Source organism: Nocardiopsis sp. CC223A, assembly GCF_030766825.1.
In the GTDB taxonomy this organism is placed as follows: Bacteria; Actinomycetota; Actinomycetes; order Streptosporangiales; family Streptosporangiaceae; genus Nocardiopsis.
The window spans coordinates 1-52,078 of record NZ_JASFDV010000045.1 but is presented as its reverse complement, the minus strand read 5'-3'; the positions used below and the strand labels follow the sequence as shown (position 1 = coordinate 52,078).

The 52,078-nt window shown below is 73.0% G+C and carries 41 protein-coding genes and 1 tRNA gene; 26 read left to right on the top strand and 16 right to left on the bottom strand.

The window, feature by feature from the left end; all coding sequences use genetic code 11:
• Positions 1-199: 199 nt before the first annotated feature.
• Positions 200-3,796: a transcription-repair coupling factor gene (gene mfd, locus QJS33_RS18390; protein WP_306369241.1), complete on the bottom strand. Its 3,597-nt coding sequence runs from the start codon at positions 3,794-3,796 to the stop codon at positions 200-202.
• A gap of 347 nt (positions 3,797-4,143) precedes the next feature.
• Here mfd and cysC point away from each other — a divergent pair, with 347 nt between their 5' ends.
• Both cysC and QJS33_RS18380 read left to right on the top strand, forming a co-directional pair.
• Positions 4,144-5,739, top strand: a complete 1,596-nt coding sequence (cysC, locus tag QJS33_RS18385) for an adenylyl-sulfate kinase (RefSeq protein WP_306369240.1) — start codon at positions 4,144-4,146, stop codon at positions 5,737-5,739.
• A 48-nt stretch (positions 5,740-5,787) separates the two neighbouring features.
• Positions 5,788-6,528 carry a MazG family protein gene (locus tag QJS33_RS18380; protein ID WP_306369239.1) on the top strand — a complete coding sequence of 247 codons (741 nt, stop codon included), beginning with the start codon at positions 5,788-5,790 and terminating at the stop codon, positions 6,526-6,528.
• Positions 6,529-6,742: 214 nt separating this feature from the next.
• Here QJS33_RS18380 and QJS33_RS18375 read toward each other — a convergent pair whose 3' ends face one another.
• Positions 6,743-7,954, bottom strand: a complete 1,212-nt coding sequence (locus QJS33_RS18375) for an FAD-dependent monooxygenase (protein ID WP_306369238.1) — start codon at positions 7,952-7,954, stop codon at positions 6,743-6,745.
• 144 nt (positions 7,955-8,098) lie between these two features.
• On the opposite strand from QJS33_RS18375, the gene QJS33_RS18370 reads away from it, so the two are divergent.
• From QJS33_RS18370 to QJS33_RS18340, 7 genes are all read left to right on the top strand, one after another.
• Positions 8,099-8,665, top strand: a complete 567-nt coding sequence (locus QJS33_RS18370) for a TetR/AcrR family transcriptional regulator (protein ID WP_306369237.1) — start codon at positions 8,099-8,101, stop codon at positions 8,663-8,665.
• A 106-nt stretch (positions 8,666-8,771) separates the two neighbouring features.
• Positions 8,772-10,055 (top strand): phosphopyruvate hydratase, encoded by a 1,284-nt coding sequence (gene eno, locus QJS33_RS18365; RefSeq protein WP_306369236.1) that lies wholly within the window; start codon positions 8,772-8,774, stop codon positions 10,053-10,055.
• A 183-nt stretch (positions 10,056-10,238) separates the two neighbouring features.
• Positions 10,239-10,610: a septum formation initiator family protein gene (locus QJS33_RS18360; RefSeq protein ID WP_306369235.1), complete on the top strand. Its 372-nt coding sequence runs from the start codon at positions 10,239-10,241 to the stop codon at positions 10,608-10,610.
• A gap of 70 nt (positions 10,611-10,680) precedes the next feature.
• Positions 10,681-11,259 carry a DUF501 domain-containing protein gene (locus QJS33_RS18355; RefSeq protein ID WP_306369234.1) on the top strand — a complete coding sequence of 193 codons (579 nt, stop codon included), beginning with the start codon at positions 10,681-10,683 and terminating at the stop codon, positions 11,257-11,259.
• Complete coding sequence (locus QJS33_RS18350; protein ID WP_306369233.1) at positions 11,256-12,242, top strand: Ppx/GppA phosphatase family protein; 987 nt, start codon at positions 11,256-11,258, stop codon at positions 12,240-12,242. The genes QJS33_RS18355 and QJS33_RS18350 overlap by 4 nt, the downstream gene beginning before the upstream one ends.
• An 810-nt stretch (positions 12,243-13,052) precedes the next feature.
• Entirely contained in the window at positions 13,053-14,432 is a 1,380-nt protein-coding gene (locus tag QJS33_RS18345) for an NAD(P)/FAD-dependent oxidoreductase (RefSeq protein ID WP_306369232.1), read from the top strand.
• 111 nt (positions 14,433-14,543) lie between these two features.
• Positions 14,544-14,617 (top strand) — tRNA-Leu (locus tag QJS33_RS18340).
• A gap of 17 nt (positions 14,618-14,634) precedes the next feature.
• On the opposite strand, the gene QJS33_RS18335 is transcribed toward QJS33_RS18340, so the two are convergent.
• Positions 14,635-16,311: a helix-turn-helix domain-containing protein gene (locus QJS33_RS18335; protein WP_306369231.1), complete on the bottom strand. Its 1,677-nt coding sequence runs from the start codon at positions 16,309-16,311 to the stop codon at positions 14,635-14,637.
• A 243-nt stretch (positions 16,312-16,554) separates the two neighbouring features.
• Here QJS33_RS18335 and pruA point away from each other — a divergent pair, with 243 nt between their 5' ends.
• The 3 genes from pruA (at position 16,555) to QJS33_RS18320 (ending at position 20,385) form a co-directional block, all read left to right on the top strand.
• A complete protein-coding gene (gene pruA, locus QJS33_RS18330; protein ID WP_306369230.1) occupies positions 16,555-18,180 on the top strand; it encodes an L-glutamate gamma-semialdehyde dehydrogenase in 1,626 nt (541 codons plus the stop codon).
• A 144-nt stretch (positions 18,181-18,324) separates the two neighbouring features.
• Positions 18,325-19,251 (top strand): proline dehydrogenase family protein, encoded by a 927-nt coding sequence (locus QJS33_RS18325; RefSeq protein ID WP_306369229.1) that lies wholly within the window; start codon positions 18,325-18,327, stop codon positions 19,249-19,251.
• Positions 19,252-19,461: 210 nt separating this feature from the next.
• The gene (locus tag QJS33_RS18320) at positions 19,462-20,385 is read left to right on the top strand and encodes a Bax inhibitor-1/YccA family protein (RefSeq protein WP_306369228.1); all 924 of its coding nucleotides are present in this window, start codon (positions 19,462-19,464) and stop codon (positions 20,383-20,385) included.
• Between the two features lie 107 nt (positions 20,386-20,492).
• Here QJS33_RS18320 and QJS33_RS18315 read toward each other — a convergent pair whose 3' ends face one another.
• The 3 genes from QJS33_RS18315 to QJS33_RS18305 form a co-directional block, all read right to left on the bottom strand.
• On the bottom strand, positions 20,493-20,762 hold the full coding sequence (locus tag QJS33_RS18315) for a DUF4287 domain-containing protein (RefSeq protein WP_306369227.1): 270 nt from the start codon (positions 20,760-20,762) through the stop codon (positions 20,493-20,495).
• A gap of 274 nt (positions 20,763-21,036) precedes the next feature.
• Entirely contained in the window at positions 21,037-22,257 is a 1,221-nt protein-coding gene (locus tag QJS33_RS18310) for an acetyl-CoA C-acetyltransferase (RefSeq protein ID WP_306369226.1), read from the bottom strand.
• Positions 22,258-22,389: 132 nt separating this feature from the next.
• Positions 22,390-23,436, bottom strand: coding sequence for an SGNH/GDSL hydrolase family protein (locus QJS33_RS18305; protein ID WP_306369225.1), 1,047 nt, complete (start codon positions 23,434-23,436; stop codon positions 22,390-22,392).
• Positions 23,437-23,761: 325 nt separating this feature from the next.
• On the opposite strand from QJS33_RS18305, the gene QJS33_RS18300 reads away from it, so the two are divergent.
• Positions 23,762-25,138 carry a cystathionine beta-synthase gene (locus QJS33_RS18300; protein ID WP_306369224.1) on the top strand — a complete coding sequence of 459 codons (1,377 nt, stop codon included), beginning with the start codon at positions 23,762-23,764 and terminating at the stop codon, positions 25,136-25,138.
• Positions 25,139-25,458: 320 nt separating this feature from the next.
• On the top strand, positions 25,459-26,199 hold the full coding sequence (locus QJS33_RS18295; protein WP_306369223.1) for an acyltransferase: 741 nt from the start codon (positions 25,459-25,461) through the stop codon (positions 26,197-26,199).
• Between the two features lie 101 nt (positions 26,200-26,300).
• Here the strand turns inward: QJS33_RS18295 and QJS33_RS31430 are convergent, their stop codons facing one another.
• Positions 26,301-26,489 carry a hypothetical protein gene (locus QJS33_RS31430; protein WP_372339678.1) on the bottom strand — a complete coding sequence of 63 codons (189 nt, stop codon included), beginning with the start codon at positions 26,487-26,489 and terminating at the stop codon, positions 26,301-26,303.
• Between the two features lie 215 nt (positions 26,490-26,704).
• Here QJS33_RS31430 and QJS33_RS18290 point away from each other — a divergent pair, with 215 nt between their 5' ends.
• Positions 26,705-27,850, top strand: a complete 1,146-nt coding sequence (locus QJS33_RS18290) for a cystathionine gamma-synthase (protein ID WP_306369222.1) — start codon at positions 26,705-26,707, stop codon at positions 27,848-27,850.
• A 381-nt stretch (positions 27,851-28,231) separates the two neighbouring features.
• Here QJS33_RS18290 and QJS33_RS18285 read toward each other — a convergent pair whose 3' ends face one another.
• On the bottom strand, positions 28,232-28,501 hold the full coding sequence (locus QJS33_RS18285) for a hypothetical protein (protein WP_306369221.1): 270 nt from the start codon (positions 28,499-28,501) through the stop codon (positions 28,232-28,234).
• A gap of 300 nt (positions 28,502-28,801) precedes the next feature.
• On the opposite strand from QJS33_RS18285, the gene QJS33_RS18280 reads away from it, so the two are divergent.
• Both QJS33_RS18280 and QJS33_RS18275 read left to right on the top strand, forming a co-directional pair.
• Complete coding sequence (locus tag QJS33_RS18280; protein ID WP_306369220.1) at positions 28,802-29,530, top strand: GntR family transcriptional regulator; 729 nt, start codon at positions 28,802-28,804, stop codon at positions 29,528-29,530.
• Between the two features lie 174 nt (positions 29,531-29,704).
• The gene (locus tag QJS33_RS18275; protein WP_306369219.1) at positions 29,705-30,517 is read left to right on the top strand and encodes a GntR family transcriptional regulator; all 813 of its coding nucleotides are present in this window, start codon (positions 29,705-29,707) and stop codon (positions 30,515-30,517) included.
• 30 nt (positions 30,518-30,547) lie between these two features.
• Here the strand turns inward: QJS33_RS18275 and QJS33_RS18270 are convergent, their stop codons facing one another.
• Both QJS33_RS18270 and QJS33_RS18265 read right to left on the bottom strand, forming a co-directional pair.
• Positions 30,548-31,669: a hypothetical protein gene (locus tag QJS33_RS18270; protein WP_306369218.1), complete on the bottom strand. Its 1,122-nt coding sequence runs from the start codon at positions 31,667-31,669 to the stop codon at positions 30,548-30,550.
• A 47-nt stretch (positions 31,670-31,716) separates the two neighbouring features.
• Entirely contained in the window at positions 31,717-33,132 is a 1,416-nt protein-coding gene (locus QJS33_RS18265) for a sigma 54-interacting transcriptional regulator (RefSeq protein WP_306369217.1), read from the bottom strand.
• A gap of 143 nt (positions 33,133-33,275) precedes the next feature.
• Here QJS33_RS18265 and QJS33_RS18260 point away from each other — a divergent pair, with 143 nt between their 5' ends.
• Together QJS33_RS18260 and QJS33_RS18255 are read left to right on the top strand one after the other, a co-directional pair.
• Positions 33,276-34,427: an FIST N-terminal domain-containing protein gene (locus QJS33_RS18260; protein ID WP_306369216.1), complete on the top strand. Its 1,152-nt coding sequence runs from the start codon at positions 33,276-33,278 to the stop codon at positions 34,425-34,427.
• Positions 34,428-34,604: 177 nt separating this feature from the next.
• Positions 34,605-36,059, top strand: coding sequence for a hypothetical protein (locus QJS33_RS18255; protein ID WP_306369215.1), 1,455 nt, complete (start codon positions 34,605-34,607; stop codon positions 36,057-36,059).
• A 325-nt stretch (positions 36,060-36,384) separates the two neighbouring features.
• Here QJS33_RS18255 and QJS33_RS18250 read toward each other — a convergent pair whose 3' ends face one another.
• The 4 genes from QJS33_RS18250 to QJS33_RS18235 form a co-directional block, all read right to left on the bottom strand.
• Entirely contained in the window at positions 36,385-36,891 is a 507-nt protein-coding gene (locus QJS33_RS18250; protein ID WP_306369214.1) for an RDD family protein, read from the bottom strand.
• A gap of 13 nt (positions 36,892-36,904) precedes the next feature.
• Positions 36,905-37,504: an RDD family protein gene (locus QJS33_RS18245; RefSeq protein ID WP_306369213.1), complete on the bottom strand. Its 600-nt coding sequence runs from the start codon at positions 37,502-37,504 to the stop codon at positions 36,905-36,907.
• Positions 37,505-37,672: 168 nt separating this feature from the next.
• Positions 37,673-38,173 (bottom strand): transcription elongation factor GreA, encoded by a 501-nt coding sequence (gene greA, locus QJS33_RS18240; protein ID WP_220563246.1) that lies wholly within the window; start codon positions 38,171-38,173, stop codon positions 37,673-37,675.
• A 140-nt stretch (positions 38,174-38,313) separates the two neighbouring features.
• Positions 38,314-38,766: a DUF4307 domain-containing protein gene (locus QJS33_RS18235; RefSeq protein WP_306369212.1), complete on the bottom strand. Its 453-nt coding sequence runs from the start codon at positions 38,764-38,766 to the stop codon at positions 38,314-38,316.
• 155 nt (positions 38,767-38,921) lie between these two features.
• Here QJS33_RS18235 and mca point away from each other — a divergent pair, with 155 nt between their 5' ends.
• From mca to QJS33_RS18215, 4 genes are all read left to right on the top strand, one after another.
• Positions 38,922-39,803, top strand: a complete 882-nt coding sequence (gene mca, locus QJS33_RS18230; RefSeq protein ID WP_306369211.1) for a mycothiol conjugate amidase Mca — start codon at positions 38,922-38,924, stop codon at positions 39,801-39,803.
• 4 nt (positions 39,804-39,807) lie between these two features.
• Positions 39,808-40,050, top strand: coding sequence for a hypothetical protein (locus QJS33_RS18225; protein ID WP_306369210.1), 243 nt, complete (start codon positions 39,808-39,810; stop codon positions 40,048-40,050).
• Between the two features lie 301 nt (positions 40,051-40,351).
• Positions 40,352-41,050 (top strand): GntR family transcriptional regulator, encoded by a 699-nt coding sequence (locus tag QJS33_RS18220; RefSeq protein ID WP_306369209.1) that lies wholly within the window; start codon positions 40,352-40,354, stop codon positions 41,048-41,050.
• 34 nt (positions 41,051-41,084) lie between these two features.
• Complete coding sequence (locus tag QJS33_RS18215) at positions 41,085-43,121, top strand: thioredoxin domain-containing protein (protein ID WP_306369208.1); 2,037 nt, start codon at positions 41,085-41,087, stop codon at positions 43,119-43,121.
• Positions 43,122-43,416: 295 nt separating this feature from the next.
• Here the strand turns inward: QJS33_RS18215 and QJS33_RS18210 are convergent, their stop codons facing one another.
• A complete protein-coding gene (locus tag QJS33_RS18210; RefSeq protein ID WP_306369207.1) occupies positions 43,417-44,784 on the bottom strand; it encodes a serine/threonine-protein kinase in 1,368 nt (455 codons plus the stop codon).
• Positions 44,785-45,139: 355 nt separating this feature from the next.
• Here QJS33_RS18210 and QJS33_RS18205 point away from each other — a divergent pair, with 355 nt between their 5' ends.
• The 3 genes from QJS33_RS18205 (at position 45,140) to QJS33_RS18195 (ending at position 48,222) form a co-directional block, all read left to right on the top strand.
• A complete protein-coding gene (locus tag QJS33_RS18205) occupies positions 45,140-45,751 on the top strand; it encodes an RNA polymerase sigma factor (protein ID WP_306369206.1) in 612 nt (203 codons plus the stop codon).
• A gap of 95 nt (positions 45,752-45,846) precedes the next feature.
• Positions 45,847-46,608, top strand: a complete 762-nt coding sequence (locus QJS33_RS18200) for an isoprenyl transferase (RefSeq protein ID WP_306369205.1) — start codon at positions 45,847-45,849, stop codon at positions 46,606-46,608.
• Positions 46,609-46,875: 267 nt separating this feature from the next.
• Complete coding sequence (locus QJS33_RS18195; protein ID WP_306369204.1) at positions 46,876-48,222, top strand: PhoH family protein; 1,347 nt, start codon at positions 46,876-46,878, stop codon at positions 48,220-48,222.
• Positions 48,223-48,305: 83 nt separating this feature from the next.
• Here QJS33_RS18195 and QJS33_RS18190 read toward each other — a convergent pair.
• On the bottom strand, positions 48,306-52,078 hold a 3,773-nt coding region (locus QJS33_RS18190; RefSeq protein WP_306369203.1), incomplete at its 5' end, for an SCO7613 C-terminal domain-containing membrane protein.

The following is a 52,078-nucleotide window of genomic DNA, read 5'->3' as shown; positions in this document are numbered from 1 at the left end:
CGCCTGTGGCGCCGCGACGCGGCCGAGGACGACTCCGAGGACCTGTACGGCATCACCTACGAGGCCGGCTCCGACGAGGCCGACGCCCCGAAACCCTGAGACACGGCGCCCTGGGATACGAAGCCCTGGGATACGAAGCCCTGGGACACGGCGCGGGGCCGCACCCCCGGGGGGATGCGGCCCCGCCGTGCGTCCGGGGTCAGTCCTTCGGGGCCGGGGGCTTGGGCTTGTCCGGTTCGAAGACGGCGTTGACCAGTTCCGTGCACCAGGCCAGCAGCTCCAGGTCGCGCAGCGGCTTGCCGCCCATGCCGCCCGCCTTGGGGACCGGCACCAGCAGGGTGCGGGTGGCCTCCTTGAGCAGCGACTTCGGGTACATCCGCCGCAGCCGCAGCTCCTGCGACTCCCGCAGCTCCACCGGGGTGAACCGGATCTGGTTGCCCTGGAGCACCACGTCCTGGAGCCCCGCGGAGCGGGCCAGGACCCGGAACCGGGCCACCGCCATGAGGTTGTCCACCGGCTGGGGCGGGGTGCCGTACCGGTCGGTGAGCTCCTCGTAGGCGGCGAGCACGTCGTCCTCGCAGGTGATGCCCGCGATCCGTTTGTACGCCTGGAGCCGCAGCCGTTCGCCCGGTACGTAGTCGTGCGGGATGTGCGCGTTGACCGGCAGCTCGACCCGGGTCTCGGCCTCCTCGGCGGCGCTCTGGTCGCCCTTGAGCTCGGCGACGGCCTCGCCGACCATGCGCACGTACAGGTCGAAGCCGACCCCGGCGATGGTGCCCGACTGCTCCGCGCCCAGGATGTTGCCCGCGCCGCGGATCTCCAGGTCCTTCATCGCCACGTACATGCCCGCACCGGTCTCGGTGTGCTGGGCGACGGTGGCCAGCCGCTCGTAGGCGGTCTCGGTGAGCGGCTTCTCCGGCGGGTACAGGAAGTACGCGTACGCCCGCTCGCGGCCGCGGCCCACCCGGCCGCGCAGCTGGTGCAGCTGGGACAGGCCGTAGGCGTCGGCCCGGTCCACGATCAGCGTGTTGGCGTTGGGGACGTCCAGGCCGGACTCGACGATGGTCGTGGAGACCAGCACGTCGAAGTTCTTCTCCCAGAAGTCCACCATGACCTTTTCGAGCTGCTGCTCGTTCATCTGGCCGTGGGCGTAGGCCACCCGCGCCTCGGGCACCAGCCGCTTGATCTCGGCGGCGACCCTGTCGATGGACGCGACCCGGTTGTGCACGAAGAACACCTGGCCCTCGCGCATCAGCTCCCGGCGGATCGCCGCGGTGATCTGCTTGTCCTCGTAGGGGCCGACGAAGGTCAGCACCGGGTGGCGCTCCTCCGGCGGGGTGAGGATGGTGGTCATCTCCCGGATGCCGGTCAGGCCCATCTCCAGGGTGCGCGGGATCGGCGTCGCCGACATGGCGAGCACGTCCACCTGGGTGCGCAGCCGCTTGAGGGCCTCCTTGTGCTCGACGCCGAACCGCTGCTCCTCGTCGATGATGACCAGGCCCAGGTCCTTGAACCGGGTCTCGGCGGACAGCAGCCGGTGGGTGCCGATGACCACGTCGACCTCGCCGGTGCGCAGGCCCTCCCGGGTCAGCTCCACCTCGGCGTCGGTCTGGAACCGCGACATCGGCTTGACGGTGACGGGGAAGGACGCGTACCGCTCGGTGAAGGTGGACAGGTGCTGCTGCACCAGCAGCGTGGTGGGCACCAGCAGTGCCACCTGCTTGCCGTCCTGCACCGCCTTGAACGCGGCCCGCACCGCCACCTCGGTCTTGCCGTAGCCGACGTCGCCGCAGATCAGCCGGTCCATGGGGACGGACCGCCCCATGTCCTTCTTGACCTCTTCGATGGCGGCGAGCTGGTCGGGGGTCTCCACGTACGGGAACGCGTCCTCCAGCTCCCGTTGCCAGGGCGTGTCCGGGCCGAACGCGTGCCCGGGCGAGGCCTGGCGGGCCGAGTACAGGCGGATGAGGTCGCCCGCGATCTCCCGCACCACCTTGCGGGCGCGGCTCTTGGCCTTGCTCCACTCGGCGCCGCCCATCTTGGACAGCGCGGGCGCCTCGCCGCCGACGTACCGGGTGACCTCGCCGAGCTGGTCGGTGGGCACGAACAGCCGGTCGCCGGGCTGGCCGCGCTTGGACGGCGCGTACTCGATGAGCAGGTACTCGCGGGTGGCGCCCTGGACCTGGCGGCTGACCATCTCCAGGTAGCGGCCCACGCCGTGCTGCTCGTGCACGACGTGGTCGCCGGGCTTGAGCTGGAGCGGGTCGATGGTGCCCTTGCGGCGGCTGGGCATGCGCCGCATGTCGCGGGTGGAGGACTTCTGTCCGGCCAGGTCGGTCTCGGTGAGCACGACGGTGTGCACCGTGCGCAGCAGGAACCCGTGGTCGACCAGCCCGGTCGTCACGGTGGCCACGGCCGGGGCGGGCGGCTCGGTGAGGTCCTGGACCAGGTGGGCGCCGAGCCCGGCGTCGCGCAGCATCGCCACGAACCGCTCGGCGGGGCCGTGCCCCTGGGTGACCAGCACGACGCTCCAGTTGTCGTGCAGCCAGCCCTTGATGTCGGCCAGGGCGCGCTCGGTGTCGCCGCGGTAGGAGTCGGCGGGCACCGCGCCCACCACCACGGCGTCGTCCTCCTCGCGGACGTCGGCCTCGCCGGCGCTGAACGGGGTCAGCCCCCACCAGGGCGTGCCCAGCCGGGAGGCGGTGGAGCGCAGGTCGGCGATGGACGTGTACGCGGAGGCGCCCAGGTCGATGGGCGACTCGCCGCCGGAGGCGGCGTTGATCCAGGACGCCTCCAGGAACTCGGCGCTGGTGGCCTCCAGTTCGATGGCGCGGGTGCGGATGCGCTCGGGGTCGCAGCCCACCACCATGGCGCCCTCGGGCAGCAGCTCCAGCAGCGGTTCCATGCGCTCGGCGAGCACGGGGGCGAACGCCTCCATGCCCTCGACGGCGACGCCGTCGGCGAGCTTGGTGAGGACCTCCGCCAGCGACGGGTGCTCGGCGGCCAGGGCGCGGGCGCGCTCGCGGACGGTGTCGGTGAGCAGCAGCTCCCGGCAGGGCGGCGCGAACAGCCCGGAGGCGGCGTCGCCGTGGTCGCCGCCCTCGCCGGGGGTGATGGACCGCTGGTCGGCGACCTGGAAGTAGCGGATGTCCTCGACGCTGTCGCCCCAGAACTCCAGGCGCAGGGGGTGTTCCTCGGTGGGCGGGAACACGTCGAGGATGCCGCCGCGCACGGCCATGTCGCCGCGCTTCTCCACCAGGTCGACCCGGGAGTAGCCGGTGTCGGCCAGGGCGCGGACCACGTCCTCCAGGGACGCCTCGTCGCCCGGGCGGACCCGGACGGGTTCGAGGTCGCCCAACCCGGCGACCAGGGGCTGGAGCACGCTGCGCACCGGCGCGACGACGACTCTCAGCGGTGCGGTCAGCGGGTCGGCGGGGTCGGGGTGGGCGAGTCTGCGCAGCACGGCCAGCCGCTGGCCGACGGTGTCCGAACGCGGGGACAGCCGCTCGTGCGGCAGCGTCTCCCAGGCGGGGAACAGCGCGACGGAGTTCTCGGGCAGCAGCGAACGCAGCGCGTCGGCCAGGTCCGAGGCCTCCCGCTCGGTGGCGGTGACGGCCAGGACGGGGCGGCCGGCGCCCAGGGGCGCGTCGGCCGCCAGCGCGCCGACCATGAAGGGGCGCAGCGCCGCGGGGGCGACGAGGTCGAGGTGGGGATCGCGGCCGCCGCGGGCGGTCTCGATCGCGCTGTGCAGTGCCGGGTCCCGGGAGACGTCGGCGAGAAGTCCAATGAGGCTCATAGCACCAAAGAAAGAAGAAGAGGTTCCGGTTCAGGCGGAAGGTCGCGGCCTGCACGGTGAGGGGCGGCGGCACGGCCGTAGGCGCCGCCCGGGTCTGTTCAGACTACCGAGTCCGGGGCCCGCGCGCGGGTCGGGTCCGGACCGGCGCCGTTGCGGTGTCCCGGTCCGGGCCGGGGTGCGCGGCGGGCGGTGCCTTCATGGGAACCTTTCGTGGCCTGCGCGTATTCCGTTCCCCGCGGTGCCTCGGGAGCCGCCGGCGCGGTGCGGCGCGGCGGCGGGCACCCCGTCCGGCATACGCTAGTGGCGATTTCGATGAACCCCGGTCGGACCGTAGGAGAGGAAGTCGCGTGGTGAGTGTCGACAGGCGTGGGAGCACGTCGGACGGGGCCTCCGGGCGGCCGGACGCCCCGGTCTTCGCCCCGGGCCCGGACGCGCTCGCACATCTGGAACTGATCCTGAGCGGGGCGTACCCGCTGCCGGGATTCATGACACGCGAGCAGGCGGAGTCGGTGGAGCGCGCGGGCCGACTGCCCGATGGGCGCGCGTGGCCGGTTCCGGTCATTCTTTCCGTTCCGGCGGATTTCACCGTCGACGGCGGGTCGGTGGTCCTCACCGACCCGGAGGGCGCCCCGCTGGCGGAGCTGGCGGTCGCCGAACGCTGGAAGGACGAGGCCGGGGGGTACCGCCTGGCGGGCGAGGTGTCGCTGCTGCGGCCGCCCACGTACGGGGTGCTGCGCGAGCTGCGGCACACCCCGGATCAGGTGCGCGCCCGCCGCGATCTGGAGGGCGGGGCCGCCGGGCCGCTGCTGGCGGTGGTCACCGACCGGCCGCTGCACCACCGGGCCCTGCACCAGATCCGCGCCCAGGCGGAGGCGCTGGGCCGGGCCCCGGGGGTGGCGGCGGACCGTGCCGAGGTGCTGGTCCTGATCGACACCGGCCTGGAGGACGAGGGCATGACGGCGGCGGTGCTGGCCGCCCGGCCGCTGCTGCCGCCGCGCACCTCCTTCGCGGTGTGCACGCTGCCGCGCGCGGCGGCTCGGGCGAGCGGGCCGTTCGGCGGCCCGTGGGGCGACCGGGACGCGCTGCTGGCGGCGCACGTGGCCGCCGCGTACGGCGCCACCCACCTGTTCGTGGAGGCGGGGGAGGACGGTCCGGACGTGGACCGCGTCATGGCCCGGCGCCCGCCGGTGACGCTGCTGGCGCCCGAGCCGTGGCGCTACGACACGGACGAGGGCCTGTGGGAGCCGCTGACCCGGGTGGACCCGGCCCGGGCCCGCCGGGAGCCGTCCGACGCCGAGGTGGAGGCGGAGCTGGCGCACGGCCGCGAGCTGCCGGCGTGGTTCACCCCGGCGCGGGTGGCCGCGGAGCTGGAGCGGTTGCGCCCGGCGCGCACCCGGCGCGGGCTGACGGTGTTCTTCACGGGGCTGTCGGGGTCGGGCAAGTCGACCATCGCGCGGGGCGTGTGCGACGGGATCCGCCGGGCGGGCCGCTCGGTGACGCTGCTCGACGGCGACGTGGTGCGGCGCATGCTCTCGCACGGGCTGACGTTCTCCCCGCAGGACCGGGAGATGAACATCCGCCGGATCGGGTACGTGGCGGCGGAGATCGGCCGCCACGGCGGGGTGTCGGTGTGCGCGCCGATCGCCCCCTACGCCCGGGGCCGCGCCGAGGTGCGGGCCATGGCGCAGGAGGCGGGCGGCGACTTCTTCCTGGTGCACGTGGCGACGCCGCTGGAGGTGTGCGAGGCCCGGGACCGCAAGGGCCTGTACGCCAAGGCGAGGGCGGGGGAGATCCCCGCGTTCACCGGGATCTCCGACCCCTATGAGGAGCCCGACGACGCGGACCTGGTGGTGGACACCGTGGACGCGGACCCGGCCGACTCGGTGGCGGCGGTGCTGGCCGCGCTGCGCACGGGCGGCTGGCTGCCCGAGCAGGACCACTGACCGTTCCCCTTCGACCGCTGCCCCTCTCACGATGGACGAGGACCCGATATGACCGAGCCCCAGCCCGCCGGGCACCGCCTGCTGCGCCTGGTGGAGGTGATGGACACGCTGCGCCGCGAATGCCCCTGGGACCGCGGCCAGACCCATGAGTCGCTGGCCAAGTACCTCATCCAGGAGGCGTACGAGACGCTGGAGACCATCGAGGAGGGCGACCTCGGGCTGCTGCGCGAGGAGTTGGGCGACGTGCTGCTCCAGGTGGTGTTCCACGCGGCCATCGCCGCCGAGCGGCCCGAGGGCGACCCGGCGCGGTTCACGGTGGACGACGTGGCCGACGCGATCATCGACAAGATGACCCGCCGCCACCCGCACGTCTTCGGCGGGGTGGAGGTGTCGGGCACCGACGAGGTGTGGTCGAACTGGGAGGCCATCAAGGCCGCCGAGCGGGCCGCCAAGGCCGAGGCCGCGGGGGGGACGGACGTCTCGATCCTGGACGGGGTGCCCTTCGCACAGCCCGCGGTGATGCTCGCCTCCGAGGTGCAGGGGCGCGCGGTGCGCAACGGGTTCCCCGCGGACCTGGTGGGCGACGACGGCGGCGAGGGCGGCGGGCTGTTCGCGGCGGTGGCCGACGAACGCGGCCGCGGCCGCGACGCCGAGACCGACCTGCGCGCGGCGGCCCGCCGCTTCGACGCGCGGGTGCGGGCGGCCGAGGCGGCCGCCCGCGCGGACGGCCGCGACCCGCGCGGGCTGTCCGAGCAGGAGTGGCGCACCTACTGGGCCGCCACCTCCTGATCGGGGCGGCCCCGGGCGGCCCCGCGGAAATCGGGGTCGTCCCGCCCCGGCCCGCACTTTCCCGCCCTTTCCCGTTCCGGCCCAGGTCAGGGGCGGGCCGGGACCGGGGCGTCGGTCATGTCCCGGCGAGTGGTGCGAGAACACCGGCTGTTCGCACAAGGACGAGTCGCCGGCCGGAGCGTTGTCGCCTTCGGTACCCGGGGGCCGAACGAAGTCACACCACCCGGCGGGACACCACCGGGGCGTCCAGGTCCAGGGCCTCGGCGGCGCGGGACAGGCGTTCGTCGAACCGGCCCAGCAGTGAGAGCAACGGCCCGCCCGCCCGCAGCAGCGTGTTGCGCAGGACGATCCCGCGACGGGTGCGCGGGGCGAGGATGCCCAGCCCGGCGTCGGCGATGGCCTGGTTGGCGTTCACGTAGGGCCGCATCCGGGCCTCGTAGGCGGCCAGGGCCTCGGCGGTGCCGTCGTGCCGGGCCAGCTCCTGGGCGAGCACGTACGCGCCGACCAGGGCCAGGCTGGTGCCCTGCCCGGACATGGGGGAGGGGCAGTACCCGGCGTCGCCCAGCAGGGCCACCCGGCCGGTCGACCAGGCGTCCATGTGGATCCGGGTGACCGAGTCGAAGTAGAAGTCCTCCGACGCGTCCATGGCGTCCAGGATCCGGTCGTTCTCCCAGCCCAGGCCGGAGAACTCCGCGCGCAGGTACGCCCGCTGCGCGGCGGGCGGGCGGCGGGCGATCCCGGCGTCCCCGTCGGTGCGGACCAGGAAGATCCCCTTGGCGCCCTCGGCGCGTGGGGTCTGGTACATCCCCGACCCCTTGCCCGGGACGTTGAACAGCAGCGCCTCCCGGTCCAGCCCCAGGTGGTTCGGGACCGTGAAGATGCTGATGTGGGCGCCCAGGAACCGGGCGTACCGCTCCTCGGGGCCGAACGCCAGCCGCCGGGTCGTGGAGTGCAGCCCGTCGGCGCCCACGACCAGGTCGAAGGTGCGCGGCGCGGCCTTCTCGAAGGTCGCCCGCACCCGGTCACCGTCCTGCTCCAGGGCGGTGAGGGTGTCGTCGTACAGGTACTCGGTGTACACGGTGGTGGGCGTGTGCAGGATGCGCACCAGGTCACCGCGCAGGACCTCCAGCGAGCGGCCGTCGTCCACCGCGTCGGCGGAGGAGATCCCGGCGCGGCGGCGGCCCCGGGCGTCGACGAAGGCCGCGCCGTTCATCTCGGTGAGGTTGCGGCGGATCTCGTCGAGCACGCCCATGCGTTCGGCCACGTCGATGGCGACGCCGCGCAGGTCGATGGCGTAGCCGCCGGGCCGCGGGGCCGGGGCGCGTTCGACCACGGTCGCGCGGATGCCGTGGTGGTGCAGCCAGTGGGCGAGGGCGGGTCCGGCGACACCGGCGCCGGAGATCAGGACGTCGTGCACGGCGGGCATGGGAGGTCCTCCAAAGGGTCCCTCGGAAGGTGTGCCGTCCCCTTCACCGTAAAGAGCCACTTACCGGTCGTCAAGTAACTTACCGGTCGGAAGGTCAGGGCTAGACTCTTGGGGCAACCAGCGGCAGGAACGGGAGTGACGTCTGTGCCCAGAACGCACGGTGACACCAGGGCGGAGATCCTCGCGGTCGCCCTCGACCTCTTCGGCAGGCAGGGCTACGAGAAGACCAGCCTGCGCGAGATCGCCGAACGGCTGGACCTCACCAAGGCCGCGCTCTACTACCACTTCCGGTCCAAGGAGGACCTGCTCCGGGCGCTCGTCGAACCGTTGCGGCAGGACATGGAGGAGTTCCTCGCCGGGCTGGACGAGACCTCCCGCCACGCCCCCGACGAGATCCTGGGCACCTACTTCGACGTCTGTGTGCGCCACAGCGCCCTGATGACCGCGCTGCTCAACGACCTGGCTTCGCTGAACCGGATCGGACTGGTCGGGGACGTCATGGCCTGGCGGCGCCGGCTGGACGCCGCGGTCGTGGGGGAGGACGCCGACATGCCCGCCCGGATGGGCGCGGTCATCGCCCTGGGCGGCCTCCAGGACCTCGCCGTCCTCCTGGACCCCGACCAGGCCCGACGGCACCGCGGGCGGGCCGTCGCCATCGCCACGGCGGCCCTGCTGGAGGCGACCGGACCGCGAACACCCGGCATGGACTAGACCAATTCCGCAGGGTGCTCGCGCTCACACCCGGAGCGGGTCGCTAGTCTCGTGTCGGGTCCTGGAACAGTGGTTCCCAGAAACACCGAAGAGACGGAGACTGACCGTGGCGTCCATCGAGGCAGTTCAGGCGCGAGAGATCCTTGACTCCCGCGGCAACCCCACCGTCGAGGTCGAGGTCGGGCTCGACAACGGCATCATCGGGCGCGCCGGCGTGCCCAGCGGTGCCTCCACCGGCAAGTTCGAGGCGGTCGAGCTGCGCGACGGCGGCGACCGCTACGGCGGCAAGGGCGTGACCAAGGCCGTCGCGGCCGTCAACGACGAGATCGCCAACGAGCTGCACGGGTTCGAGCCCGACGACCAGCGGCTGATCGACCGCGCGCTCATCGAGCTCGACGGCACCCCCGACAAGTCCCGGCTGGGCGCCAACGCCATCCTGGGCGCCTCCCTGGCCACGGCGCACGCCGCCGCCCTGGAGGCGGAGCTGCCGCTCTTCCGCTACCTCGGCGGCCCCAACGCGCACGTGCTGCCCGTGCCGATGATGAACATCCTCAACGGCGGCGCCCACGCCGACAGCAACGTCGACATCCAGGAGTTCATGGTCGCCCCCATCGGCGCGGCCACCTTCTCCGAGGCGGTCCGCTGGGGCGCCGAGGTCTACCAGGCCCTGAAGTCCGTGCTCAAGGGCCACGGCCTGGGCACCGGCGTCGGCGACGAGGGCGGCTTCGCCCCCAACCTGGACAGCAACCGCGCCGCCCTGGACCTCATCGTCGAGGCCATCGAGAAGGCCGGGTACACCCCCGGCACCGACATCGCGCTGGCCCTGGACGTGGCCGCCTCGGAGCTGTTCTCCGACGGCGTCTACACCTTCGAGGGCAAGCCGCGCACCTCCGCGGAGATGTCCGCCTACTACGCCGAGCTGGTCGAGGCCTACCCCCTGGTCTCCATCGAGGACCCGCTCGACGAGGAGGACTGGGAGGGCTGGAAGGCCCTCACCGACGCCATCGGCGACAGGGTCCAGCTGGTCGGCGACGACCTGTTCGTCACCAACCCCGAGCGGCTGTCCCGCGGCATCGACAGCGGCACCGCCAACTCGCTGCTGGTCAAGGTCAACCAGATCGGCACCCTCACCGAGGCGCTGGACGCGGTCGCCCTGGCCCAGCGCAGCGGCTACACGGCGATGATCAGCCACCGCTCCGGCGAGACGGAGGACACCACCATCGCCGACATCGCGGTGGCCACCAACGCTGGGCAGATCAAGACCGGCGCCCCGGCGCGCAGCGAGCGGGTCGCCAAGTACAACCAGCTGTTGCGCATCGAGGAACTGCTGGAGGACGCCGCCGTCTACGCGGGCGTGTCGGCCTTCCCGCGCTTCGCCCGGCGCGGCTAGTCTGCCCCAGTGTCCCGCGAATCGCAGCAGCCGCCCGCAAAGGCCCGTAAGGCGACCAAAGCCGACAGGCCGCGCGGTCGTGCCGCCCGGCGGGACACGAGGACACCGGACCGGAAGAAGCAGAAGCAGCAGCAGGGGAGGGCGTCACGACCGGCGTCCTCCCCGGCCCGGGCCGTGCGGCCCATGCTCACCAGCCGGGCCGCGATCCTGGCCCTGGTCGTGTGCGTGATCGCGCTCAGCCTGGCCTACCCGCTGCGCGAGTACGTGGCCCAGCGCGCCCAGATCGCCCGGCTCCAGGAGGAGCGGGCGCGCATGGAGGCGAGCGTGCACGAACTGCGCTCGCGCGAGGAGGCCCTGAGCACCGACGAGTACGTCGAGCGCGAGGCCCGGCTGCGCCTGCACTACCAGTACCCGGACGAGACCGCCTACATCGTGGTGCGTCCCGAGGACGAGGACGAGCCCGGCGCCGAGGCGGGCCCCGGCGAGCCGTGGTTCACCGCGCTGTGGCGTTCGGTGCAGGAGGCCGACGACCCCGCCGCGGGCGCCGCGCCCTGACCGGCGGGTTCCGGCCCGCACGGCCCCGGGCGGGCCGCGGACGCCCCGGTGGCCCTATCCTGGACCGGTCATGACTTCCGCAGATCAGCCCGCATCCGGGCGTACCGGGGACCCCGTCGACCCGAGCGACACCGCCGCCATCGAACTCCAGCTGGGCCGTGCCCCGCGCGGCGTGCGCGGGGTCGCGCACCGCTGCCCGTGCGGCCTGCCGGACGTGGTGCGCACCGCACCGCGGCTGGAGGACGGGACCCCCTTCCCGACGTTGTACTACCTGACGTGCCCGCGCGCCGCGTCCGCGATCGGCCGGCTGGAGAACTCCGGCCGGATGCGCAAGATGCAGGACCGCCTGGCCGAGGACCCGGACCTGCGCGCCGCCTACACCAAGGCGCACGAGTCCTACATCGCCGAGCGGGCCGAGCAGGCGCGCCGCGACGGCGTGGAGCCGCTGCCGGAGGGGATGCAGAGCACCGGCGGCATGCCCACCCGGGTCAAATGCCTGCACGCGCTGGTCGCCCACGAGCTGGCCGAGCCGGGGATCAACCCGTTCGGCGCCCAGGCTCTGGAGGAGCTCCCGCACTGGTGGGACAGGGGACCCTGCGTGTGCGTCGACGAGAACGCCCCCGAGGGCACGGAAGGGAACGGGTCATGAGCGGTGTCGCGGCGATCGACTGCGGGACGAACTCGGTCAGGCTGCTGATCGCGGACGTCGTCCACATCGACGGTGACGAGGTCCAGGTCGTGGACGTCGACCGGCGCATGGAGATCGTGCGGCTGGGCGAGGGCGTCGACGAGACCGGGGCGTTCGCCCCGCAGGCGCTGGAGCGCACCTTCGAGGCGCTGCGCGGCTACGCCGAGGCCATCGAGGCGCACGGTATCGAACTGGGCCCGGACGCGGTGCGGATGGTCGCGACCAGCGCCACCCGGGACGCGGACAACCGCCGGGTGTTCATCGACGGCGTGCGCGAGATCCTGGGTGTGGAGCCGGAGGTCGTCACCGGCCTGGACGAGGCGGAGCTGTCCTTCGTGGGCGCCACCGCCGAGTTCGCCGCCGAGGCCGCCGAGGGCGGGCACCCCGACCTCAAGCCGCCGTTCCTGGTGGTGGACATCGGCGGCGGGTCCACCGAGTTCGTCCTGGGCGGCGAGCCCGCCGCCCAGGACGAGCTGGTGCGGGCCGCGCTGTCGGTCAACATCGGCTGTGTGCGGATGACCGAGCGGCACCTGCGCAGCGACCCGCCCACCGCGCAGGAGATCGCGGCTGCGACCGCCGACATCGACGCGGCGCTGGACGAGGTCGAGCGGGTCGTGCCGCTGCGCGAGGCGGGCACGGTGGTGTGCGTCGCGGGCACCGCGACGACGGTCGCCGGGATCGCCCTGGACCTGCCCGAGTACGACTCCGAGCGGATCCACCACACGCGCGTGTCGGCGGCGGAGCTGGACCGGATCACCGGGGAACTGCTGTCGGCCACGTCGGTGGAGCGGTCGGAGATCGGCGTCATGCACCCGGGCCGGGTGGACGTGATCGGCGCGGGCGCGCTGGTGCTGTCCCGGGTCCTGGCCCGCACGGGGGCGGACGCGTTCACGGCCAGTGAGCACGACATCCTGGACGGCGTGGCCTGGAGCCTGGTCGTCTAGGTGCGCTGACCTGAGGGGTCGGGCACACGGGAAGCGGGAGGACCGCTGATCGCGGTGCGCAACCGGTGGTGATCGTAGTGGTGCGGCCGCCCCGTGAACGCTTCCCGGACCCGGGCCGATACGGGCGAGCGTAGGCCCGTTCCTCGATCAGGACCCGGTTGGACGGTGTCCCACCGAGTGGTGTGACCTCGTTCGGTTCCAGAGCCCCAGAGGTGACGACGCGCCGGCCGGCGATTCGTGCTTGTGGACAGCCGTTGTTCCCACACCACTCCACGGGACACGGCCCCCGGTCGGACCTCCCGACCTCGCCGCTGGTCCGGGGCCGAGGGGCGGGCGCCTTCGAGCGGCTCGGCGCTCGCGCCGGGTGCCGGGAGCGGCCTCGCGGCTCCGTGGGGGTACCGCGCCGAAGGCGTCCGCTGAGGGTGGTGGCGGGCGACGGGCGGGCCCGGAATGATCCGCCGAACGCACCCCGGACCCGAGCACGGGGCAGGAGAGCTCGTGTTCTAGGGTTCACCAGGGTCTTTCGGGGTCCGGACAAGGGGCCTCCGGGTGAGACGTGTCACCCCGTCGGACCCTTGTGAACGCTTTCACAACCGCCCTGAGCTGCGGAAACGCCATTCGGGCCGGTGGGAAAGTGGTGGGAAGGTGGCCAGGTGTGAACCTTCTCTGTGGGCAGGTGCTTGTGAAAGAATGCACAAGCAGCGACAAAAAGGTCGGGCTCCCGTAACAGCCACGACTCACAACCTGAGTGGGAGCCTCCACCCCCGACACGCAGGGGGAGGCCGAAGAAACCGTTAGGGCGGAAATGCGATGACCGAGAGCAGGAACTACCGGCTGGTGCACGGCGGAGGGGACGAGGCGGAGATCCCGCACATCCTCATCGTCGGTGGCGGTTACCTCGGGATGTACACCGCGAAGCGGCTGGAGAAGAAGCTCGGTGCCGGTGAAGCGCGGATCACCGTCATCGACCCCAACTCGTACATGACCTACCAGCCGTTCCTGCCCGAGGCCGCGGCCGGCAGCATCTCCCCGCGCAACGTGGTCGTTCCGCTGCGCAAGGTCTTCAAGCGGGTCCGCGTCCTGGGCGGCCGGGTCGTGCGCATCGACAACGCCGACCGCACCGTCCGCTACGAGCCCAACGTGGGCGAGCCCGAGACCATCTCCTACGACTACCTGGTGATGGCCGCCGGTGCCGTCTCGCGCACCCTGCCCATCCCCGGCCTGGCCGAGTGGGGCATCGGCATCAAGACGGTCGAAGAGGCCGCCTTCCTGCGCAACCACGTGCTCGACCAGCTGACCATCGCCGACTCCACCGACGACGAGGACGTCCGCCGCAAGGCGCTGACCTTCGTGTTCGTCGGCGGCGGGTTCGCCGGCGCCGAGGCCATCGCCGAGCTGGAGGACATGGTCCGCGACGCGGTCCGCATCCACCCCTCGATCGAGCAGTCGGACGTGCGGTTCTTCCTCATCGAGGCCGCCGACAAGATCCTGCCCGAGGTCGGCCCCGAGGTCGGGACCAAGGCCCTCAACCAGCTGCGCCGCCGCGGCATCGACGTCCGGCTCAAGACGTTCCTGGAGTCGGCCGTCGACCAGCGCATCAAGCTCAGCGACGGCGCCGAGTTCGACGCCGGGACCCTGGTGTGGACCGCGGGCGTCAAGCCCAGCCCGGTGGTCTCCGCCAGCGACCTGCCGCTGGGACCCAAGGGCCACGTCGACACCAGCGAGTACCTCATCGTCAACGGTGCGGAGAACGTGTTCGCCGGCGGTGACAACGCCCAGGTGCCCGACGGCAACGGCGGCTACTACCCGCCCAACGCCCAGAACGCGGTGCGCCAGGCCCCGGTGCTGGCCGACAACGTCATCGCCACCCTGCGCGGCGAGAAGCCCAAGGCCTACCGCCACAAGAACCTCGGCGCGGTGGCCGGGCTGGGCATGCACAAGGGCGCCGCCCAGCTGTTCGGGAGGATCGGGCTCAACGGCCGTCTGGCCTGGTACGCGCACCGCGCCTACCACCTGTTCGCGGTCCCGACCTTCAACCGCAAGTTCCGGGTGCTGTCGGACTGGACCCTCGGGTTCTTCCTGCGCCGCGACTTCGCCGCGCTGCCCGACATGGCCGAGCCCCGCCAGGCCTTCGAGGAGGCCAGCAACCCGCAGGCGGTCGAGGGCGGCCACCTGCGCCGGGTGAGCTGACACCGGTACGGCGGAGGCCGCTCCCCCCGGGGGGGAGCGGCCTCTCCGCGTGTCCGGTTCCGGTCGGTCGGCGGCAAAGTGCGCGATCGGCCCGGCCGGTATGATGGGCTCGCCCTCGTAGCCCAATGGTAGAGGCAGGCCCCCTAAAAGGGTCACAAGTGTCGGTTCGAGTCCGACCGGGGGTACTCGCGGGCCCGTCGCCTCACGGCGTGGGCCGTTCCTGCTCCATCAGCAGTTGCAGCTGCGTGAACAGACGCTCCCCGGGGTCGGACAGGTCGATGCCGCTGACCTCCGCCGCCCGGCGCACCCGGTACCGCAGGGTGTTCGGGTGGACGTGCAGCCGCTCCGCCGCCGCCCGGGCGTCCCCGAACGCCTCCAGGTAGGCCGACAGCGAGCGCACCAGTTCCGCGCCGCCGTCCCGGTCGTACTCCACCAGCCGCGACACCCGCGGGTCCCGCAGCGAGGGCTCCTCGTGCAGCAGCGCCAGTGTCTCCCGGATGAGCACCCGCGAGCGCACGTCGTCGATGGTCGCGACCTCCCGGTCGGGGTCGCCGCGCATCGCCTCCAGCACCCGGTCGGCCTCCTCCCGCGACTCGGGTGCGTCGGCCAGCCGCCCCACCGGCGAGCCCACCGCCGCCCGCACCCGCAGGCCCAGGGCCGACCGCGCCGCCTCCACGATCCGGCCGCACAGCGTCACCACCGTGCGCTCCACCCCGCCCCGGTCCCGGGTCAGGTCCGGCAGCAGCGCGTAGACCCGGCCGTTCAGCTCGGTCACCAGGGCGCTGCGCCGGTAGGCGGCGGCGTGCACCGACACCAGGTCGAGGAACCGGCGGCGGCGCAGCTCCCGTTCGGGGCGGTCGGTCCGCTCCTGGCCCTCCTCGCCCACCGGGGCGAACGCCGCCACCAGTGCCGCCCGGTCGCTGCGCACCTCCACCGTGTCGGCCAGGGCGGCCGCGTCGATCCGCCCCTGGAGCAGACTGGACAGCAGGTCCTCGCGCAGCCGCAGCCCGGCGCTGGCCCGGGTGCGCTGGCGGATCATCTGTAGGGCCGCGGTGCGGGCCGCGCCCAGCAGCGCCTCCGCGGCGTGCTCGGCCAGCGGCTGCGAACCCTCCTGCACCCAGATCGCGCCCAGCGGCCGGTCACCGGCGTGGATGCCCACCGCCAGCCGCCGCCGGATGCCCAGCTCGGGGTGCTCGTCGATGCGCACGACCTCCTCGCCCGCGCGCAGCCGGGCGAACACCCCCCACTCGCGCAGCAGCGCCAGGTACGACTCCGGGCCGCGCCGCCCCAGCACCGACAGCCGCCGCAGCTCGTCCACCTCGGCTCCGCTGGAGTAGGCCAGCACCCGGCTCGCCGAGTCCTCGATGCTCACCAGGCCGCCGGTGAGCTGGGCGATGGTCTGCGCCATCGAGAACAGGTCGCCGTCGGCCTCGCCGGTGTCGCCGTCCTCCAGCAGCCGGGCGTCGTCCACGATGCTCTGGCACACCGCCTGGAACCGGTCCCAGCGCACCTCCGGGCGCACCACCAACAGCGCGATGCCCGCCTCCTGCGCCTCGGCGCGCAGCGGGGCCAGGTCGTCACCGCCCACCCGGGGGCGGCGGGCCGGGTTCCCCTCGTGCGGGGCACCGGTCTTGACCGCGACCGCACTCGCCCCCTGCTCGGCGATCCGCCGCACCAGCCGCCGGGCCGAGCCGCCGCGGGCCCCGATGAGCAGGACGAGGTCGCCGCCGCGCACCTCGGTCCGGTCCTCGGGGTCCACGATGAGGACGTTGTCCACTTGGACATCCAGTCCCTCCGGGGCCGCGGCCACGTCCAGGATCGGGTCGCCCAGGGCGAGCAGGAGGCGGCGCAACGGGACACCCGGGCGAGCCTCCGCCACTTCCCGGTCGTGACCAGCGGGAATGTCGGGCCTCACGGTAGCCTCCGGTGGAATGCGGCGAGTAGTGGGAAGAATGTTGTGCAAAGGGGCAGAGATGGACCTTCGGGTTTCATTTTGTCCTAGAGGACAAACAGGTCGGGCAAAGAGTGGCCCGCCCCACAAGGTTCGCACGGCCTGGTTCTGGGAGCGTTGGCTGAGACAGCCCCTGCTCTGTTCAGGGAAAAGACTTCCAGGGAGGTGCCCATGGACGCCGTGACCAACGTCCCGCTGCCGGTGAACGAGCCCGTTCTCTCGTACGCGCCCGGCAGTGTCGAGCGCGCGGAGCTCGTCGCCGAGCTCGAAAAGCTCGGCAAGGAGCGCATCGACCTGCCCATGCGCATCGGCGGCGAGAGCCGCATGGGCGGCGGCGAGCCGATCGACGCCGTGCAGCCGCACAACCACTCCGCCGTGCTCGGCACCATGCGCAACGCCACCCACCAGGACGCCCGCGACGCCATCGCCGCCGCCAAGGCCGCCGCCCCGGCCTGGCGCGCGATGTCCTTCGACGACCGCGCCGCCATCCTGCTGCGCGCCGCCGAGCTGCTGTCCGGCCCCTGGCGCGCCACCATCAACGCCGCCACCATGCTCGGCCAGTCCAAGACGGTCCAGCAGGCGGAGATCGACGCGGCCTGTGAGCTCATCGACTTCTGGCGCTTCAACGTCGCCTACGCACGCGAACTGATCGCCCAGCAGCCGCTGAGCGTCAAGGGCGTGTGGAACCGCATGGAGCAGCGGCCGCTGGAGGGGTTCGTCTACGCGATCACCCCGTTCAACTTCACCGCCATCGCGGGCAACCTGCCCACCGCCCCGGCCCTGATGGGCAACGTGGTCGTGTGGAAGCCCTCCCCGACGCAGCAGTTCGCCGCCGAGCTGACCATGCGCCTGCTGGAGGAGGCCGGGATGCCCCCCGGCGTCATCAACATGGTCACCGGTGACGGCCTGGCCGTCTCCGACGTCGCCCTCAACGACCCGGAGCTGGCCGGTGTGCACTTCACCGGTTCCACCCGCACCTTCCAGCACCTGTGGAAGACCGTCGGCGAGAACATCTCCACCTACCGCTCCTACCCGCGCATCGTGGGCGAGACCGGCGGCAAGGACTTCATCGTCGCCCACCACACCGCGGACCCGGAGGTCCTGCGCACCGCCATCGTGCGCGGCGCCTTCGAGTACCAGGGCCAGAAGTGCTCGGCCGCTTCGCGCGTGTTCGTGGCCCGCTCGGTCTGGGAGAAGACGAGCGACGCCCTCATCGCCGAGACCGAGGCCCTGACCATGGGCGACGTCACCGACCTGTCGAACTTCATGGGCGCCGTCATCGACCGCCGCTCCTTCGACAAGCTGTCCAAGGTCCTGGAGGACGCCAAGTCCGACCCGACCCTGGAGATCGTCGCGGGCGGCACCGCCGACGACTCCGTGGGCTACTTCGTGCGCCCGACCATCATCGTGGGCACGGACCCGTCCAACGACGTGTTCCGCACCGAGTACTTCGGTCCGGTCGTCGCCGTCCACGTCTACGAGGACGACCGCTACAGCGAGATCCTCAAGGTCGTCGACGAGGGCTCGGCCTACGCCCTGACCGGCGCGGTCCTGGCCAACGACCGCACCGCGGTCGCCGAGGCCGAGGCGGCCCTGCGCTTCACCGCGGGCAACTTCTACATCAACGACCGGCCGACCGGCTCCATCGTGGGCCAGCAGCCCTTCGGTGGCGGCCGCGCCTCGGGCACCAACGACAAGGCAGGATCCGCGCAGAACCTGTCGCGCTGGTCCAGCCCGCGCTCCATCAAGGAGACGTTCGTCGCCCCGACGACCTCCTCCTACCCCCACCAGGGGTAGCACCCGGGTTCCGCACCCCTCCCGTCCTGAGGGGTGCGGACTCCCCGCCCCCCCGAAGCACCGCCGGCGCGGCCGGGCCGATCCCCGGCCGCGCCCCGCCCGCGTGCGACACGACCGTCCGCGCTCGTCTCCTTCGAGGTCACCATGCTCCGCAAACCTCTGCTGCTCGCCGCCAGATCCACCGCCTGCCGCCGGATCGTCGAGCGCACCCCCGTCACCCGCGCCATGGTCCACCGGTTCGTCGCCGGCGAGGACCTGGACACCGCCCTGCCCGCCGTCGAGCGCTTGGCGGCGGATCGCTTCATCACGCTGGACTTCCTCGGCGAGGACACCAGGGACCGCGCCCAGGCCGAGGGCACCGTCCTGGCCTACGAGGACCTGCTGGCGGCCCTGGGCGAGGCCGGGCTGGGCGACCGCGCCGAGGTGTCGGTCAAGCTGTCCGCCGTCGGCCAGTTCCTGGACCGCGACGGCGAGAAGATCGCCCTGGAGAACGCCCGGCGCATCGCCGAGGCGGCCAAGGCCATCGGCACCACGGTCACCCTGGACATGGAGGACCACACCACCACCGACTCCACCCTGGGCATCCTGCGCGAGCTGCGCCAGGACTTCCCGTTCGTGGGCGCGGTGCTCCAGGCCTACCTGCACCGCACGGAGGCCGACTGCCGCGACCTGAGCGGCGCCGGCTCCCGGGTGCGCCTGTGCAAGGGCGCCTACGACGAGCCCGAGTCGGTGGCCTTCCGCGACAAGCACGAGGTCGACAAGGCCTACGTGCGGGCGCTGCGCGTCCTGATGGAGGGCGAGGGCTACCCGATGGTCGCCTCGCACGACCCGCGGATGATCGCCATCGCCGGGGAGCTGGCCGCGGCCAACGGCCGCGGCGCGGACGACTACGAGTACCAGATGCTGTACGGCATCCGTGACGAGGAGCAGGTCCGCCTGGCCGCCGAGGGGAAGCGCATGCGCGTCTACGTCCCCTACGGCACCGAGTGGTACGGCTACTACATGCGCCGTCTGGCCGAGCGTCCCGCGAACGTGCTGTTCCTGGCGCGCGCGCTGATCACGCGCAACTAGCGCGCAACCGGTTCCACACTGGTCCCACCTGGGACGATCGGGGGCACGGGCCGGGGTTTCGACCCCGGCCCGTCATGGTGTTCGGCCGGGGTTCACGAACGTCACCCGGAGCCGTTTCCCAACGGTGACCTGTGCTCCGGAACCCGAGCGGAGGCCCGTGCGTTACCTTGTGGGCAGCAATCCACGGTAATTCGAAAGGTCTTCCTGGACATGCGGATGCGCAGTTCCAACCCCGTTCTCAAGCGGGCGCTCCAGCAGGCCGGCCCGGCAGGGTACGGCCAGCAGCAGGGTTACCCCCAGCAGGGGTACGGACAGCCGTACCCGCAGCAGGGATACCCCCAGCAGGGCTACGGCCAGCCCTACCCCCAGCAGGGATACCCGCAGCAGGGGTACCCGCAGCAGGGCCACCCGGGCGGTCCCGGCGAAGCCCGGATGACCATCGACGACGTCGTGGTGCGCACGGGCATGACGCTGGGCGTCGTCGCGCTCCTGGCCGTCGTCAACTACTTCGTCTTCCAGACCAACCCGGGTCTGGGCATCGGACTGCTGTTCGTCGGCGTCCTCGGCGGCCTCGTCCTCGGCCTGGTCATCGCGTTCAAGAGCATCACCAACCCGGTCGCCATCCTGGCCTACGCGGCCTTCGAGGGCCTGATCGTCGGCGGCCTGTCGGCCTACCTGGCGGCACTGCTGGTCGGCACCACCGGTGACGCGGGCGCCGGCGGCACCCTGATCACCCAGGCGGTGCTGGGCACCGTCCTGGTCTTCGGCGTGATGCTGGCGCTGTACAAGTTCCGCGTCATCAAGGTCACCGACGGCTTCGCCAAGGTGGTCATGTACGCCACCCTGGGCGCTGCGGCCCTGATGCTGGTGAACTTCGTCGCGAGCTTCTTCATCGCCGGCGGTATCGGCATCCGCGAGCCCAGCCCGCTGGGCCTGGTCGTCGGCCTGGTCTTCGTCGTCATCGCGGCCTGCACCCTGGCCCTGGAGTTCCGGGGCATCGAGGAGGGCATCAACGCCGGTATCCCGGCCAAGTTCGCCTGGCAGTTCGCCTTCGGCCTGACCGTCTCCCTGGTCTGGCTCTACATCGAGATCCTGCGCCTGCTCTGGATCATCAAGACGATGTTCGCCGAGTAGTCCACGGCGTTCGGTCGTTCACCGCACCGAGAAGGGGCCGTTCCGGCGATACCGGGACGGCCCCTTTTCTCATCGGCTGCTGTGGCGGATACGGTCTGGAGCCGGCCTCAGGCCGACTCCGGGCTCCGCTCGCCCGCGCGGCGCGGTGCGGGGATGGAGCGGTTCCGTCGGCGGCGTTCGTACTCGGTGACGAGGGCCTGGGCGTACCACGGGGGCAGCCCGTACTCGTCGGCGAGCCAGTTGGCCCGGTCGGAGCAGCGGAGCAGGCCCGGTCCCTGGTCGAGGGCGTCGAACCACTCGTGGAGTCCTCGGCCGGTGACGGCCGGGATGCGTTCGATGAGCTTGGCGTGGACTTCCGGCGAGTGGGTTACCGGCATGGGCACCTCCGGCAGTGCGTTGGCGTTTGACGCTTACCTGCGACACTGCATCAGGATCACGGTATGGACAAGCCCCGGACACCGGCTTTTACCTTGCATGTGCGGGAACGTTTGCCAAGGCGCCCTGGACGACCGTTACCACCGGTGCTAAGCGACCTCTGCGCATGTTCCGGAGTCCCCCGGGCGGCGGGACAAAAGTCCGGAAAACGCGGAGAGGTGCGGAAAAAGCAGAAAGGGGCCGGGGCGCGCGCCCCGGCCCCCCACGGAGAGCGGATCAGCTCAGACGCTCGAAGACGGCCGCCATGCCCTGGCCGCCGCCGACGCACATGGTCTCCAGACCGAAGGTCTTGTCGTGGAACCGGAGCCCGTTGATCAGGGTGCCGGTGATGCGGGCACCGGTGCTGCCGAACGGGTGGCCGACCGCGATGCCGCCGCCGTTGACGTTCAGCTGCGCGTCGATGTCCACGCCCAGCTGGTCGGCGGAGGGCAGGACCTGCGCGGCGAACGCCTCGTTGATCTCGACCAGGTCGATGTCGCCGATCGCCATGTTGGCGCGGGCCAGGGCCTGCTTGGAGGCCTCGACCGGGCCCAGGCCCATGATCTCCGGGCTCAGGCCGGTGACGCCGGTGGACACGATGCGGGCCAGCGGGGTCAGGCCCAGCTGCGCCGCCTTGGTGTCGCTCATGATGACGAGCGCCGAGGCGCCGTCGTTGAGCGGGCAGGCGTTGCCCGCGGTCACGGTGCCGTCGGGGCGGAACACCGGCTGGAGCTGGGAGACCTTCTCGTAGGTGGTGCCGCGGCGGATGCCGTCGTCGGTGGTGACCACGGTGCCGTCGGGCAGGGTGATCGGGACGATCTCGCGCTCCCAGAAGCCGTTGTCCAGGGACTTCTCGGAGAGGTTCTGGGAGCGGACGGCGAACTCGTCCTGGCGCTGCCGGGAGACGCCGGTGATCTGGGCGACGTTCTCGGCGGTCTGGCCCATCGCGATGTAGACGTCGGGCAGGGCGCCGTCCTCGCGCGGGTCGGTCCAGGCGGCGGAACCGGCCTGGGCGCGCTTCTCGGTGCGGGCCTTGGCGTCGGCGAACAGCGGGTTCTCGTTCTTCGGGTCGTCGCTGCTGCCGTTGGCGAAGCGGCTCACGGTCTCCACGCCGGCGGAGACGAACACGTCGCCCTCGCCCGCCCGGATCGCGTGCAGGGCCATCCGGGTGGTCTGCAACGAGGAGGAGCAGTAGCGGGTGACGGTGGTGCCGGGCACCGTGTCCAGGCCGAGCCGGACGGCGACCACGCGGGCCATGTTGAAGCCCTGCTCGCCGCCGGGCAGGCCGCAGCCGAGCATGAGGTCGTCGATCGAGGACGGGTCCAGCTGCGGGACCTTGGCCAGGGCGGCGCCGATGACCTGTGCGGCGAGGTCGTCGGGACGGATGTCCTTGAGCGAACCCTTGAAGGCGCGCCCGATCGGGGAACGGGCGGTGGCGACGATGACTGCTTCGGGCATGGCGGCGTCCCTATCGGAGTGGAGCTACAGATGTGCGACCGGCATGGTACCGGTCACCACAGGTCTTGTTACCAGTCAGTAAACCCGGAGGTCGCCCTCCCGCGCCACCCGGGGTCGTCCTTGTCCGTGATCTCACCGATCCCCGGACTCGGGCCGCGGGTCCTCGGCGGTCGCACCCGCGTCCGCGGACACCGGCTCCCGGCCGGCGGCCGGGCCGCGCAGGCCGGCCAGGGGCCGGCGGACCAGGGCCGACCAGCGGCCCCGCCGTCCCTGTGCGGGGTCGCCCGCGGCGGAGACCTCCGTACCGGGGTTCTCCGCGGCGACCACCGCGGCCCGGTCCACCGGCAGGATGCCCGCGGCCGGGAGGGCGTCCGGTTCCGGGAGCAGCCCCAGCGCCGCGCACACCGACGGCAGCACCGCGGAGGCCGCCTGGGCGTAGCCGCGTGCCGACGGGTGGAACCGGTCGGGGCCGAACATGAGCGAGGGGTCGGACCGGAACTCGTCGGCCAGCAGGTCGCTCAACGACACCGTGCGGCCGCCCGCCTCGGTGACGGCGATCGTCTGCGCGGCCGCCAGCTGGCGTGAGGCGCGCCGCGCCACCGAGCGCAGCGGCCACCCGATCGGGCGCACGGTGCCCAGGTCCGGGCAGGTCGCCACCACCACCGCCGTGCCCTGGTCCGTCAGCCTGCGCACGACGTCGCGCAGATCGGCCACCGCGTCGCTGGGCCGCACCCGGCGGATGACGTCGTTGGCGCCGATGAACACCACGGCCACGTCGTAGCGGGTGCCCCCGGACAGCGCCCCGGACCGTTCCGCCTGCCCGGCCAGGGTTGCCGAGGTGGCGCCCGGGAACGCCGTGCAGCGCAGCCGCACCGGCCGGTCGGCGGCGTTGGACAGGCCGGTCGCCAGCATCACCGAGGGTGTCCGGGCGGCGGTCTCGACGGCGAACCCCGCCGCCGTGGAGTCGCCCATCATGAGCATGCGGATCGGCGGTCCCGAGCCCTGGCCGTGCAGCCCGTCGACGACCGGCCGCTCCCACTCGGTGACCCCCACCGCCCGGCGGGCCAGCAGGGCCTGGAGGTAGAGCAGGGCCAGCGTTCCCGCGCCCACGAGGGTGAGCCCGCCGCCACCGAACGCGGTGGCCGCGGCTATCCGCCGTGCGCGTGCGGCTCGCAGCATCGGAACGACCTCCGGGGCGTTCGGGGCCTCGGACCCGCGCCCCTGCGCGGCGGGCCGGTCGGACCATCGAGGCTACCGGCGGGGGGAGGCCGGGTCACGTACCCCGGCGGAACAGCGTTCGAACCCCGGGGTGAGCACGGTCGAACCCGCGGGTGACGGCCCCGACCGGACCGGCTCCCGCCGAGCGCGCGGAACCCGCTGATGAGGGGCGTTAGAGTCGGGTTGAGACGGGCCGGACCGGCCCCACGGCCCCGGGCTCACGCCATCGGGGCGCGAGTCGAACGGCGGGCCGAGACCCGGTCGCCACGATGCAAGGGAGCATGAAGTGCGGGTATACGACTCACTGATCGACCTGGTGGGGAACACCCCGCTCGTCCGGTTGCGGAAGGTGACCGAGGGGCTGGGACCGAACGCCCCCACGGTGGTGGCCAAGGTCGAGTACTTCAACCCGGGCGGTTCGGTGAAGGACCGCATCGCCCTGCGCATGGTCGAGGCCGCGGAGAAGAGCGGCGAGCTCAAGCCGGGCGGCACCATCGTCGAGCCGACCTCCGGCAACACCGGCATCGGCCTGGCGATCGTCGCCCAGGAGAAGGGCTACCGCTGCGTCTTCGTCTGCCCGGACAAGGTGGGCCCGGACAAGCTCTCGGTGCTGCGCGCCTACGGGGCCGAGGTCGTGGTGTGCCCGACCACGGTCGCCCCCGAGCACCCGGAGTCGTACTACTCGGTCTCGGACCGCCTGGCCCGGGAGATCCCCGGCGCGTGGAAGCCGAACCAGTACGAGAACATCAACAACCCGGAGTCGCACTACCACTCCACCGGCCCGGAGATCTGGGAGCAGACCGAGGGGCGCATCACGCACTTCGTGGCGGGCATCGGCACCGGCGGCACCATCAGCGGCACCGGCCGCTACCTCAAGGAGGTCTCCGGGGGCGCGGTGAAGATCGTGGGCGCCGACCCGGAGGGCTCGGTCTACTCGGGCGGCTCGGGGCGCCCGTACCTGGTGGAGGGCGTCGGCGAGGACATCTGGCCGGGCACCTACGACACCGGGGTCTGCGACGAGATCGTGGCGGTCAGCGACAAGGACTCGTTCCTGATGACCCGCCGCCTGGCCCGGGAGGAGGCCCTGCTGGTGGGCGGCTCCTGCGGCCTGGCCGTGGAGGCGGCGCTGCGGGTGGCCGAGAACGCCGGGCCCGACGACGTGATCGTGGTGCTGCTGCCCGACGGCGGGCGCGGCTACCTGGGCAAGATCTTCAACGACGAGTGGATGTCCGACTACGGCTTCCTGGCCTCGGACACGGAGGAGGCCACCGCGGGCGAGGTGCTGGCCGCCAAGGGCGGGGAGCTGCCCGACTTCGTGCACACGCACCCGGAGGAGACCATCGGTACGGCGGTGGCGATCATGCGCGAGTACGGGGTCTCCCAGCTGCCGGTCATGAAGGAGGAGCCGCCGGTGATGGCGGCCGAGGTGGTCGGCTCCCTCGCCGAGCGCGACGTCCTGGACGCCCTGTTCGACGGGCGGGCGCAGCTGGACGACCGGGTGGAGGCGCACATGGGCCGCCCGCTGGCCACGGTGGGCACCGGTACCCCGGTGGCGGACTGCGTGCGGCTGCTGCGCACGTCGGGCGCCCTGGTGGTACTGCGCGACGGCAAGCCCGTGGGCATTCTCACCCGGCAGGACCTGCTGGCCCACCTGTCGAACTGACGGCGGCCGCGCCCTCCCGCGAGCCCCCGCCGCCCGCCGCCCCCGTGAGGGGCGGCGGGCGGCCCTGTACCGCCGAGCCCTCCGGTCCCGGTGCCCGCGCGCTCCCGGGCGTGCCCGGCTTCCCGGGGCGGCGGGCGGCGGGCGTACCGCGGGAGCCGCCCCGCCGTCCACGGGCGCGGGAGGGGCCGCGGGGCCCTGCCGCGCTCGTGGACGGCGCTCGGAACCGAGCGTTGTTCGGGCCCCGGTGCGAACGGAACGGACATCGGGGCGCATACTCGAACACTGCTAATGTTCGCGGCAAGGCTACTGGCAGGTAACACATGGGAGCTCGCGTGTCGCGGCTGTTGTCCTGGATCATCCGTTCGCTCTGGTCGTACGCGCGCGCTCACGCGGAGATCCGCTCCGGTTCCCGTGCGGCGCGCAGGTTCGCGCGCTTCGGCGACGGCTCCGCCATCGCCTTCCCCACGGCCACGCTCTACGGCGAGCCCTGGATCGAGATCGGCGCCTTCACCGTGCTGGGCGGGGACATGACCCTGGCCGCCGGGATGGGACCCGACCACGACCTGGGCCCGGGCACGGTCGTGCGGATCGGTTCGGGGTGCGCCATCGGGCGCGGCTCCCACATCGTCGCCCACAAGTCGATCGACATCGGCGACCACGTGTACACCGGCCCCTACGTGTACATCACCGACCAGAACCACTCCTACGCCAACACCGAGATCCCGGTCGGCCTGCAATGGCCGGTCGACGACCCGGTCAGCATCGGCGCGGGGACCTGGATCGGCGCGAACGCGGTGATCCTGCCCGGCGTCCACCTGGGCCGCAACTGCGTGGTGGCGGCCGGGACGGTCGTACGCCCGGGCGTCTACCCCGACCACTCGGTCATCGCGGGCATCCCGGGCAAGGTCGTGCGCACCTACGAGGCCGAGCTGGGCTGGCAGCCGCCGCTGCGCGAAGCGGGCACCCCCACCCGCGTGCCCACCCCCGCCGCCGGGCCGCCGCCCGGTGTCCCCGAAGCGCCGCCGCAGCCGGGTACGCCCCCCCGCTTCCCCTCGGCCTGAGCCGGGGCGGCCGGGCCGTCCCCGTGCCGGACCGCCACCGGGCACCGCCCCGGGCGGTGGCCCCCGGCCGGGCCGTGCCCCCTTCGCCCCTCACCTGTCACTCACCACCGGTTTCCCGTCGCCCGCCACCGCTCTCCCGTTACCCGCCTCCGGTTTCCTGTCACCCGCCTCCGGTTTCCCGTTACCCGCCTCCGGCTTCCTGTCACCCGCCTCCGGTTTCCTGTCACCCGCCTCCGGCTTCCTGTCACCCGCCTCCGGTTTCCCGTTACCCGCCTCCGGCTTCCTGTCACCCGCCTCCGCTCTCCCGTCGCCCGCCACCGCCCTCAAAAGGACGGCCTTCGGCCGCCGATTTCCCGCTTAAGGACGGCCCTCGGCCGTCGGCTCTCCGCGTGGGGGGCGGTCTTCGGCCGCGGTTGCCCACCGGCCGGTGGGAACACCGTCGGTGCAGGAAGAGGGGCTGTGGAAAGCGGGTCCGGGGAGGCCCGCGGGGACTATCGTGGTGCCCATGAAGTTCGACGGATTCGAGACGCTGGCCATCCACGCGGGCCAGGAGCCCGACGCGGGCACCGGGGCCGTGGTGGTGCCGATCTACCAGACCAGCACCTACGCCCAGGACGGTGTGGGCGGGCTGCGCCAGGGCTATGAGTACTCGCGCACCGGCAACCCCACCCGGGCCGCACTGGAGGAGTGCCTGGCCGCACTGGAGGACGGCGTGCGCGGCCTGGCGTTCGCCTCCGGCATGGCGGCCGAGGACACCCTGCTGCGCACGGTGCTGTCCCCGGGCGACCACATCATCATCCCGGGCGACGCCTACGGCGGGACCTTCCGGCTGATCTCCAAGGTGGTCGAGCGCTGGGGGGTCGCCTGGGACGCGGTCGACCAGACCGACACCGAGGCGGTGCGGGCGGCGGTGCGCCCGCAGACCAAGGTGATCTGGACCGAGACGCCCACCAACCCGCTGCTCAACATCACCGACATCGAGACGGTCGCGCAGATCGCCCACGACGCCGGGGCGATCCACGTCGTGGACAACACGTTCGCCTCGCCCTACCTACAGCGGCCGCTGACCCTGGGCGCGGACGTCATCGTCCACTCGACCACCAAGTACCTGGGCGGGCACTCCGACGTCGTCGGCGGCGCGCTCGTGGTGGCCGACGCCGAGTTGGGCGAGCGGCTGGCGTTCCACCAGAACACCATGGGTGCTATTCCGGGGCCCTTCGATTCCTGGCTGACCCTGCGCGGGGTCAAGACCCTGGGCGTGCGGATGGACCGGCACAGCGCCAACGCCGAGAAGGTCGTGGCCGCGCTGGAGGGCCACCCGGCGGTGCGCCGGGTCTTCTACCCGGGGCTGGAGGGGCACCCGGGCCACAAGATCGCCGAGCGGCAGATGCGGTCCTTCGGTGGAATGGTCTCCTTCGCTCTGCGCGACGGGGAGAAGGCTGCTCTGAGGGTGTGCGAGCGTACGCAGGTCTTCACCCTGGGCGAGTCCCTGGGCGGGGTGGAGTCCCTGATCGAGCACCCGGGGCGGATGACGCATGCCTCCACCGCGGGTTCCCCGCTGGAGGTTCCGGCGGATCTGGTCCGGATCTCCGTGGGCATCGAGTCGGCTGACGACCTGGTGGCCGATCTGCTACAGGCGCTGGAGGGCTGAGGGGCCGGCGGGCCCCTACGGGGGTCCGCGCGCCGAACCCCCGGCGCTCGCGGCTCTGCCGCGCGGGCTCCGCGGCGACTCTGCCGGGCCCGACGCGGCGCTCCTGTCTCTGTCAACGGGGCGGGCTGCAACGGGGTGGGCACTCCGTTGTGCCGGGCGGGGCGCTCCTGTGGGGTTCGGGAGGCGCCGGCGGGGTTCCGGGGGGCCGGAGAGGGCATCCGAGGAACGAGGATGTCGACGCAGGGCCGCTGCGCTTCCTCGAACCCGTTCCCGCCTTCTGAGGTGCCGAGCCGGGTGGCGGGACCGTGGCCCCGGGCCATCCGTTGAGGGTGGTGGGCGACGGGCGGGCCGAAGCGGAGCGCAGGTTCAAAAGGACCCGGGCTAGACCGTGGTGGGCGTACGGTCCTGCTCGGGGGCGGATCGGGGAGCGGGGACCCGGGCGAGGTCCTCGCGCGGGGTCGGGTTGGCGAAGTGGAGGCCGACGATCAGGCTGCCGGTGCGGGAGAGGGCGCTGTTGTCGTCCTCCTCCCGGAGGGAGCGGTAGCCCCCTCGGCGGTCCTGGCGGCGGATGCCGATCGAGACGGCGAGGAAGAACCCGGCCGCCAGGGCCAGGAGGAGACCGCCTACGGCGATGATGACGCTTGCGAACATGATCTGTATCTCCGTTGGGTGTCCGAGCTGTTCCTTATCCGGTCGAGAGTGCCGCCACCTGCGGGTGGGGCCCGGCACCGCGGGTGCGGTGTCCGTCTGTGGGCGGATGGTGATCGGTTCTGTGGACCTCGATCGTCGCTTTTCCGTATGACCAACTGGCAGCGCCACCGTGTACTAAGGGTGGCCTTCATCTATGATGGGTTCAACGAAACCGGACTAACATGTTTGGTTGGTGTACCGATCACCTTGTTGGTACAAGTTAAGTTGTTGGTCTAGTGCTACCCCCTTGAGGGCTGACTTATGCGGGCAGAAAGCAGATATCGACAGATCGCCCGAGCGTTGCGCAGGGAGATCAGAGAGGGGAGCCTGCCCCTCGGCGGGCAGCTGCCCTCGGAGAAGCAGCTCGAAGAGCGTTTCAGCGCCTCCCGCAACACCGTCAGGCTGGCCCTGGGCATGCTCCGCAACCAGGGGCTGATCATCAGCCGCCCCGGTCGCGGCCACTTCGTGCAGGACGTCGTCCCCGAGACCTTCCACGCCAACCGGCCCAAGGGCGTCGACGGGTTCACCGAGTCCAACATGGCCGGGCAGACCCTGGAGGAACTCCAGCTCCTCAGCGCCAACGCCGACCTCGCCAGCCGGCTGCGTGTCCCCGAGGGCGACATGACGGTGGTCCGGCGCATGTACCGCTTCTCCGGTGAGATCTCCGGGTCGATCAGCTCCGCGTTCTACCCGATGGACCTGGTCCAGGGCACCCCGCTCATGCTGCCCGAGGACGTGGAGAGCGGTCTGTCGGTCATGGCCGAGCACGGCCACCGGCAGGTCGGGTTCGTGGACGAGCTGGAGACCCGGATGCCCAGCCCCAACGAGGCCGCCCAGCTGGAGCTGCCCCCCGGGGTCCCGGTGCTGTGGGTCCACCGCACCGACCTCTCCGAGGAGCGGCCGATCCGGGTGGTCGAGACCGTCTACGCCGGTCACAGCATCCGCTACCAGTACGAGCACGGTGACATCGGTGCCTACCACCGCGACTGACCCGCGCACCCGCCGAACGTCCGCCCCGGCGGGGCGGACGTTCCGGCGGTACGAGGTCGTCCCCGCGGGGGAGAACCCGGGACGGGGGCCGTGCGTTGACGGGGAAGGGCCATCCGCTCCGCGCAGGCGGACCCCCCACGGCCGACGACGACCGGACCGACGGAACGGACACGCATGAGCACGTCGAAGAAGACGGTGGTCGCCGATCACCTGCGCGAGGCCCTCGCCCGCGGCGACTTCAAACCCGGGGAACGGCTACCGGGCGAGGAAGAGCTCGCCGAGCAGTTCGGCGTGTCCCGGGCCACCGCCCGGCTGGGCATGCGCATCCTCCAGGACGAGGGGGTCATCGCCATCCAGGCCGGGCGCGGCGCGTTCGTCGCCGACCACCGGCCCATCGTCCACCTGGCCACCCCGGTCTCGGGCGGCACCGACTCCGAACGCTTCGAGGACGGCTACCAGCCGCACCTGCGCGAGGCCGGGTACGACCAGATCGAGCAGCGGATCAAGGTCAGCCTCGACACCATGCGGCCCCGGGTCGCCAAACGCCTGCGCTGGGGCGGCCAGGAGGAGGGGCCCAACGGGGGCCTGGTCGTCATCCGCTCCTGCGACCGGTTCGTCGAGGGCGGCCTGTGGCAGTCCCAGATCACCTTCTTCCCCTTCACCATCGCCAGCAACACCCCGCTCATGACCCCCCAGCACCTGGAGCAGGGTGTCACCTCCGTACTGCGCGACCTGGGCTACCGGGAGGAATGGAACTGGGACATCGTGGGCGCCCGCATGCCGTCCCAGGACGAGGCGGACTCCTTCAACCTGGGGCCGGGCATCCCGCTGCTCGTCCACGAGCGGGTCGTCTACGACGGCGACCGCCCGCTGCGCTTCACCGAGACGGTCATGCCCGCCAACCGCCACCAGCTGCTGTACTCCGGCGGCGACGCCCCGGAGGAACTGCTGCTCATGGCCTCGGACGTCAACATCTTCGAGCGTTGAAACGCACGTGCAGAAGCATGTGAGCCCGGCTCATGCACGCGGCCACGGCCGTCCGCCGAGGTAGGCGTCCAGCAGCAGGGGCGCCAGGGCCTCCGCGTCGGCGGCGACCGCGTTCACGCCGCGCCGCCGCACCACCAGGTCGCGGAAGGCGCGCAGCCGCGGATCGTCGGAGAGCAGGAAGAACGTCACCCGCGATCCCTCCCGTACCGCGGCGTCCAGCTCGGCGACCGTCACCTCCGCGGTGCGCGGGCTCGCCGGCCAGGAGAACCGGGCGTCGCCGTCCTCGCCCAGGTGGGCGGTCGGCTCCCCGTCGGTGACCACCAGAACGCGGTGGGCCAGACTGGGGTGGCGCCTGCGGTACCCGCGCGCCAGCCGCAGCGCGTGGTGCAGGTTGGTGCCGGGCACCCGTCCCCACGGGTGGGCGACCAGTTCGGCGGGACCCGTCTCGCGGGCGGTCGCGCCGAACCCCACCCACTGCACCCGGTCCCCCGGATGGCGGCGCACCAGCGCGTCCAGTGCCAGCGCGGTGCGCACCGCGGCCTCGTGCAGGGACCGCGCCGCCATGGAGTGGGACAGGTCCACCAGCAGCGACACCGCCGACCCGGTGGCGGGCTCGGCCTCCGCCGACCGCAGGTCCCCGGCCCGCAGCGCGGCCGCGTCGGCGGGATCGGCGGCCCGGCGCAGCATCGCCCGGCGCATGCTGGCCACCGCGTCCAGCGGCCGGTCCGCCCGGTAGGGGACGTCGCGGCCGGTCGGTTCGGTGCCGGCCCCGCCCCCCGGCCCCGCCCTGTGCGGTCCCGGGCGGGGAGCGTCGCGCGCCTCTCCCAGCGCCACCTCGGCCAGCCGCCGCAGCTCGCGCGGGCTCAGCCCGTGGTCGGCCCGGTCCAGCCGGTCCCACAGTTCGCGTGCGTCGGCCCCCAGGGCGCGGCCCAGCAGGGCGCCGGGGGAGTCCAGGGCGTCCAGGGCCGACCGGTCGCCCTCCGCGTAGCGGGTCACCGCCTTCTCCACGGCGCCCACGCCGTCATCGGCTCCCCGGGAGCCCGCGATCAGGTCGAGCAGGGCCCGGGCCGCACCGACGGCCTCCGCGGGCGGCGGGTCGGGTTCGGCCAGGGGGTCGGGGCCGCCCATGTACGCCCGGTACCGGAACCTCACAACCACTACCTCCAGGGATGCACGCCGAACCGGTATGTTCCCGGCTTTCAGAACCGGTAGACCCCTCCGTCGGCAACGATGTCCTTGGACAGGCGTCGTTCCAGGTAGAGGCCCTCCAGCGCGAACTCGACCACCGCGGCGGCCAGCCCGGGGGAGGCCGCGCCGTCCTCGTCCTCGGGCGCGGCGGCCGCGATCATCGCCGCCAGCCCGGGTACCGTCCCGATCCGGCGCAGCAGTTCGGCGGCGCCCACCAGGTCGCCGCTCTCCACGGTGCCGCCCGCGGCGAACCGGTCGGCCAACGGGGTCAGGTCCAGGTCCCCCAGCCGGGCGCGGAACGTGTCGGAGACGGCCCGGCGCAGCAACCCGAGCAGGATCGCCTCCCCGTCCTCCTCGTGGCCCATCGCGAACTCCACCTTGCCCAGCAGCGAGGGCACGGCGGCGGCCAGGTCGCACACCCGGGCCACCGGGACACCCTCCCCGGCCAGCGCGGACCGGCGCAGCGCGGAGGCCGCCACCGTCTCCACCGCCGCCACCGCGAACCGGACCGAGACGCCGGAGCGGGGATCGACCTTGCGGGAGTCGCGGGCCAGCCGGGTGAACCGCGCGACGGCCTCCCACAGGTGCCCGGGGACCACGGTGCCGTCGGGCACCGCCGCCTCCTGGCGCAGCACCGCCCGCTCGTCGTCCAGGGTCGGCGGGTAGTGCGTGCGCACCTGGGTGCCGAACCGGTCCTTGAGCGGAGTGACGATCCGCCCCCGGTCGGTGTAGTCGTCGGGGTTGGCGCTGGCCAGCAGCAGCAGGTCCAGCGGTAGGCGCAGCGCGTACCCGCGGATCTGTAGGTCGCGCTCCTCCAACACGTTGAACAGCGCCACCTGGGCGCGGGCGGGCAGGTCGGGCAGCTCGTTGACGCAGAACACACCCCGGTTGGCGCGCGGCACCAGGCCGTAATGGACGGTCTCGGGGTCGCCCAGGGAGCGGCCCTCGGCCAACCGGGCCGGGTCGATGTCGCCGATGAGCTCGGCGGTGCCGGTGTCGGGGGTGGCGAGCTTCTCCCCGTAGCGTTCGGAGCGGTGGCGCCACACCACCGGCAGGTCGTCGCCCTCCGCGGCGGCCCGCCGCAGGCAGGAGGGGCACACCGGGGCGTAGGGGTGATCGTTCACGGAACATCCGGCGACCGCCGGCGACCAGTCGTCCAACAGGTCGGCGACGGCGCGGATGAGCCTGGTCTTGCCCTGGCCGCGCTCGCCGAGCAGGACGGCGTCGTGCCCGGCCAGCAGGGCTTTCTCCAGGGCGGGCAGCACCGTGGCGTCGAACCCGTGCATCCCGGGGAAGCGGGGCCGCCCGGAGGCCAGGCGGGACAGCAGATTCGCGCGGATCTCGGCGGCCACGGTGCGGTGCTCGTGGCCGGACGCGCGCAGCCCGGCCAGTGTCCGGGGCAGGGCGGGGGGAGGTGGAGGTGTCACCCTTCAGAACCTACTCCGTCGGACGGCGGCCGATGGTGGCCGAGACCGGTCCCGGCCGGGCTCCGCAGCGGGTCCGGGGTGGGACAATGACGGAGGGTGGCACCCGCGTTCGGCGGGTCCGACGATGAGGAGGGGTCCAGCCGGTGGCGCGGTTCGGCGATGCACTGACGACCGGGGCGGACCTGGTGAACGCGGCCGAACGCGCGGCGCTCACCGCCCTGGCCCGGCTCGACGGCCCGGCCGACCTGGTGTGCTTCTTCATCTGCGGTGCCGACACCGAGGAGGTCTCGCTGGCCGGGACCCGTGTGATGGAGCTGGCGGGCGCCGCGCTCACCCTGGGGTGCAGCGCCGTAGGGGTCATCGGCGGCGGCCGGGCGGTGGAGGGACAGGGTTCGGTCGGCGTGTGGTGCGCCCGGCTGCCGGGGGCGGAGCTCACCCCGTTCCGGCTGGACACGGTGGTGGAGGGCGAGCGGCTCACCGTGGTGGGCATGCGCGAGCCGGGTCCGCGCGACCGGGCCGCCCTGCTGCTGGTCAACCCCTACGAGTTCCCGGCGCGGGAGTTCGTGCGCGAGTCCACCCGGGCACTGGGCGGGTTGCCACTGGTGGGCGGCATGGCCGACGGCATGCTCGGCGAGGGGTCGGTCCGGTTGTTCTGCGACGGCGCGGTGGCCGAGAACGGCGCGGTGGGCCTGCTCATCGGCGGCGACGGCGTGCTGGGCACCGTGGTGAGCCAGGGCTGCCGCCCGATCGGGCCGGCGATGACGGTCACCGGGTCGCGCGACAACGTGGTCAAGGAGCTGGCCGGGGAACCCGCCTACACCCGCCTGGAGGCGGTGCTGGAGACGCTCTCCGACGAGGACCGGGATCTGGCGGAGCAGGGGCTGCACCTGGGCATCGCCATGGACGAGTACGCCGACCACCACGAGCAGGGCGACTTCCTCATCCGCTCGCTGACCGGCGCCGACGCCGAGGCGGGCACGCTGTTCGTCGACGAGTCGGTCGAGGTGGGGCAGACGGTCCGCTTCCAACTGCGCGACGCCGGGACCGCGGACGAGGACCTGGCCCGGCGGCTGGCCGACTTCGGCGAGCGCCACCGGGTGGGGGCGGGGCTGCTGTTCTCCTGCAACGGGCGCGGCGCGGCGCTGTTCCCGCACGCCGACCACGACGTGCTGGCGGTGCGCCGGGTGCTGGGCGCGGAGGCGGTGGCGGGGTTCTTCGCGTCGGGGGAGATCGGCCCGGTCGGCGGGGTCAACCACCTGCACGCGTTCACGGCCTGCCTGCTGGCCTTCGCCTGAGCGGACGCCGCCTTCCCCGCGGCGAACCGGACCTTTACCGCCGTATCACCAACACTCGACGCGAGTTCCTTGAGTGTGCGCATACCGGGGCGCTTACTAAGAGTGCAGGATTATCTCACTCTGTGTGATCAATGGGAAGGGTTCGTCATGCCCAGGTGTGCACCCACTTCGACCCGCATGCGCGGCAGAGGCTGGGCGGTGGCGGGGGCACTGGTCCTGCTGCTCCCGGTCGGGCCCCGGACCGCCTTCGCGGAGACCGGCTGGCTCCCCCAGGACCTGGAGTCCGCCGACCGCATCGGCCTGGTCCTGGCCTCCGGAACGCTGCGCCTGGACGAGGCCGTCGGCCCCTCGGCCTCCCTGCGCCGCGAGAGCGGCGTCCGGGCCACCGGGCTGGCGACCTTTCCCGAACAGGCCCTGGAGCGGCCCACCGACACCGTCGACGTGCGGGTGGGCTCCTCCGGCGACCCCGAGGACGTGCTGGCCGAGGTGCGCGGCGTCCGCGCCGACGGCATGTGGACCGAGTGGTACCCGGCCCCCGACCACGGCGGCCGCATCATGCTGTCGGTCGACGTCTTCCGGGTGCAGTTGCGGGTGGGCGTCGACGGCGTCGACACCGCCGTCACCGGCCTGAGCGTGCGCCCGCTGGAGGGCACCGGGGACATCCCGGCCGGCCGGTCCGACGAGCCCTCGCCCGACCCTTCGCCCGAACCCTCGCCCGACGACCCCGCCCCCGAGCCCTCGCCCGACCCCTCTCCCGAACCCTCGCCCGACGACCCCGCCCCCGAGCCCTCGCCCGAGGCCGGGCCCCGGCCCGACGACGGTGACGGCGGGGACCCCGACGGCGACGGCGGCGACCCGCCCGAGGACAAGATCGACCACGGCGACGACATCCCCGAGCGCCCGTTCTCCGCCCGGCTCTTCGCCACCCGCATCGGCCTGGTGGGGGAGACCACCGCCAACGGGCACATCATCCGCGAGAACGACCACTTCGTGGCCCTGCCCTCCCGGCGCGGGCTGGCCACCCGGGGCGGCGGCGAGTACACCGTCCGGGTGTGCAGCACCGGGGCCCTGGGCCCGGAGGGCGAGGGCGACACCGAGGACCACGAGGCCCGCTGCGCCTACCTGCCCGTCTGGGACGTGGGCCCGTGGAACATCACCGACGACCACTGGAACGACGACCGTCAGTCCTGGCGCGACCTCGACCGGGGCCGCCCCCAGGCCCAGGCCGCCTACACCCAGGGGTACAACGGCGGCCTGGACGGGTTCGGCCGCCGGGTGCGCAACCCGGCCGGGATCGACCTGGCCGACGGCGCGTTCAACGGCGGTCTCCGACTGCCCACCAACGGCTGGGTGCAGGTCGACTACCTGTGGACCGGCGAGTACCGCCACCGCATCGAGGTGACCACGTCGACCCGCCGCGACCCGGTCGTGGTGCGCAGCGGCGCGGGCCCGGAGCACCCCGCGGTCGGCCTGGCCGCCCACAAGGCGAACATCGACGTCATCTGCCAGGAGACCGGGGCACCGGCCACCGGCCCGCAGGGCACCGGCGACACCTGGTACCGGATCGGTGAGGGCGACTACATCCCGGCGGTGTACGCCGAGGGCGGCGCCGACGCCCCCGCCTGCCGCTAGTGCGGTGACTGAAAAGGTTTGCCGGGGTGGGGGTCATGCCGCGGTGGCTAGTGGGCACCCTCCCCAGCGCAGATCTTTCTCGCTGCGCCCAGGGTCGTCACGCCCTCGCCGGTGGTCAAGGTCGTTCGTCCCTCGCCGGGGCTCGGGGCGCTCCACCTTGACTCCCAGCTCAGCGTGACGGGGGTGGCGGCTATCGAACAAGGCCGGGAAAGGCCCCGTAGGACACCAGCGGTGACAGGCCATTGCCTATCTCCGCTGGTCAGAGCTGCTCTCTCGACAAACAACCCCTACATATCAGGTGTACCGACCACGGAGGCCGGTACACCTAGGGCGCCGCCGGTGCGTCGGGGACCCGGACGACCGCGGTCCGGGCCGTCCGGTCGTGCAGGGTGAGGCCGCCGGGGGAGACCGCGCCCAGACTCTCGACCAGGGTGAAGCACAGGCCGACGCAGGGCAGGGACTGGGGCAGACAGAGCACGGCGGCGCGCAGTGCGGCCTGGCCACGGGTGGGGCGGTCGCCGCCGGGGCCGACCACGGCGATGCCCGTCATCATCTTGCCCGGGGTGGCGCCCCGGGCGACGAGGAAGAGCCACTCGTAGAGGAACAGCAGCGCGGCCCCGCCGAACAGCACCAGCCCGGCCCAGAACCCGGACACGACGGACCCGTCGAGGGGGAGCGCCGCGGCCGGGAGCGCCGCGAGGACGAGCAGCACCGAGATCGCGGTCGTCGCCAACACGATGTCGATGAACCGGGCCGTCGCGCGCAGCGAGAACGGGGCCGGTTCCGGGCCGGGGCCCGCGGGGCCGGTGTCGCCCGGGTGGGGCCGGGTCATCGGGAGCGTCCCCTCACCGGCGGGAGCGCACGACGACGGTCCCGGCCACGCGGTCGTGCAGGGCCAGGCCCTCCTCGCCCAGCGCGGCCATGCTCTCCATCAGGCTCAGCAGGTGGCCGACACAGGGCAGGGACTGGGGCAGGCAGAAGAAGGCCGAGCGCCCGAGGGCCTGGCGCTGGGTGAGGCGGCCGCCGTCGGCGCGGATCACCTTGATCCCGAGCATCATCTTGCCGAGCGTGGCGCCCCAGGTGACCAGGAACAGCCAGTCGTAGAAGAACAGGAACACGCCCCAGCCGAAGAGGAACAGCCACCCCCACACCTCGCCCTGGGCGTCGGACGTCTCCGCGCCTCCGGTGAGGAGCACGATGACGATCGCCATCAGGATGAAGAACGCCGTGGCCGCGATCACGGCCAGGACGTAGTCGATGAGCCGGGCCGACAGGCGCAGGCCGAAGGAGGCGCGCTCGGGACCCGCGGGCACCGGTTCCGGCTCGGGCGGCGGCAGCCACCCGCCCTGCGGACCAGGGGGAGGCGGTCCGGCCGGACCCCAGCCGCCCCGGGGAGGACGGCCGCCGTGGCCGGGACCCTGCGGGTTCCAGTAAGGCGAGGACATCGTGCCCTTTCGGTGGTCGGGAGGCGGCACCCGTCGGCCGCACTCACGAGGGTACGACGCACCCCGGGGCCCGGAGGATGCCTGCGCCCCACCCGTTTCTCCCGCCACATGCGGTGAGGGGCGGCATCCGCCGCCCCTCACCGCCTCGATCCCCTCCGGGGATCCGCCCTACATACCGCTGTAGGGAACCGCCTCGATGATCTCGACCCCGAGGCTCTTGCCGTTGGGCAGCTGGTAGCTGACCTTCTCGCCGACGGCCTTGCCGTTGATGGCGGAGCCGAGCGGGGAGCGCGGGGAGTACACGTCGATCGGGGAGCCGCTCTCCTCCCGGGAGGCGAGCAGGAAGGTCACTTCCTCGTCGTCGCCGTCGAACATGACGGTGACGGTCATGCCGGGGCCGACCACGCCCTCGGTCCGAGGCGCCTCGCCGACCCGCGCGGTGCGCAGGATCTCGGTGAGCTGGAGGATACGGGCCTCCATCTTGCCCTGTTCCTCCTTGGCGGCGTGGTAGCCGCCGTTCTCCTTGAGGTCGCCCTCCTCGCGGGCCGCCTCGATCTTCTCCGCGATCTCGATGCGCCCGCTCCCCGTCAGGTGGTCCAGCTCGGCCTTGAGCCGGTCGTACGCCTCCTGAGTGAGCCAGGTGACGTTGTCATCGCGGGTCTGGGTCACGGGAACTCCTTGTGTACTAGTAGCAAAGGCCACCAGGCGGCCAGAGCTGAACTTACGAGAATATCACCGTGTGTCATGGCACACGGTTCCCGAAGATCCGGCTCCGTCACCCGGACCGGTGGGGAAGGGGTTCGTCGGCGTCAGTCCTGCGAACCTTGTTCCCTGCACGAGGCCACTTCTACCGTTGCGGCCTGACGAATCGTTTCAACGGTCGTGGAGACCATGCGGTTCCCCGGCTCCGTCGTCACGGTCCGCTGGCCGACCTCCACCAGGCGTTCGTCCAGCGCGCGGATCAGGCACACGGCCCCGTCGCGGCTGTTCACCTCGTAGGTGATGGTCGCCTCGGACGCCGACGGCGCCGCCGAGGAGACCACCTGGTGGTACACGCCCCCGCCCAGCCCGGTGTAACTCATGACCGCGTAGCCCCACCCGACGGCGCACAGCACGGCGAACGCCGTCGCGATCACGAAGAAGACCGGCCCGTTGCCGTGGCGCTTGCGCAGGGCGGGTGCGGTCTCCGCGTCGGGGACGGCCGCGTCGGCGGCCGGTTCGTCGGCGCTCTTCACGGCGTCTTCCTCCGGGGTGGTGGGCATCGGGAATCTCCGTACACGGGGACGGTGTTGTCTAAGATATCCCCGACCTGACAGCCCCCCCGCGCGGCCCGCACCAAGTCGCCGGATGTGCCGTGATCAGGGGAGCCGGACGGTACGCCCCTGCGACCGTCGACCGAGTCAAGGAGAACCCTTCGTTGTCCGAGCGCCTGCGGCTCATGGCCGTGCATGCCCACCCCGATGACGAGTCCAGCAAGGGCGCGGCCACGATGGCGCGCTACGTCGCCGAAGGAGCCGACGTGCTGGTCGTCACCATGACCGGTGGTGAACGCGGTGACATCCTCAACCCCGCCATGGAGCGGCCCGACGTCCGCGAGAACATCGCGGAGGTGCGCCGCCGCGAGATGGACCGCGCCCGCGAGATCCTCGGGATCCGGCAGGAGTTCGCCGGTTTCGTCGACTCCGGACTGCCCGAGGGCGACCCGCTGCCGCCGCTGCCCGAGGGCTGCTTCGCCCTCACCCCGGTGGAGGAGGCCGCCGCGCCGCTGGTGGAGTCGATCCGCCGCTTCCGCCCGCACGTGATCCTCACCTACGACGAGAACGGCGGTTACCCCCACCCCGACCACATCATGACCCACAAGGTGTCGATGCACGCCTTCGACACGGCGGGTGACCCGGACTCCTACCCGGGCGCCGGCGACCCCTGGCAACCCCTCAAGCTGTACTACTTCGTCTCGTTCCCGGTCGAGCGGTTCGAGGCGATCACCGCGCTGCTGGAGGAGAAGGGGCTGGAGAACCCCTACAAGGAGTGGATCGACCGCATCAAGGACCGCGGCGACCGGCCCACCTGGGAGATCACCACGCGGGTGGAGTGCGGCGAGTACTTCCACGTCGCCGAGAAGGCGCTGAAGGCGCACGAGACCCAGGTGGACCCCAACGGGTTCTGGTTCGCGGTGCCCAACGACGTCCTGGCCCAGGCCTGGCCGACCGAGGACTACCACCTGGTGCGGTCGCTGGTGGACACCGAGGTCCCGGAGACCGACCTCTTCGCGGGTGTCCGCGACTCAGTGAGAGTATGAGCGTATGAACACCCTTCTCGTGTCCGCCGCGGCGAACGCCGACACGTTCACCCTGGACAAGAACACGGTCACCCCCGGCGTCCTGGGCTTCCTCGTCGTCTTCGCCGTCGGCGTGGCCCTGTACCTGCTCATGCGCAGCATGACCGGCAAGCTCAAGACGGTGCGCGGTGAGCGCACCATCGAGGAGCCGGTGGACGTCGCGGCCGCCCCGGCCCTGGTCGAGGACGACGCGAAGAAGGACTCCTAGGCGCCCGCACGCCCGGCCCGTGGGCGCGCCCGGACCACTCCGGGCGCGCCCAGGCCGTGTCCGGTGGATGCTTTCGGGCGGTTCGGCGCCTGCGCCGATGGTCGGGAGCGGCCGCGGGGCGACCTCTCACAAGACGACAAGCGCCGGTCAGCCCGGGTTCGGCTGTCCAAGCGCAGTCGGCGCAGCGGGGGGCAGCCTGACGGCTCCGTGGAAGTACCGCGCCGAAGGCGTCCGTTGATGGTGGTGGCGGGCGACGGGCGGGCCCGGAATGATCCATCGGACGCGGCCTAGGATGGGGTCCATGCCGCCCGCGCCCCCACCGCCCCCGTCGCTGCGCGACCGGGCCTACGCCGAGCTCAAGTCGCGGATCATGGGCCTGCGCCTGCCGCCGGGCCACCGCATCACCGAACGCGAGACGGCCGCCGAGCTGGGCGTCTCCCGGGTGCCCCTGCGCGAGGCCCTGCGGCTGCTGGAGGCCGAGGGGCTGATCGTCCTGGTCCCGCGCCAGGGCGCCATGGTGGCCGGCTGGTCGCGCGAGGACATCGTGCACCTCTTCGAGGTGCGCGAGGAGCTGGAACCGCTGGCCGCTCGGCTGGCCGCCGCCAAGCGGAGCGAGGACGACCTGCGCCTGATGCGGCGCCGCCTGGACGAGGCGGCCCGCGCCCTGGACGCGGGGGACGACTCCGCCACCGCGGCCGCCAACGCCGGGTTCCACCGCGCCGTGCTGGGCGCCTGCGGCAACCCCCTGCTCCAGGAGATGATGGCGCCGCTGGACGCCCGCGTGCAGTGGCTGTTCCACCTCACCCGGCACCGCGACACCCGTGAGCAGCGCGCGGAGCACGTCCGGCTGCTGGAGCTGATCGAACGCGGGGACGGCGAGGGGGCGGCCGCGCTGTACCGCGCGCACGTCGCCGCGGGGCTGGAGCCCACGCTGGCCATCGCCGAGACCTGGGAGCGCTTCGACCCGGTCGACGTCACCCGCACCCGCACCCGCAGGTAACGCGCCGGGCGGCCCCGGGTGGCAGAGTGGGGGCATGTCCAACCGCCTGCGCGACGCGACCAGCCCGTACCTGCTCCAGCACGCCGACAACCCCGTCGAATGGTGGCCCTGGGGGGAGGAGGCCTTCGCCGAGGCGCGCCGCCGCGACGTGCCCGTGCTCATCTCCGTGGGCTACGCGGCCTGCCACTGGTGCCACGTCATGGCCCACGAGTCCTTCGAGGACCGGGCGACCGCCGAGCGGATGAACGCCCTGTTCGTCAACATCAAGGTGGACCGCGAGGAACGCCCCGACGTGGACGCGGTCTACATGGAGGCCACCCAGGCCATGACCGGCCAGGGCGGCTGGCCGATGACGGTCTTCGCCACCCCCGACGGCGCGCCCTTCTACTGCGGCACCTACTTCCCGCGCGACCACTTCCAGCGCCTGCTGGAGGGTGTCTCCCAGGCCTGGCGCACCCGGCGTGAGGAACTGCTCGACCAGGGCCGCCGGGTCGTCGAGGCCCTGGGCGCGCCGCGCGGCCTGCCCGACGCGCCCCCGCCGGACCCCGCCGTGCTCGACCTGGCGGTGCGGGCGCTGGTGCGCGACTACGACACCGCCGAGGGCGGGTTCGGCGGCGCCCCCAAGTTCCCGCCGTCGATGCTGCTGTCGTTCCTGACCGCGCACGACGAGCGCACCCGGCCCGCGCAGAGCGCCGACGAGCCCACCCCCTCGTGGCTGATGGCGCTGGGCACCGCCGACGCCATGGCCCGGGGCGGTATCTACGACCAGCTCGGCGGCGGGTTCGCCCGCTACGCGGTGGACCGGGAGTGGGTGGTGCCGCACTTCGAGAAGATGCTGTACGACAACGCCCTGCTGCTGCGCGCCTACGCCCGGATGGCCCGCCGCCCCGCCGAGCCCGGCCCGGCCGGGGAGGCGTCCGCCGCGCTGCTGCGCCGGATCGCCGCGGAGACCGCCGACTGGATGCTGCGCGACCTGCGCACCCCCGAGGGCGGGTTCGCCTCCGCCCTGGACGCCGACAGCGACGGGGAGGAGGGAACCTACTACGTGTGGACCCCCGGGCAGTTGCGCGAGGTGCTGGGGGAGGAGGACGCCGCCTTCGCCGCCGAGGTGTTCGGGGTGACCGACCAGGGCACCTTCGAGCACGGCACCTCGGTGCTGCGCCTGCCGTCCACACCCGCCGACACCTGGCGGTACGAGCGGGTCCGCGCCGCCCTGCTGGCCGCCCGGGAGGGGCGCACGCCGCCGGCGCGCGACGACAAGGTGGTGGCCGCCTGGAACGGGCTGGCGATCGCGGGCCTGGCCGAGGCCGGCATCCTGCTGGAGCGCCCCGACCTGGTGGCCGCCGCCCGGGAGGCCGCCGAACTGCTGCTCTCGGTGCACCTGCGCGGGGGGCGGCTGGTGCGCACCTCCCGCGACGGGGCCGCCGGCGACAGCCCCGGCGTGCTGGAGGACTACGCCGACGTCGCCGAGGGGCTGCTCGCCCTGCACGGCGCCACCGGCGAGGCCCGCTACGCCCGGGTGGCCGGGGAGCTGCTGGACGTGGTGCTGGAGCGCTTCGTCGACGAGGGCGGTTTCCACGACACCGCGGACGACGCCGAGAAGCTGTTCAACCGCCCCCAGGACCCCACCGACAACGCCGTGCCCTCGGGCCGCTCCGCGGCGGCCGGAGCGCTGTTGTCCTACGCGGCGCTCACCGGATCGCAGCGCCACCGGGAGGCCGCCGAGCGGGCGCTGGTCCCGGCGGGCCTGCTGGCGGAGAAGGCGCCCCGGTTCGCCGGGTGGGCGCTGGCGGTCGGCGAGGCGCTGCTGTCCGGTCCGTTGGAGATCGCGGTCGTCGGCGACCCCGACGACCCGGACACCGGAGAACTGGTGCGCACCGCGCTGGTCCACGCCCCGCTGGGCACCGTGCTCTCGCGCGGCGACGGCCTCGACGACGGGGGAGTGCCGCTGCTGCGCGACCGCGTCCGGGTGGACGGGCGGCCCACGGCGTACGTCTGCGAGGGGTTCGTCTGCCGCCTCCCGGTCACCTCGCCGGACGACCTCCGCGAGCTCCTGACCGGGAAGAGGTGAGGCGAGGGGGCGGGCCGGAGGCCCTTCCGCAAGCGGGGGGACCGTGGCCGTAGGCCGCCCGCGACGGACGCCTTCGGCGCGGTGCCGCCACGGAGCCGCGGGGCCGCCTCTCGCTGCGCCGCCTGTGCTCGGACGGCCGAACCCGGGCGGGCCCCACTGTGCGAAACCGCCGGGACCGCGGTGCGATGCACGGTAGGGGCGCCTGCGCCGGTCGTCTTGCGAGAGTTCTCCCCGCGGCCGCTCCCGGCCATCGGTGCGAGCGCCGGGCCGCCCGAAAACATCCGCCGTACGCGGGCTAGCCGAGGACCGTGTTGTCGATGATCTCGTTCACCAGGTCGGGCCGGTAGTCCGGCTGGCGGATCTCCAGGTACACCGTGGCGGGCTCCCCCGGCCGGTGCACGGCGGCGCTGGTGAAGGCCCCGTTGCCGTTGCACTCGGGCCAGTCCCACACCGTGCCCTCCCAGCCCCCGGTGCGGACCTCGCGGCTCGCGGGGTCCCCCGGGCAGGGGTCGTGCTCGGCGACCCGCGACAGGTCCCCGGCCCCGGACATCACGGTGGCGTACACCCCGTAGGACGGGGTCTCGGTGGAGTGCCAGCCGTCGGCGTCGGTGGCCACCAGCAGGCCCGGACCGGCCCCGGCGTCGGCCGCGGCGGGCCGCGCCTCCAGGTCGGTGTGGAACTCCCGGGCCCACACCGAGGGCACGCCCATGCGGATGTCCTGACCGGCGTGGCGCACCGTGGTCAGCGACAGCCCCGGTGCCCCGCCGGACACGGTGAGCACGCCCGCCCCCACCGCGGACGCGGCCACCAGGGCGGCGGCCCGGCGCCACGGCATCCGGTACCGCTGCCACCACGGGACGCCCCGGGGCAGGTCGGGCGCCATACGGATGGCGCGGACCCGGTCGGTGAAGGTCTTGGCGTCGCCCGGGCGGCTCTCCCGGTCGACGGAGAGCGCCGACAGGATGAGCTCGTCCAGCTCCCGCGGCAGCCCTGGCCGGATACGGCCAGGGGGGACGCGCACCGGAGGGCGCGAGGGCGGCTTTCCGGTGATCAGCTCGTAGGCGACGGCGCCCAGCGAGTACACGTCCGAGCGCACGTCCAGGTCGCCGCCGGGGATGCTCTGCTCCGGCGACATGTACCCGGGGGTCCCGGCCGCGGCGGTGAACCCCGACGCCTCGTCGATGGCCTTGGCGAAACCCAGGTCGGCGACGAGCACCCGCTGGCCCACCGGGGAGGACTGGAGCAGCACGTTGGACGGCTTGATGTCCCGGTGGATGGTGCCGTGGTTGTGCAGCACGGTGATGCCCTGGCCGATCTCGGTCAGCAGCCGCAGCGCCTCGTCCAGCGGCAGCGGCCCGCGGCGGATGAGGTCCGCGACGCTGCCCTGGTCGGCGTAGGTCATGACCATGTACGGGCGGCCGTCGGGGAGGACGTCCACGTCGTGGACCGCGACCAGCCACGTGGAGTCGGTCTGGCGCAGGATGCGCGCCTCCTCCAGGAACCGGTGCTGGATGTCCATCTGGTGCGCCCAGTTCTCGGCGAGTACCTTGATGGCCACCGGATAGTTCAGCAGATCGTCCTGGGCCAGCCAGACCGTGGCGAAGGAGCCCGACCCCAGGCGTCTGATGACGCGGTAGCGGCCGAAGGCCTCGGGTTGGCTCATTTCCGCCTCGGTCCGTCAGGGGTGAATACGCGGTCGTTGCCCACTAATACACCATCTACACCTTCGCGTTGACTCTTGCGGATATGATCCCCTCTCCGGGTAGCGCCGACCCCGCCGGGGGATGGAAACTGGTGGGAACCCCTCACGGGCGCCCCGAGCCATGGGAATGGCCGTGTGAAATGTGAACTCGCGTTGACCGTGGTGCTCCGTGCGACGGAGAACCGGGAGGGTGGAACGAGGCGGAGCCGATGGGGGCCCGTGGACGTCCTATTGGCGTGTGACCCGCGAATCGCGGACCCACGGCGCCGAATAGCGGACGGCCGGACGTCTGCCGTCAGTCAGGGAGAGACCAGCCATGCGCAGTAGTGACAACAACGAGCACGAGGAGACCCCCGCGCCCCGACGGCGGGTGGCGAGCAACGTCGACGAGGAGTTGGAGGAGCTCGCCCGCCGGTCCAGGGACGGCGACGCCGTCGCCCTGGACGAACTGCTCCGGCGGATCCAGCCCGAGGTGCTGCGCCGGTGCGCACGCTTCCTGCCCTACCGGCAGGACGCCGAGGAGGCGTGCCAGGACGCCCTGCTCCGGGTGGCCCGCAAGATCGACAGCTTCAAGGGCGACTCCCTGTTCACGACGTGGCTGTACACCGTCGTGTCCAACTCGGCCCGCCAGACCTACCGCTCCATGAAGCGCCGCTCCGCCGAGTACCCGACCGAGGCCGAGCGCATGCCCCACCAGCGCGACCCGCGCACCACCAGTGTGATCGCCGGTTCCCGGATCGACCTGCTGGAGGCCCTCGACCAGCTGGAGAAGGACCGGCCGAACCTGGTGGCGCCCCTGGTCCTGCGCGACCTGTGCCAGATGGACTACAACGAGATCGCCTCGGAGCTCAACCTCGCCCTGGGCACCGTGAAGTCCCGCATCCACCAGGGGCGCAAGCACGTGCGCAAGTCCCTGGCCGTAACGTGACCTCTCACGGCGAACTACCCTGGACGGTATCCCCGTCGGCACCTCCTGGCACAGGAGAGTGCTGTTCTTGATCCAGCTCTGAGAGGTTTTCGCCCATGGGGCTTCGCGACCCCTTGTACTGGCTCTACGAGAAGCGTCTGGAGCGCCGATTGCAGGGTCGGCAGATTCCCCGCCATGTCGGTGTCGCCATGGACGGCAATCGCCGGTGGGCGAAGGACAGCGGCCTGTCGGACGCCGCGGAGGGTCACCGGGCCGGAGCGGACAAGATCTTCGAGCTGCTCCGGTGGTGCGACGAGATCGGCGTGCAGGTCGTCACACTCTGGATGCTGTCCACCGACAACCTCTCGCGCGACGAGGCCGAGCTCGGCGCCCTCGTGCAGATCATCGAGGAGACCATCGCCCGGCTGCGCGAGGAGGGGTGGAACACCCGGCCGGTCGGGGCCCTGGACGTGCTCCCCTCGTCCACCGCCCGTGCCCTGAAGGAGGCGGAGGAGGCCACATCCGGCAACCCGGGTCTGGTTGTCAACGTCGCCGTCGGGTATGGAGGTAGACGTGAGATCGCCGACGCGGTTCGGTCGCTCCTCCACGAGGAGGCGGCCAAGGGCACCGGTATCCAGGAGCTCGCGGAGCGCCTGGACATCGCCGATATCGCCCGGCACCTCTACACGCGCGGCCAGCCCGATCCGGACCTGCTCATCCGCACGTCCGGGGAGCAGCGCCTGTCCGGCTTCATGCTGTGGCAGAGCGTGCACTCGGAGTTCTACTTCTGCGAGGTCTTCTGGCCCGCGTTCCGCAGGGTGGACTTCCTGCGCGCTTTGCGCTCTTACGGCGCGCGCAATCGTCGCTACGGTTCCTGAACCCTCGCTCCCGCCACGGCGTCACCCCTTAACGCGGTGTTCACCCCGCAGGGCGGGAACGGACTGGAAAACGGGTTCGCGGACGCGTAGCTTCGAAAGAAGCGGGTGGCGTTCGTCCACCCGTTCGGGAGGCCCCGGCTCATTGATCCCCTCCGCCACCGCGGAAAGTCAACGAGGAGGGCCGGACCCGGCCCTGTGGGGCCTGGTCCCGGTCCTCCATGATCCCGTGACAGTGGGGCGCCCACGCGGCGCCCAAGGGGAGAACGAGTGGCTAGTTCCTCGACCGATCGCCGTGACACCCAGCCCCCCAGCACCTCTGCGGAGGCGGGAGCGGAACGGCGCGTCTACGTGCTCGACACCAGTGTCCTGCTCGCCGACCCGTTGGCCCTGACCCGGTTCGCCGAGCACGAGGTGGTCATCCCCGTGGTGGTGATCACCGAGCTGGAGAGCAAGCGGCACCACCCGGAACTCGGGTACTTCGCCCGCAACGCGCTGCGCTTCCTGGACGACCTGCGGATCACCAACGGCCGACTGGACGTCCCGGTCCCGGTGAACGACCAGGGCGGCAGTGTGCGCGTCGAGCTCAACCACAGCGATCCGGAGATCCTCCCGGCCGGTTTCCGGCTGGGCGACAACGACACCCGGATCCTGACCGTCGCGCGCAACCTCCAGGAGGAGGGCGGTGAGGTCGTGCTGGTGAGCAAGGACCTGCCGATGCGGATCAAGGCCTCCTCGATCGGCCTGGCGGCCGACGAGTACCGGGCCGAGCTGGCGATCGAGCACGGGTGGACGGGCATGGCCGAACTGGACGTGGCCGCCCACCAGGTGTCGGAGCTGTTCGAGCACGGTGCCACCGACATCGAGCCGGCCCGCGAACTCCCCTGCCACACCGGGCTGGTACTGGTCTCCGAACGCGGCAAGGCGCTGGGGCGGGTCCGCCCGGACAAGTCGGTGCGCCTGGTGCGCGGCGACCGCGACGTGTTCGGCCTGCACGGCCGCAGCGCCGAGCAGCGCATCGCCCTGGACCTGCTCACCGACCCCGAGGTGGGCATCGTCTCCCTGGGCGGCCGGGCCGGCACGGGCAAGTCGGCGCTGGCGCTGTGCGCCGGGCTGGAGGCGGTCCTGGAGCGCCGCCAGCACCGCAAGGTGATGGTGTTCCGCCCGCTGTACGCGGTCGGCGGCCAGGAACTGGGCTACCTGCCGGGCACGGAGAACGACAAGATGACCCCGTGGGGGCAGGCGGTGCACGACACCCTGTCCGCGGTCACCAGCGAGGACGTCATCGAAGAGGTCGTGGACCGGGGGATGCTGGAGGTCCTGCCGCTCACCCACATCCGGGGCCGGTCGCTGCACGACGCGTTCGTCATCGTGGACGAGGCGCAGTCGCTGGAGCGGGGGGTCCTGCTCACCGTGCTGTCGCGGCTGGGGGAGAACTCGCGGGTGGTCCTCACGCACGACATCGCCCAGCGCGACAACCTGCGGGTCGGCCGCCACGACGGTGTCGTCGCGGTGATCGAGAAGCTCAAGGGGCACCCGCTGTTCGCGCACATCACGCTGACCCGGTCGGAGCGCTCCCCGATCGCGGCGCTGGTCACGGAGATGCTGGAGAACTGACGCAGGGCGAAGGGCGGCCCGCTCCCGGTCGGGAGCGGGCCGCCCGCGTTCGGTGGGGTCCTGCGATCAGCTCATGCCCCCGATCAGCGCATGCCTCCGATGAAATGCCCGAACCTGCGCACCCGCTCCAGGTTGGCCTCGTACCGGGCGCCGATCAGCAGCAGCAGCGCGCCGACCACGGCGAACGGCACCCAGTTGGGCAGCAGCCGGGTCAGGTCCCACAGTGGCGGGCCGAACGCCCGCAGCGCCGTGCACAGCAGGGCCAGGCCGCCGATGACCAGCGCCGCCTGGCTGCGCCCGCGCAGGCCCCACAGGACCGCCGCCAGTGCGGCGACGAGCAGCACGGGCACCCGCCACAGCGTGTCCTCGCCGGCCAGCACCGTGCCCAGGCTCGGCAGCAGCAGCAGGCACAGGCCGCCGGACAGGGACGCCCAGCTCGACGGCGTCCGCTCCGCCTTGCGGGCCCACTCCCAGCCGATGGCCAGGGCGGCCAGGGCCGGGAGCACGGTGTAGGCCTCGGGGGTGGTCACGTTCCACGCGGCCAGCGCGGTCCACAGGGCGGAGAGCATGAGCAGCGCGCCGACCGCCGCGGCCCAGCGGCGCTCCGGCCGGAGCGCCGTGGCCAGGGCGATCACGCCGACGACCGCCAGCACCAGGGCGACGATCCCGCCGTGCGCGCCGTGGACCACGGCGACCGCCACGGACACCACCGCCCACAGCGCGGCCGGGGTCTCGGCGGCCTCCACCAGCGGTGAGCGCATCCGCGGCGCGACCGCGGCCACCCCCGCCACCAGGGCGATGGGCGCCAGCGCCGCGTACTCCGGCGGCGCGTTCAGGGCCAGGGTGAGCGTGAAGGCGAACCCGCCGGTGGCCGCGGTGGCCACCGCCGTCGCCGCCACCGCGGGCGGGACGGTGCGGGCCAGCGCCGCCACGACCGAGCCCAGCACCGCGACGGCCAGCAGGACGGCGATGGTCGCGTACCGCTCGGCCAGCGCCCAGCCGAGCGCCTGGGTCAGGACCAGCAGGCCGGTGAGCCCGGGCAGCCAGGAGAAGGCCCGGTCCCGGGCCGACGCCGACCACAGGGCCAGCCCGGAGCCGACCGCGACCGACACCGTCAGCGCCACCGCGAAGGGCGCGCCGACCAGCACCGCCACCGGCACCAGCGCGGGCGGGACGACCAGCGCGACCGCGTGCCCGGTCCACCGGCGCGAGGTCAGGGACGTCGCGCCGACCGCGGCCGCGCCGGCCGCCACGACGCCCAGGGCGATCAGCGGGTCCGGCCGGTCCCCCAGGCCCAGGAACACGTACGCGGGATCGAGCAGGGCGTCCACCCCGGCCGTCGCCATCCCGTGCCGCCAGGAGACCGGCACCAGGGCGAAGGCCGACGTCGTACCGGCCACCAGCGGCGCCGCACCGGCCGCCAGCAGACCGAGCACGGTGAGCGGGCGCGCCTGAGTGCCCTCGCCCAGGACCAGCGCCGTGGCCCCCGACAGGACGGGGACCGCCGCGAGCAGCCACCAGGCCGCCACACCGGTCTCCGCCGCGGCGGCGCCCGCCAGGCACAGCGCCCAGGCGAGCGCGGCCGGGAGCCCGGTGCCCAGGGCCACCCCGAAGGCCGTTCCGGTCCTGGGACCCGGGGGCCGCGGGACCGGCCCCGCGGCGGCCGTCACCGGGCCGGGCACCTGACCGGGCCGACGGGCCATGCCCTCCGCCGGGTGGCGGGGGGCCTCCGTACGCCGGGAGAGCAGTGCGCAGCCCAGGGCGGCGGCCGCCGCCACCAGGACCACGAGCAGCGTCGTGTGCTGTTCGGGCAGCGACCACAGCAGTGCCGCCGCCAGGGTCAGCGGACCGGTCACCCCCGGCACCCAGGCCAGGCGGTCGCGGACCAGCGCCGCACCCAGGGCGAGCAGCGCGCCCACCGCGGCCGCCCAGACGACCGCGACGACGAACGGGGCGCCCAGCAGCACCGGCAGCGGCATCAGCGCGGGCGGTGCCACCAGCGCCGCGGCGGGCAGCAGCCAACGGCGGTCGGCGGCCCCGACCAGGACCACGGCCAGCGCCCCGGCGACCAGTACCCCGGCCGCCGTGCCCGGGCCGCCCGCGATCGACGCGCCCATGACCGCGACCGCGGGTTCGAGCATCGCCTCCGCCGGCATGCCCCAGACCGGAGTGGCGACCCCGCCGCTCCACACGCCCCGGCCGGGGACCACCAGGAGCGGGGCCAGCGGCAGGAGCAGCAGGCCGAACACGGTGAACGCGGTGTGGGCGTCGGGTGCGTCCGGCCCGGCCGGGCGCGGGGACGTACGGCCCAGCAGCAGCGCGGTCACCCCGCTGAGCAGGACCGCGGCCGCCGTCCACCAGCGGCCCTGCTCGGGCATCCAGCCGAGGGACACGGCGGCCCACGACAGGGACCAGGCCGGCAGGCCCACGGCCCACAGGGCCAGCCCGGCCCCGTACAGGGCCCGGCCCGGCGGTACGGGGACCGGCGTCCCGGGGGGCACGGGGGCGGCGGGCGCCCCGAAGCCGGGCACCCGGTACCGCAGGAGCAGCAGCGCGATCAGGCCGACCAGGCCGACGCACGGCAGCGCGGCCATGAAGGTCCAGAACAGTCCCGCGGACCACAGCAGGGCGGTGACCAGGGTCGCCACCCCGGCCGTGGCGGGCGCCCAGGCGTACGGGCGCGTGGGAACGGCCGCGGTGCCCAGGACCAGGACCGCACCCAGGCAGAGCGCCCAGGCGACCGCGGCCGGATGTGACAGGCCCAGCAGCAGCGGCGGGGCCAGCAGCACCGGCGGGGCCATCAGGATCGCCACCGTCGGCAGCAGGTCGCGGCGCAGCAGCGCGGTCACCCCGGCGGCCAGCGCTGCGCCGACCGCGATCGCCGCCAGGTAGGGCAGGCTCTCCGGCCAGGCCGTGCCGGGGCGGTCCACGCCCAGCACCACGGTCGCGAGGACGTCCGCCGAGCCCGGGCTCCACGGTTCGCCGGCGGGGAGGCGGGGCCGCACCGGTAGGATCGCCGGACCGGCGGCGAGCGGGACCAGGACCAGGGCGGCGACGGCGGGGAAGCAGGCGATCCACCCGTTGGCCCGGTCGCGCGCCAGCACCAGCCAGGTCGTTCCGGACAGCAGCAGGGCCAGGGCCAGGCCCCACCAGCCCGGCAGGTCCGACTCCGCGACGGCGAAGACCAGGAGGGCGGAGGTCGCGGAGGTGATCACGGTGAGGATCAGCGACAGCACGGTCAGGGTCCTGCGCGGCGCGTATTCGCCCAGGGGCGCGCTCGCCCGGGCCGACACCAGGTCGGTCAGCCCGGTGGCGGCCAGGACCGGCAGGATCCACGGGAGGGGGTCGGCCACCGGCAGTGCGAAGAGCAGCAGCAGCGGTACCGGCTGGGCGGCCAGGGCGGCGATGATCCGGGGCGCGCGCAGCGGCACCAGCAGCGGGTAGAGGGCCGTCAGCGCGGCGATGATCGCCAGCGCCCCGGCCGCGTAGCCGGGACCCTCGGGCAGGCGTTCGGGCATGAGCAGCCACAGCGCCAGAGCGTCGATGCCCAGCAGTGCGGCGGCCAGCACGCCGAAGGTCTCGGCGGTGGCCCGCAGGCCCCGGCGGTACAGCGGCACGGCCACCAGGGCGAACGCGAGCGTGGTCGCCCCGAGCACCAGGGCCCGGGTGCCGGTGCCCATGTCGCTCCAGGTCCAGATCGCGAACACCAGCGCCGAGATGCCGATGAGCAGCCCGCCCAGGCCCAGGATGATGTTCTGGGCGGAGCGGCGGCGCATCTCGCCGTCCGGGCGGGGCGGCGGGGCGGCGTGCGGCACGGCCGTGTGCGGTGCGGCGGCGGGCACGGGGGCCGCCACCG

Bases quoted from the DNA above. Each gene is read 5' to 3' on its own strand.
- mfd (WP_306369241.1), bottom strand. From the start codon at position 3,796: ATGAGCCTCATTGGACTTCTCGCCGACGTCTCCCGGGACCCGGCACTG.
- QJS33_RS18350 (WP_306369233.1), top strand. From the start codon at position 11,256: ATGAGCGGTGTCGCGGCGATCGACTGCGGGACGAACTCGGTCAGGCTG.
- QJS33_RS18255 (WP_306369215.1), top strand. From the start codon at position 34,605: ATGCGCGGCAGAGGCTGGGCGGTGGCGGGGGCACTGGTCCTGCTGCTC.
- QJS33_RS18200 (WP_306369205.1), top strand. From the start codon at position 45,847: ATGGGGCTTCGCGACCCCTTGTACTGGCTCTACGAGAAGCGTCTGGAG.
- QJS33_RS18320 (WP_306369228.1), top strand. From the start codon at position 19,462: ATGCGGATGCGCAGTTCCAACCCCGTTCTCAAGCGGGCGCTCCAGCAG.
- QJS33_RS18205 (WP_306369206.1), top strand. From the start codon at position 45,140: ATGCGCAGTAGTGACAACAACGAGCACGAGGAGACCCCCGCGCCCCGA.
- QJS33_RS18310 (WP_306369226.1), bottom strand. From the start codon at position 22,257: ATGCCCGAAGCAGTCATCGTCGCCACCGCCCGTTCCCCGATCGGGCGC.
- QJS33_RS18295 (WP_306369223.1), top strand. From the start codon at position 25,459: ATGGGAGCTCGCGTGTCGCGGCTGTTGTCCTGGATCATCCGTTCGCTC.
- QJS33_RS18375 (WP_306369238.1), bottom strand. From the start codon at position 7,954: ATGCCCGCCGTGCACGACGTCCTGATCTCCGGCGCCGGTGTCGCCGGA.
- QJS33_RS18275 (WP_306369219.1), top strand. From the start codon at position 29,705: ATGAGCACGTCGAAGAAGACGGTGGTCGCCGATCACCTGCGCGAGGCC.
- QJS33_RS18290 (WP_306369222.1), top strand. From the start codon at position 26,705: ATGAAGTTCGACGGATTCGAGACGCTGGCCATCCACGCGGGCCAGGAG.
- QJS33_RS18360 (WP_306369235.1), top strand. From the start codon at position 10,239: ATGCTCACCAGCCGGGCCGCGATCCTGGCCCTGGTCGTGTGCGTGATC.
- QJS33_RS18285 (WP_306369221.1), bottom strand. From the start codon at position 28,501: ATGTTCGCAAGCGTCATCATCGCCGTAGGCGGTCTCCTCCTGGCCCTG.
- QJS33_RS18305 (WP_306369225.1), bottom strand. From the start codon at position 23,436: ATGCTGCGAGCCGCACGCGCACGGCGGATAGCCGCGGCCACCGCGTTC.
- QJS33_RS18345 (WP_306369232.1), top strand. From the start codon at position 13,053: ATGACCGAGAGCAGGAACTACCGGCTGGTGCACGGCGGAGGGGACGAG.
- QJS33_RS18215 (WP_306369208.1), top strand. From the start codon at position 41,085: ATGTCCAACCGCCTGCGCGACGCGACCAGCCCGTACCTGCTCCAGCAC.
- QJS33_RS18280 (WP_306369220.1), top strand. From the start codon at position 28,802: ATGCGGGCAGAAAGCAGATATCGACAGATCGCCCGAGCGTTGCGCAGG.
- QJS33_RS18220 (WP_306369209.1), top strand. From the start codon at position 40,352: ATGCCGCCCGCGCCCCCACCGCCCCCGTCGCTGCGCGACCGGGCCTAC.
- QJS33_RS18325 (WP_306369229.1), top strand. From the start codon at position 18,325: ATGCTCCGCAAACCTCTGCTGCTCGCCGCCAGATCCACCGCCTGCCGC.
- QJS33_RS18235 (WP_306369212.1), bottom strand. From the start codon at position 38,766: ATGCCCACCACCCCGGAGGAAGACGCCGTGAAGAGCGCCGACGAACCG.
- QJS33_RS18250 (WP_306369214.1), bottom strand. From the start codon at position 36,891: ATGACCCGGCCCCACCCGGGCGACACCGGCCCCGCGGGCCCCGGCCCG.
- QJS33_RS18355 (WP_306369234.1), top strand. From the start codon at position 10,681: ATGACTTCCGCAGATCAGCCCGCATCCGGGCGTACCGGGGACCCCGTC.
- QJS33_RS18225 (WP_306369210.1), top strand. From the start codon at position 39,808: ATGAACACCCTTCTCGTGTCCGCCGCGGCGAACGCCGACACGTTCACC.
- pruA (WP_306369230.1), top strand. From the start codon at position 16,555: ATGGACGCCGTGACCAACGTCCCGCTGCCGGTGAACGAGCCCGTTCTC.
- QJS33_RS18315 (WP_306369227.1), bottom strand. From the start codon at position 20,762: ATGCCGGTAACCCACTCGCCGGAAGTCCACGCCAAGCTCATCGAACGC.
- QJS33_RS18380 (WP_306369239.1), top strand. From the start codon at position 5,788: ATGACCGAGCCCCAGCCCGCCGGGCACCGCCTGCTGCGCCTGGTGGAG.
- QJS33_RS18210 (WP_306369207.1), bottom strand. From the start codon at position 44,784: ATGAGCCAACCCGAGGCCTTCGGCCGCTACCGCGTCATCAGACGCCTG.
- QJS33_RS18245 (WP_306369213.1), bottom strand. From the start codon at position 37,504: ATGTCCTCGCCTTACTGGAACCCGCAGGGTCCCGGCCACGGCGGCCGT.